50 protein-coding genes are annotated in these 52,480 nt (G+C 32.8%); 25 read left to right on the top strand and 25 right to left on the bottom strand.

The genetic code is table 11. The features are described from left to right. Positions 1-259 precede the first annotated feature (259 nt). The 7 genes from DFR66_RS12370 to xerA form a co-directional block, all read right to left on the bottom strand. On the bottom strand, positions 260-511 hold the full coding sequence (locus DFR66_RS12370) for a hypothetical protein (protein ID WP_114755148.1): 252 nt from the start codon (positions 509-511) through the stop codon (positions 260-262). Positions 512-514: 3 nt separating this feature from the next. Next, positions 515-790, bottom strand: a complete 276-nt coding sequence (locus DFR66_RS12365; RefSeq protein ID WP_114755147.1) for a hypothetical protein — start codon at positions 788-790, stop codon at positions 515-517. A 72-nt stretch (positions 791-862) separates the two neighbouring features. Then, a complete protein-coding gene (locus tag DFR66_RS12360) occupies positions 863-1,360 on the bottom strand; it encodes a hypothetical protein (RefSeq protein WP_114755146.1) in 498 nt (165 codons plus the stop codon). Continuing rightward, positions 1,353-1,805 carry an SHOCT domain-containing protein gene (locus DFR66_RS12355; protein WP_114755145.1) on the bottom strand — a complete coding sequence of 151 codons (453 nt, stop codon included), beginning with the start codon at positions 1,803-1,805 and terminating at the stop codon, positions 1,353-1,355. Before DFR66_RS12355 ends, DFR66_RS12360 begins: the two co-directional genes overlap by 8 nt. Further along, positions 1,798-2,127 (bottom strand): DUF2752 domain-containing protein, encoded by a 330-nt coding sequence (locus DFR66_RS14185; protein ID WP_394336355.1) that lies wholly within the window; start codon positions 2,125-2,127, stop codon positions 1,798-1,800. Before DFR66_RS14185 ends, DFR66_RS12355 begins: the two co-directional genes overlap by 8 nt. 77 nt (positions 2,128-2,204) lie before the next feature. Further along, on the bottom strand, positions 2,205-2,849 hold the full coding sequence (locus DFR66_RS12345; RefSeq protein WP_114755143.1) for an SHOCT domain-containing protein: 645 nt from the start codon (positions 2,847-2,849) through the stop codon (positions 2,205-2,207). Positions 2,850-3,152: 303 nt separating this feature from the next. Then, positions 3,153-4,196 (bottom strand): site-specific tyrosine recombinase/integron integrase, encoded by a 1,044-nt coding sequence (gene xerA, locus DFR66_RS12340; RefSeq protein ID WP_114755142.1) that lies wholly within the window; start codon positions 4,194-4,196, stop codon positions 3,153-3,155. A gap of 286 nt (positions 4,197-4,482) precedes the next feature. Here xerA and DFR66_RS12335 point away from each other — a divergent pair, with 286 nt between their 5' ends. Then, positions 4,483-4,923, top strand: coding sequence for a hypothetical protein (locus tag DFR66_RS12335; protein ID WP_114755141.1), 441 nt, complete (start codon positions 4,483-4,485; stop codon positions 4,921-4,923). A 183-nt stretch (positions 4,924-5,106) separates the two neighbouring features. On the opposite strand, the gene DFR66_RS12330 is transcribed toward DFR66_RS12335, so the two are convergent. The 6 genes from DFR66_RS12330 to DFR66_RS12305 all read right to left on the bottom strand — a co-directional run bounded on the left by DFR66_RS12330 (position 5,107) and on the right by DFR66_RS12305 (position 10,953). Beyond that, positions 5,107-6,240: a peptidylprolyl isomerase gene (locus DFR66_RS12330; RefSeq protein WP_114755140.1), complete on the bottom strand. Its 1,134-nt coding sequence runs from the start codon at positions 6,238-6,240 to the stop codon at positions 5,107-5,109. A 32-nt stretch (positions 6,241-6,272) separates the two neighbouring features. Next, the gene (locus DFR66_RS12325) at positions 6,273-7,397 is read right to left on the bottom strand and encodes a peptidylprolyl isomerase (protein WP_114755139.1); all 1,125 of its coding nucleotides are present in this window, start codon (positions 7,395-7,397) and stop codon (positions 6,273-6,275) included. Positions 7,398-7,519: 122 nt separating this feature from the next. After that, positions 7,520-8,173 carry a gliding motility-associated peptidyl-prolyl isomerase GldI gene (gene gldI / locus DFR66_RS12320; RefSeq protein WP_114755138.1) on the bottom strand — a complete coding sequence of 218 codons (654 nt, stop codon included), beginning with the start codon at positions 8,171-8,173 and terminating at the stop codon, positions 7,520-7,522. A 3-nt stretch (positions 8,174-8,176) separates the two neighbouring features. Continuing rightward, complete coding sequence (locus DFR66_RS12315; RefSeq protein ID WP_114755137.1) at positions 8,177-9,181, bottom strand: DHH family phosphoesterase; 1,005 nt, start codon at positions 9,179-9,181, stop codon at positions 8,177-8,179. Between the two features lie 69 nt (positions 9,182-9,250). Continuing rightward, positions 9,251-10,480 carry a voltage-gated chloride channel family protein gene (locus tag DFR66_RS12310; protein WP_394336354.1) on the bottom strand — a complete coding sequence of 410 codons (1,230 nt, stop codon included), beginning with the start codon at positions 10,478-10,480 and terminating at the stop codon, positions 9,251-9,253. A 62-nt stretch (positions 10,481-10,542) separates the two neighbouring features. Next, positions 10,543-10,953, bottom strand: coding sequence for a RidA family protein (locus DFR66_RS12305; protein ID WP_114755135.1), 411 nt, complete (start codon positions 10,951-10,953; stop codon positions 10,543-10,545). 281 nt (positions 10,954-11,234) lie between these two features. Here DFR66_RS12305 and DFR66_RS12300 point away from each other — a divergent pair, with 281 nt between their 5' ends. Together DFR66_RS12300 and DFR66_RS12295 are read left to right on the top strand one after the other, a co-directional pair. After that, a complete protein-coding gene (locus tag DFR66_RS12300; protein ID WP_114755134.1) occupies positions 11,235-11,840 on the top strand; it encodes a hypothetical protein in 606 nt (201 codons plus the stop codon). A gap of 118 nt (positions 11,841-11,958) precedes the next feature. Then, positions 11,959-12,654 (top strand): hypothetical protein, encoded by a 696-nt coding sequence (locus DFR66_RS12295; protein WP_114755133.1) that lies wholly within the window; start codon positions 11,959-11,961, stop codon positions 12,652-12,654. A 26-nt stretch (positions 12,655-12,680) separates the two neighbouring features. On the opposite strand, the gene DFR66_RS12290 is transcribed toward DFR66_RS12295, so the two are convergent. Next, positions 12,681-13,208 carry a hypothetical protein gene (locus tag DFR66_RS12290; protein ID WP_114755132.1) on the bottom strand — a complete coding sequence of 176 codons (528 nt, stop codon included), beginning with the start codon at positions 13,206-13,208 and terminating at the stop codon, positions 12,681-12,683. 172 nt (positions 13,209-13,380) lie between these two features. On the opposite strand from DFR66_RS12290, the gene guaA reads away from it, so the two are divergent. The 11 genes from guaA to DFR66_RS12235 all read left to right on the top strand — a co-directional run bounded on the left by guaA (position 13,381) and on the right by DFR66_RS12235 (position 26,692). Next, the gene (gene guaA, locus DFR66_RS12285) at positions 13,381-14,910 is read left to right on the top strand and encodes a glutamine-hydrolyzing GMP synthase (protein WP_114755131.1); all 1,530 of its coding nucleotides are present in this window, start codon (positions 13,381-13,383) and stop codon (positions 14,908-14,910) included. Positions 14,911-15,037: 127 nt separating this feature from the next. Then, entirely contained in the window at positions 15,038-16,996 is a 1,959-nt protein-coding gene (locus DFR66_RS12280) for a PBP1 and LysM peptidoglycan-binding domain-containing protein (protein WP_317048676.1), read from the top strand. 60 nt (positions 16,997-17,056) lie between these two features. Next, complete coding sequence (locus tag DFR66_RS12275; protein ID WP_114755129.1) at positions 17,057-17,458, top strand: OsmC family protein; 402 nt, start codon at positions 17,057-17,059, stop codon at positions 17,456-17,458. 73 nt (positions 17,459-17,531) lie between these two features. Beyond that, entirely contained in the window at positions 17,532-17,765 is a 234-nt protein-coding gene (locus DFR66_RS12270) for a DUF3820 family protein (protein WP_114755128.1), read from the top strand. A 152-nt stretch (positions 17,766-17,917) separates the two neighbouring features. After that, positions 17,918-19,531, top strand: a complete 1,614-nt coding sequence (locus tag DFR66_RS12265; RefSeq protein ID WP_114755151.1) for a CTP synthase — start codon at positions 17,918-17,920, stop codon at positions 19,529-19,531. A 66-nt stretch (positions 19,532-19,597) separates the two neighbouring features. Beyond that, the gene (yidC, locus tag DFR66_RS12260; RefSeq protein ID WP_114755127.1) at positions 19,598-21,502 is read left to right on the top strand and encodes a membrane protein insertase YidC; all 1,905 of its coding nucleotides are present in this window, start codon (positions 19,598-19,600) and stop codon (positions 21,500-21,502) included. Positions 21,503-21,590: 88 nt separating this feature from the next. Beyond that, complete coding sequence (locus tag DFR66_RS12255) at positions 21,591-22,304, top strand: toxin-antitoxin system YwqK family antitoxin (RefSeq protein ID WP_114755150.1); 714 nt, start codon at positions 21,591-21,593, stop codon at positions 22,302-22,304. Between the two features lie 72 nt (positions 22,305-22,376). Continuing rightward, on the top strand, positions 22,377-23,564 hold the full coding sequence (mnmA, locus tag DFR66_RS12250) for a tRNA 2-thiouridine(34) synthase MnmA (RefSeq protein ID WP_114755126.1): 1,188 nt from the start codon (positions 22,377-22,379) through the stop codon (positions 23,562-23,564). A gap of 132 nt (positions 23,565-23,696) precedes the next feature. Next, positions 23,697-25,313 carry a S8 family peptidase gene (locus DFR66_RS12245; RefSeq protein ID WP_114755125.1) on the top strand — a complete coding sequence of 539 codons (1,617 nt, stop codon included), beginning with the start codon at positions 23,697-23,699 and terminating at the stop codon, positions 25,311-25,313. Positions 25,314-25,325: 12 nt separating this feature from the next. After that, positions 25,326-26,270, top strand: coding sequence for an NAD(P)H-dependent flavin oxidoreductase (locus DFR66_RS12240; protein WP_114755124.1), 945 nt, complete (start codon positions 25,326-25,328; stop codon positions 26,268-26,270). A gap of 11 nt (positions 26,271-26,281) precedes the next feature. Beyond that, the gene (locus tag DFR66_RS12235) at positions 26,282-26,692 is read left to right on the top strand and encodes a hypothetical protein (RefSeq protein WP_114755123.1); all 411 of its coding nucleotides are present in this window, start codon (positions 26,282-26,284) and stop codon (positions 26,690-26,692) included. A gap of 194 nt (positions 26,693-26,886) precedes the next feature. Here the strand turns inward: DFR66_RS12235 and DFR66_RS12230 are convergent, their stop codons facing one another. Further along, positions 26,887-27,327 (bottom strand): DUF4268 domain-containing protein, encoded by a 441-nt coding sequence (locus DFR66_RS12230; protein ID WP_114755122.1) that lies wholly within the window; start codon positions 27,325-27,327, stop codon positions 26,887-26,889. Positions 27,328-27,419: 92 nt separating this feature from the next. Between DFR66_RS12230 and DFR66_RS12225 the strand changes: the two genes are divergently transcribed. Next, a complete protein-coding gene (locus DFR66_RS12225) occupies positions 27,420-28,058 on the top strand; it encodes an NUDIX hydrolase (protein ID WP_114755121.1) in 639 nt (212 codons plus the stop codon). A gap of 140 nt (positions 28,059-28,198) precedes the next feature. Further along, entirely contained in the window at positions 28,199-29,008 is an 810-nt protein-coding gene (locus DFR66_RS12220) for a lysophospholipid acyltransferase family protein (RefSeq protein ID WP_114755120.1), read from the top strand. A 70-nt stretch (positions 29,009-29,078) separates the two neighbouring features. Here DFR66_RS12220 and DFR66_RS12215 read toward each other — a convergent pair whose 3' ends face one another. Next, complete coding sequence (locus DFR66_RS12215; protein WP_114755119.1) at positions 29,079-29,711, bottom strand: hypothetical protein; 633 nt, start codon at positions 29,709-29,711, stop codon at positions 29,079-29,081. Beyond that, complete coding sequence (locus DFR66_RS12210) at positions 29,708-30,211, bottom strand: RNA polymerase sigma factor (RefSeq protein WP_114755118.1); 504 nt, start codon at positions 30,209-30,211, stop codon at positions 29,708-29,710. Before DFR66_RS12210 ends, DFR66_RS12215 begins: the two co-directional genes overlap by 4 nt. Positions 30,212-30,496: 285 nt before the next feature. Between DFR66_RS12210 and DFR66_RS12205 the strand changes: the two genes are divergently transcribed. Next, a complete protein-coding gene (locus DFR66_RS12205; RefSeq protein ID WP_114755117.1) occupies positions 30,497-31,801 on the top strand; it encodes an NAD(P)/FAD-dependent oxidoreductase in 1,305 nt (434 codons plus the stop codon). 81 nt (positions 31,802-31,882) lie between these two features. Here the strand turns inward: DFR66_RS12205 and DFR66_RS12200 are convergent, their stop codons facing one another. Next, a complete protein-coding gene (locus tag DFR66_RS12200; protein WP_114755116.1) occupies positions 31,883-32,944 on the bottom strand; it encodes a DUF3810 domain-containing protein in 1,062 nt (353 codons plus the stop codon). Positions 32,945-33,053: 109 nt separating this feature from the next. Between DFR66_RS12200 and DFR66_RS12195 the strand changes: the two genes are divergently transcribed. Continuing rightward, a complete protein-coding gene (locus tag DFR66_RS12195) occupies positions 33,054-34,517 on the top strand; it encodes an aminoacyl-histidine dipeptidase (RefSeq protein ID WP_114755115.1) in 1,464 nt (487 codons plus the stop codon). Between the two features lie 283 nt (positions 34,518-34,800). Here the strand turns inward: DFR66_RS12195 and DFR66_RS12185 are convergent, their stop codons facing one another. The 4 genes from DFR66_RS12185 to DFR66_RS12170 form a co-directional block, all read right to left on the bottom strand. After that, positions 34,801-35,139 carry a DHCW motif cupin fold protein gene (locus DFR66_RS12185; RefSeq protein ID WP_114755113.1) on the bottom strand — a complete coding sequence of 113 codons (339 nt, stop codon included), beginning with the start codon at positions 35,137-35,139 and terminating at the stop codon, positions 34,801-34,803. Positions 35,140-35,261: 122 nt separating this feature from the next. Then, entirely contained in the window at positions 35,262-36,029 is a 768-nt protein-coding gene (locus DFR66_RS12180) for a carboxypeptidase-like regulatory domain-containing protein (protein ID WP_114755112.1), read from the bottom strand. Positions 36,030-36,115: 86 nt separating this feature from the next. Next, positions 36,116-38,041, bottom strand: a complete 1,926-nt coding sequence (locus tag DFR66_RS12175) for a DEAD/DEAH box helicase (RefSeq protein WP_114755111.1) — start codon at positions 38,039-38,041, stop codon at positions 36,116-36,118. A gap of 206 nt (positions 38,042-38,247) precedes the next feature. Then, positions 38,248-38,826, bottom strand: a complete 579-nt coding sequence (locus DFR66_RS12170) for a non-canonical purine NTP diphosphatase (RefSeq protein ID WP_114755110.1) — start codon at positions 38,824-38,826, stop codon at positions 38,248-38,250. 264 nt (positions 38,827-39,090) lie between these two features. Here DFR66_RS12170 and DFR66_RS12165 point away from each other — a divergent pair, with 264 nt between their 5' ends. Further along, entirely contained in the window at positions 39,091-41,460 is a 2,370-nt protein-coding gene (locus DFR66_RS12165; protein ID WP_242008676.1) for a hybrid sensor histidine kinase/response regulator, read from the top strand. Here the strand turns inward: DFR66_RS12165 and DFR66_RS12160 are convergent. Next, positions 41,457-42,242 carry an NYN domain-containing protein gene (locus DFR66_RS12160; protein ID WP_114755108.1) on the bottom strand — a complete coding sequence of 262 codons (786 nt, stop codon included), beginning with the start codon at positions 42,240-42,242 and terminating at the stop codon, positions 41,457-41,459. The genes DFR66_RS12165 and DFR66_RS12160 overlap by 4 nt on opposite strands. A 305-nt stretch (positions 42,243-42,547) precedes the next feature. Here DFR66_RS12160 and DFR66_RS12155 point away from each other — a divergent pair, with 305 nt between their 5' ends. Together DFR66_RS12155 and DFR66_RS12150 are read left to right on the top strand one after the other, a co-directional pair. Next, on the top strand, positions 42,548-43,810 hold the full coding sequence (locus DFR66_RS12155; RefSeq protein ID WP_114755107.1) for an aminotransferase class I/II-fold pyridoxal phosphate-dependent enzyme: 1,263 nt from the start codon (positions 42,548-42,550) through the stop codon (positions 43,808-43,810). 119 nt (positions 43,811-43,929) lie between these two features. After that, positions 43,930-44,400, top strand: coding sequence for a hypothetical protein (locus DFR66_RS12150; RefSeq protein WP_114755106.1), 471 nt, complete (start codon positions 43,930-43,932; stop codon positions 44,398-44,400). Between the two features lie 32 nt (positions 44,401-44,432). Here DFR66_RS12150 and DFR66_RS12145 read toward each other — a convergent pair whose 3' ends face one another. Both DFR66_RS12145 and DFR66_RS12140 read right to left on the bottom strand, forming a co-directional pair. Further along, a complete protein-coding gene (locus DFR66_RS12145; RefSeq protein ID WP_114755105.1) occupies positions 44,433-45,551 on the bottom strand; it encodes a GTP cyclohydrolase in 1,119 nt (372 codons plus the stop codon). A 21-nt stretch (positions 45,552-45,572) separates the two neighbouring features. Further along, complete coding sequence (locus DFR66_RS12140; protein WP_167400511.1) at positions 45,573-46,511, bottom strand: transporter; 939 nt, start codon at positions 46,509-46,511, stop codon at positions 45,573-45,575. Between the two features lie 124 nt (positions 46,512-46,635). Here DFR66_RS12140 and DFR66_RS12135 point away from each other — a divergent pair, with 124 nt between their 5' ends. From DFR66_RS12135 to DFR66_RS12120, 4 genes are all read left to right on the top strand, one after another. Continuing rightward, positions 46,636-46,917: a DUF4834 family protein gene (locus DFR66_RS12135; protein WP_114755104.1), complete on the top strand. Its 282-nt coding sequence runs from the start codon at positions 46,636-46,638 to the stop codon at positions 46,915-46,917. A gap of 48 nt (positions 46,918-46,965) precedes the next feature. Continuing rightward, positions 46,966-49,383 (top strand): YfhO family protein, encoded by a 2,418-nt coding sequence (locus DFR66_RS12130; protein WP_114755103.1) that lies wholly within the window; start codon positions 46,966-46,968, stop codon positions 49,381-49,383. 69 nt (positions 49,384-49,452) lie between these two features. Then, positions 49,453-50,736, top strand: coding sequence for a glycosyltransferase family 4 protein (locus DFR66_RS12125; protein WP_114755102.1), 1,284 nt, complete (start codon positions 49,453-49,455; stop codon positions 50,734-50,736). Positions 50,737-50,783: 47 nt separating this feature from the next. Further along, positions 50,784-52,253, top strand: coding sequence for a lipopolysaccharide biosynthesis protein (locus DFR66_RS12120; protein ID WP_114755101.1), 1,470 nt, complete (start codon positions 50,784-50,786; stop codon positions 52,251-52,253). Positions 52,254-52,480: the final 227 nt, after the last annotated feature.

The following is a 52,480-nucleotide window of genomic DNA, read 5'->3' as shown; positions in this document are numbered from 1 at the left end:
AAAGAACCTCAAAAATTAGCTTAGCCTAGAACCAGTTTATAGCAGTTCTATAAGGTAAAAAAGAAATGAAAACGGGGTTTTTTCACAGCCTGACGTTCTCGCGCTACAAGCAGTTTGGGATTAAGGAAGCCAAATCTTCGGATAAACACAAATTTTCCAAATACAAGACCAACTTTAAATTAAGCCAAATCCCCAAATTGCTTGTAGCGTGTGTTACCTGCTGGCTTTCTGTTTATTGTGTTATTTTAAATTTACCATATTAATACGAATTTATATGATTAAATAGATACTCTTCTATCAAGTTCATTGGATTCTCAATACCATTGATTAAATCATCATTGTTTTCAGAAATTTCTTTAAGAATATCAAAAATTAATATTTCTCTATACTTGTATAATGTAGGATTGGTCTTTTGTGGTTCTTCTTTTTGAAATTCACGGGTAAGACTTCGTTTGAAATTTTCATTTTTACTATTAAAAATTTCAATTACTTTGTTTTTAAATGTCTCCATATTTTATTTGTTTTTAGCTCTTAAAATTGCATCATTAATCAAACCGCCAATTTTTTCGTTTGCAAATGATAAATCGTCTTTAATGTCATTGTATTGGAGTTCATTTTTTAGAAATTTATTTAATGGCTCTTTCATATCTCTCAATCTTGCACAATCTTCGTAATCTTCATTTTTCAAATCTTTTGCAAGAATTTCATCTATTTTGGAAAGAACAAGCCTAATTTCATTTGGCTTGTTTTTCATTATTTCATCATATAATTCGTCTGAATTGTTTATCATATTTTTTATTTATTAATTTAAAGAGAATGTAAAGCAGTTTTATAATAAGTAAATAGTATTTTGTTTAGCTAATTAATTATCATTATACCTATTTGGTCTTAGTTTTTTTTCTTTTTCCTCAGCTAACTTAATAACCTTTCCTCTCATATCATCTTCTGTTTTCTTCCAATACTCCTTCAACTGTTCACGCTGTTCATAAGTTAGGTTAGATTTTTCATCAATTCCAAGTTGAAATACAACCCAAGCATTGTTATACTGTCGGGAACAATTTTCAAAAACAGCATAACTCTCCAAATCTTTAGCTAAATCCTTGGTACATTCATAAAATTCTTGCGCTCTATAATCCGCTATTTTTTTCCATTCATCTATAGTTAGTAAGTTTTCTTGTTTTGAAAGTATTGATTCAATCTGTGAAGAGTTGTTGTTTGAACTGCCATTTAAATTACGAAATACCTCAGAAATTTTATCTGTTCCAAAGGTGAAAATCATCATTATAATTGCAAAACCAAATATCAATAAAAAATATTTTGGTTTGTTTGATACATTCTGTTTAACTTTTACCTTAACCATTTTCTACGATATTAAATTTATTACTGTATTTGCCCCAAGCTGAATCATATATTAAGCCTAATGAATAGTCTTTTGATTTATCAAGTTCTTCTAATTCATATACGGTTGATTTTATGGACATCAACACTACTTTAATTGAAATGCTTTCGGAGGAGATAGGTATTTGAACGCTAAAACCTTGTTTGGTGGAATGAGTAGAATGCAACACGTTGTTTACAAATAATTGTGTTTTTGCATCAAATAAAAACCATTGCCCTTTGAAACCTACAGTTAATGTTCCTGTTTTATTTTTTTTATTTTCCGTGATAGGTGTTTCTAATGATGATTTTACGTCATCATCTGTTTTTGATAGAATTTCATTTTTCATTTCAGAATATTCTTTTTCTGAAAGAACCCCATCGTCAAGCAGTTGTTTTAGTTTTTTTAAGTTTTCAAGTTTATCCATAGTATTTTAAGTTAAAAATTAATAATGATATAATAATAAATACATCAAAAGATGCGATTTTGATTATGTTTTTTTGGGTTGATAAATATTTGTTTTTTAAAATGAATATCAATGAAATACGAAGTATTATTTGAATTATAATTATTAGAAAAACGAAAGTTGATTGAGCATTAAATTTATTTGCAGTTGAAAAGTCAAACTTCAGACAGTTTCGTAATCCACGAGTTAAACCACACGAACGACATTCAGTACCAAAGATTAATTTATATTGGCAAGAAAAACCAAGATTTAAATACGCAGTTAATAGTGGATACAAAAACATTGATAGCAATATAAATAATAGCATTTTATTAGCTAAATTATACGTTTCAGCAGTATTTAAATTTGTTTTGCTTAATTTCATTCACCCGAATTTAAATAAACAACAATAGCAATTACTCCTAATGCTAATGCAATGTAAGAAAACATTTTATCAAGTTTTGTTGCGTCAACTTTGTTTAAAGTTGTAATTGAAATAATAAGCGAAGTAATTAAACTTGATCCTGCACCAAGTATAATAAAACAAGGTGAAATTGTGATAAAATAAAGAGCCACACCTGAACAGAAGACACTAACTATCGAACCAAAGGCATAGTTGAAACCGGGTCTTTCAGAATTCATTTCTGCAATTTCTAAAGCACTAAAAATTTTATTTCCAATTGTAATTTCATCGCTAGTCATTTCAGCAGGAGAATGAATTTGCTTTTGTCTTATAAATGGTTTTAGTATTTCAATATTTGAATTTGATATATCTTTTATGTTGAGATACTGAATATCTGGAGCTTTAATAAAAATGCCCCCATTATCTGTAAACGATTTTAAACTAATTTTCTCTTTGTCAACATTTTTTTCTATATTATTTTTTGTCTCAGGTTTCTCGGAGTTGGGGTTAATGCTTTGGCTGTTAATTATTTCTGTTTTTAGAGATTCAAATTCTTGTTGTGAAATAGCTCCTGATTTCAACAACTCGTTAAGTTCATTTAATTTGTCAAGTTTATTAGGCATTGTATATAGAATTAAAGTGATTTAATAAAAACAGATATTAGACAGTATGTTGACTAAAATTTGTTAAAAAAAGGAGTGTGGAAAAAATAAAAACAGAGAATTGTTGGTAATGTTTTTCATTATTTGTGGCTTAAATTTTAATGTTTTGCGATATAATTTATTACGTTAGATTCTCGATTCTGATTGGTGCTTGCAGGTAACTCGTTTATACCAGCCATAAAATGGCTCTAATCTACCCAATTAAGGTTGGCTTTATGCCATAGAAAGGTCTAGTATCCATTTAGCTAAAGTATAAAATAAATATTACAAATCATCAAAGGGACTCTTTATTTGTTGCAAACTTTTTGTACTAACGTGCGTGTAAATCTCAGTAGTTTTACTGCTGCTATGCCCTAATAATTCCTGTATGTAGCGCAAATCAGTTCCGCTTTCGAGTAGATGAGTGGCATAGCTATGTCGTAGCCAGTGTAAACTTACGGGTTTGCTTATTCGGGATTTTGTTAATGCTTGTTTGAGTACATTAGATAAACTGCGTTCATCATATTTTGTATTCTCGTTTTGGCCCTCAAATAGCCAAGTTTTTGGTTTATATCCTGTATAATATTCTCGGAGCATTTCTAATATTTTTGGTGACAAAGGAGCAATTCGGTCTTTTTTACCTTTGCTTTGACGAATAATTACAATGCCTCTTTTAGAATCTATATCAGCAGGTTTTAAATTTAAAAGTTCGCTTCGGCGCAAACCACAACTATAAATTAAGCTTAACATCATTTTGTGTTTGATATTGCTATGAGCGTTCAGAATTAATTTTACTTCTTCTTTGCTCAGCACATTTGGTAATAGTTTCGCTCGTTTGGGACGGTGAATTTTATCAATGTCAATCTTGGTTTCTCTTACTGTTATAAAAAACAGCTTTATCGCGTTGATAATCTGATTTTGATACGAAGCCGATAGGTTATTCTTCAAAATATACTCGTTGTTATAGATAATCACATCCTCGTTATTGATCTCAGCAATGGGTTTTTCTCGGTAAAATATTAAAAATGATTTGAGCGCTTCGCTATAGGTTTTTATGGTGCTGGGACTATATCTTTTTGACGATAGCCATTGTATGAATTTCTCTATTTGAATGATTCCCTCGGCGGAAGGAAGAGAATTTTTAAGGGGTTCTATCTTGAAACGTTCTCTATTTTCGATGGTATCGGGTAGGTGCCAAACCGTTTTTTGCTGGCTCCATCGGGCTCCTGCTATTTGCTTGATGCGGGCAATTAAGTCTTGATTTTTTTCAAAATAGACGGCAATTCTACTTTCGCTATTGTGTTTTATAAGTTTTGCTGACCAAGTCATATTGTGTTGATTTTGTGAATGAAAGATAGTGATTTTTGCAAATATTGTTATATTAAATTAAAGTTTCTTAAAGTGTCGAGGCTTTTGCGTGAGGGATAAAAGCGGAAATCCTCCCGATTTTTCTTCGGGAGATTGAAGCGGATAGCCCGACCCGATTTTTTTAGAGGGTCACGCCCAAATTGTTATTTTTAGAATCAGTAGCAGTATTTGTTGGGCACTAATTTTTTAAATAAAAAGGTAGTGGACTTTGCGAAAAACTTTGCGAACTTTGGCGGAAAATTAGAATATGAAAATAAATCCAAAAAACGGAATTGACAAGCTCATTTTCGGAATGAAACAAAATGATGTTACAGCGGTTTACGGCAAACCAGACCGTAATTATAAGGACGAGGATGACAATGTGATTTTTGCTTACAATAAACTAAAAATGCGATTGACGTTCTATGTTGAGGAAGATTTTAAGTTGGGGTATATCGTAGCGTCGAGTCCAGAATTAGAAGTTTTTGGGTATAAAATAATCAACAGAAAAATAAGTGAAGTCAAAAAAGATTTAGCTGTCAAAGGTATTACTAAATTTACTCAGGAAGAGTTTGATACCTTTGAAAACTATTTTAACGAGGAAAACTGGATGATTTTTCAAACAGAATTTGATGAAGTGGTAAAATTTGAGATAGGTGCCATTATCAATCAAAAAGATGAATTTGACTGGAAATTTGGAAAGAAGTAATAGTCTAAAAGTAGTGGTCTGTTTAATTTAGAACTTATATTTCTTACGTGTTTACAATCTAACCATATAAGAAATAGAAGTTCTTGTAAGAGTTAAGTGATTTTTAGAATGATAGTACATAAAAAACCCGTCTCGTTTTTAGGAATGAGACGGGTTTTTTGATGTAAACGAATGTTTTTATTATTAGTTAATTTTAAGAAGTTCTACTTCGAAAATTAAGTCTGAATTTGGTGGAATCACACCACCTGCGCTTTGTTCCCCATAAGCTAAATAGGATGGAATATAGAATTTATACTTAGCGCCTTCTTTCATTAATTGAACACCTTCAGTCCAACCTTTTATTACTTGGTTTAAACCAAAGCTAATTGGTTCACCACGTTGTACGCTGCTGTCAAAAATTTTTCCGTCTAAAAGCATACCCGTGTAATGTACTTTTACATTACTTGATGCTATAGGGGATTCTCCTGTTCCTTCTTGTAATACAATATATTTTAGTCCGCTTGCAGTTGTTTTTGCATTTGAAAATTCTACTGCCACTTTTGGATAAGCTAAAAAGTTAGCTTCAGTATTTTGTTTATATTTAGCTAATTTCTGCTCAACTTCTTTTTTAGCGTCTTCGGCTTTATTGTTAAAATAATCTGCAAACACTTTTGGGGCATCAAATTTCTTAGCCAAAGCGCCTTTTCTTACGATGGTAATTTTTGTAATTACATCATTTTGTGCAATGGAGTTTACCACATTCATACCCTCTGTAACGTGACCAAAAACAGTATGTTTTCCATCTAACCATGGGGTGTCTTTGTGAGTAATAAAAAACTGGCTTCCATTTGTAGCAGGTCCAGAATTAGCCATAGAAAGAATTCCTCCTTTATTGTGTTTTAAATCAGTAATTTCATCCTTGAATGCATAACCTGGACTACCAGAGCCATTACCAGAAGGATCTCCTCCTTGAATCATGAAGTCTTTGATGACACGGTGAAACTTTAAACCATCAAAGAAGGGTTTTCCCTTAAGGTTTTCTTGCGTGACAAATGTATTTTTACCTTCGGCTAGTGCAATGAAGTTTGCTACCGTTACCGGAGTTTTTTTGTATTCTAATTCCAATACAATATCACCTTTGTTTGTAGAAATTGTTGCAAAAATCCCTTCGATTACCGCTGGAGCTTTTACCACAGGTTTTACTGTTGATTTTACTGGCGTTTTTACAGTGGCTTTTGCAGTAGTTACAGGTTTTTTGACAGGAATAGATTTCTTTACCGTTTGAGAATGTACGTTGACCATTCCCAGAAATAATAAAAACAGAATTTTAAATTTCATGTTGTGCGATTTTAAAGGCTTAATTTTTAATATTATTGAGGCATTTTTTCTAATAATTCGATTTCAAAAATGATATTGGCATTGGGTGGAATCACGCCACCAGCACCTGCTGCTCCATATCCTAAACGGGATGGGATAAAAATTACAGCTTTGTCACCAAAAGATAATTGCTCCAGTCCTTCTATGAAACCAGGAATCATGCCATCTTTTTTACCGGCTTGAAATGGGATGGGTTGGTACCCGTTTTGAGCGGCTCTGTTTTCATCATATTTCCCAAATGTTTTAGACACATTTTCTACACTAGCATCAAATAATTCTCCGTCTTCCAGGAAACCTGCGTAGTGAATGAAAACATTAGCGCCATTAGCTGGTTTTTTACCGGCACCTTTCTTTGTGATTACATATTGCAATCCTGTAGGTGTTTTAGTTGCTTTTGCCTTTAGTTCAGCAAATTGTGCTACTTTTTGTTCGCGAACTACTTTGTATTTTTCGTTGTATACTCGTTTGTTTTCTGCGTCGATAGCTGCTTTTTTCTTTTGATTTTCAGATTCTACAGCAAAGTAATCATTGAATATTTTTACAGCGTTGAATTTCTTAGCAGCTTCACCATTTCTGATAATAGTCACCTTAATAATGTAATCATTTTGTACAATTTTGTTCACAACATCCATTCCTTTTTCAACAACATGTCCAAAAATAGTATGCTTTCCGTCTAACCAAGGTGTGGCAAGATGTGTGATAAAAAACTGACTGCTGTTTGTTGTAGGTCCATTATTGGCCATTGCTAAAACACCACCTTTGTCAAATCTTAAATCTGAGAATTCGTCTTTAAATTTATAACCGGTATCTCCAGAACCAGTTCCTAAAGGATCACCAGTTTGAATCATGAATTCCGGAATTACGCGATGAAATTTTAATCCTTCAAAAAATGGTTTGCCTTTAAGGTTTTCATTGGTGACAAATTCATTTTTCCCCTCGGCCAATGTTACATAATTGGCAACAGTTATAGGTGCTTTATCGAAATCTAATTGTACAATAATTTCCCCTTTATTGGTTTCTATTTTTGCATATAAACCATCAGGAAGATTGTTGTGTTCGTCTTTACAAGAGAAAAAGGAAGCAATAACTAGGAATGCGAATAAGATCTTTTTTTTCATACTAATTTTATATTTGTTTTATAATGGTATTTGGTATCGCCATTGTTTTTTATTGTTTTTGTCCCGTTCCGAAACTTCGGGATCGGGATTGAATCATGGCGATTTTATTTCTACTTTTAATTTTATTGAGTTATCGTATCAGTGGGTTTTACAACGGCTTTGGTTTCTAGTTTAGCAGCTGTAGGTATTACTTTAGGCTGAACTTGATTTTCTTTTTTATACTGGGCTTCAGATTTAAAATCACGTAAAGTTACCGTGCAAATTAAGGGTTGATTTGTACCAATTTTTTTGTCGTCACCATGGTAGCCATATCCCATATTTGATGGAAAAAGGAAGCTTACTTTCTCTTTTTTACGCATTAGTTTAATACCATCACGCAATCCCATCATGATGTTTTGTTTGTCTACATAATAGATTTGAGGTCTTAATTCTACTTCAGAATAAATTAAAGCACCTTTTAAATCTTTAATTTCATAGTCAAAAAATGCGACATCCCCTTTTTTTGGATTAAGGGTATCCACTTCATTTTTTATTTCATAAGTGTACCAATATCCTTTCTTGGAAGCAATATATTTTTCATTTAGATTGCTTTTGATTAATGCTTCAATTTGAGTTTCTTCGTTAGCAACGAGTTTTTTATTGCGCGCAATTGATTTTTTCATAAAGCTTCCTGAAGACTGCGATATCGGCTTTCGGGCATCTTGATGCTGCTTACAACTCGAAGCGAGTAGGAATAAAAAGAACCCAAATACGATAAACGTACTAAATTTTGACATCTGTTATATTTTTAGCGTTGTTACTAAACCTTCAAATTTCAGTATCGTTTCTTCCATCGATACTTCTGATTTTCCTCCGGCAGCATTGCGATGTCCACCACCATTAAAATGATCTCTAGCAAATTGATTGACATCAAAATCGCCTTGTGAACGAAATGATATCTTGATGATTTGCTCTTCTTTATTTTCGATAAATATAGCAGTAAAAACGATTCCTTTTATGCTCAATCCGTAGTTTACAATTCCTTCGGTATCGCCTTTTATATAATCAAATGAATTTAATTCTTCTTGAGTAAGCGTAGTGTACGTGGTTTTATGTGCTGTCAATACTTTCATATTTTGAAGCGCTCTTCCTAATATTTGTAATCGTCCAAAAGAACTGTTGTCAAACAATAAGTTTGGAATTTCAGTATTTTCGACGCCCAAATCTATTAATTCGGCCACAATTCTATGAGTAGTTCCAGTTGTTTTTGGGAAACGAAAAGAACCAGAATCAGTAAGAATTCCGGTGTAAATGCAAGTTCCTATTGTGGTATCGATGTCTTCTTTTTTTCCAAGAAATAAAATGAAATTGTAAATCATTTCACAAGTGGAACCAAACGAGGTGTCAGAATAGGTAAATGTGGCATAATCATCAGGTTTTTGATGATGATCAATCATGATAAACGGCGCTTCTAGCTTGGCTAAAACATGTTCCATTTCGCCTGTGCGGTGCAAAGCATTAAAATCTAATGTAAAAATAAGTTCTGCTTCTTCCAGTATTTTTGTGCAGTTTTCTTTGTCTTTTTCGTATATTTTTAATGTCTCTGAGCCGGGCATCCATGCTAGAAAATCTGGAAATTCATTAGGAGAAATCACTGTAGGATAGTGATTGTTTTTTAATAAAAAATGATATAATCCTAAGGTAGAACCCATTGCATCGCCATCAGGGCCTCGGTGTGGGATTATGGCAATCTTTTTTGGAGTTGATAATAACAACTGTATCGCTTGTATGTCTTGTATTTTCATAGATTGCGAAATTACATTTTTTTAATGTAATGTTGAAAACATTTGTGTAATTAACAAACTTTTACAATGTTACAAAAGCTCACTGTTTTTTCTTTTTAATTTTTGATACAAATGGTATTTTGCTCCTTTAACGATTTGAGCATTGTAGATTCCCACTGACCCCGAAGAAAAATATGCTATAATACAAGCAATTCCAATAAAAATGCCGCTTTCTATCCCGAAAAGTTCCATTCCCATCACCGTACAAGCAATGGGCGTGTGGGTTGCTCCCGAAAACACCGCTACAAATCCCATTCCTGCTAAAAGCGCAATAGGCAACGGAACTACAAGCGATAAAGCACTACCTAATGTGGCACCAATGAAAAATAGAGGAGTCACTTCGCCACCTTTAAATCCGGCTCCAAGGGTAAATCCCGTAAAGAGAATTTTCAAAAGAAAATCATACGAAGCATTGGGATTCGAAAAAGAATCAACAATCATAGGAATTCCAAGTCCGATGTATTTTGTGGTTCCAATTAAATATACCGCTACTGCAATGAAACAACCTCCTACAAACGGGCGGAGTGGCGGATACGATATGATTTTAGAAAATAAATGTCCCCAAAAGTGTGTGCTTCTGGAAAAAAGCATAGCGGCTAAGCCAAATAAAACACTTACAAGCAGTACCCAAATCAAAGTGATGAAACTAATTTCTGGTACAAAAGGAATTGCATAATGGGTATGTTGTACTTCCCATAATTCAACCGTGTAATACGCGATGTAAGCAACAAGAAAAGAAAGAATAATGCTCTTGATATTGATTTTACTAAAATAAACAACCTCCAAGGCAAATAATGCTCCAGCTAATGGTGTTCCAAAAATCGAAGCAAAACCAGCGCTAATTCCTAAAATGAGTACTGTTTTTCGGGCTTTATTATCCAGTTTGAAAATTCCAGTAAATTGGTCGGCAATAGCGCCACCCATTTGAACTGCTGTTCCTTCGCGACCGGCAGAACCGCCAAAAATATGGGTGATTAAAGTTCCGAAAAGGACTAAAGGGGCCATTTTTAACGGAATTGTACTTTGTGGATTTTCGTATTCTTCCAGCAATAAGTTATTCCCTTTGACCACTGATTTTCCCCAGTAGTAATAGCTCAATCCTATAATCAAACCGCCTATGGGTAAAAGCCAAATCATAAAGTAATTCTGCTCACGATACTGTGAAACCCAATCTAAAGCGACTAAAAAAAAGGCAGATGCTGATCCAGAAAAAAGGCCTATCAAAACACAAATGAAAATCCATTTGAGTGTGATAAGCATAATTTTTTTAACGTATTCTGTATTCATTACCTTAGTAAGAGAAGTGATTTTTTACAAAAGTATTATAAAACTTCTTTAATTGATGGTTTTTCAGAAGCAATAGCAGTAAATTCGATTTCAACTAAAAATTCAGGTGCTACCAGTTGGTTTATACCATAAAAACCGGTAGTAGGTTTTATGTCTTTAAAAAATTTAGCATGAGCGGTAGCAACGGCTTCAAATGTGGAAATATCTGTTGTAAATATTCGGGTACGAATGACATCATTCATACTTGCATCTAGGTCTTCTAAAACTTTTTCTACGCGTTCTAAAATGTTTAAAGTTTGAGCATGAGCATCGTCAGCTTTTACTTTTTCACCATCAATAATGGCAACAGTTCCTGATACTTCAATTAGGTTTCCTATGCGTACCGCCCGGCAATACCCCATTTTGTCCTCCCATGGTGAACCTGTCAAGATATTTTCTCTTTTCATTTTTAATAGTGTTTAGGTGTTATTTTGCTTTGTTTAAATGCATTTTTTGGTATGGCATAATATTTGCAATTTATAAAAAATAGTGAAGTTAGAAACAGTAATTTTTTAATAAAAAATTCAATTTTCGTATATAATTGTTAGGAATTTTTAGGTTCTAAAACGCAATAAATCTAGAAATTGAAGGTTATTAATGAATATTAAATTAGATTTTAATCAGTCACTTTAATTGACTACTTTTTTTAAAAAATCACGAGCACTTATAAACTAATTCGAAAAAAGTTATGAAAAGGATTTTATATTTATGTATTGCAATTAGTATGTTTTTCAGCGGATATGCTCAGAATGAATTTAGTTCAAAATTTACGCCCATTCCACCCAAAGATAATGCTCCTAAAATAAAAAATGGTATCCTCCCAAAAGTAGATTTACCAAAAAACATAAGTCAAAAAGATATAAAAAAGCAAGAATTTACAGCAGAAGTACCTAAAACCAGCTTATTAAACACGGCTAAAATTATTGATAAACCAGTAAGTTTAGATGTTGTTAATTACAATAGAAACCAAAATTTAGGTAGTTATAAAACGGGTTCTCTTACTGCAAAAGTAAGATATCGCGATGCTGCTTATGTTGATGGTGATAAAATTAGAATATATTTAAACGATAAAGTAATAGACTACGAGGTTGTCTTGGATAGCGTGTTTAAAGGTTTTGAGATAAAATTAGAAAAAGGATTAAATAAGATTGATTTTGAGGCATTAAATGAAGGATTTGCATCTCCTAATACAGCTGAATTTGAAGTGTATGATGATAAGGGAAGTATTATTTCTTCCAGTCAATGGAACCTTGGTACAGATTATAAAGGTACCTTAATACTAATGAAAGATTAGTGATGTTCTTTTTTAAATTCGATAACTAATAAATGTAATTTGTTTTATTTTTGTCGAATAAATAGTGCTTTTAGTATTAAATTTTTAATAAATATTGACTTCTCAATATTCTCTTAATATGAAACAGATTCTTTTTTTAATAATAATAGGTATTGGTATTTCTTCAACAGGCTACAGCCAAATGGAGTTTAATAAAAAATTTAAAGCAATTCCTCTTAAAAATAATGCTCCTAAAATTAAAAAAGTAGTTCCTCCTGAAACTGAGATACCGCCAATTTATACTCCAAATGTTTTTAAAAGTCCTGAAATCAAAACTCCTTCTTCAGTATTAAAGATTGGAGAAGAAAAAACTATAAACATGACTCCAAAAAATGAATTTATTAATCCAGGAGATGTTTATATGGACAAAATGGAAAAGGATTTAGATAAAACACTAGTAAGGCAGGGTTTGAAGGAAGATTCTAGATATTTAGTTAAAATCAATGTCAATTTTGGAGAAATAAGGACTAAATCAGAATACTTTGTAATTAAATATCGTGATTTTGGACAAATTGATGGAGACTTAGCAAAAGCAACAATGAATGGTATTGTTGTAGCAGATAGATTGTTAATGAAAGATAATTTCCAGGAATTTAAAATATTTTTTATCGATGGTTTAAATACATTTGAAATTGAAGCTCTCAATAAAGGTACATTAGGAGGTAATACAGCTGAATTCCAAATTTATGATGCAGAAGGAAAATTTATCAAATCTGATTATTGGGAAAATTGGGATGCAGGAGTAAAAGGTAAATTTATAATTATCAAAGAATAAAGTACATTATTAGTACTGCTGACCTTTTAAAAAGGATCAGCAGTAACTCTAAATTTCATATCTGCTTTTACAGAAATGTCTTGTGTAATTGTTTCTTTGGTTAATACTTCTGTTCTTAATTTAAAACTAGAAGCTTTAATGTATGTGTCTAATTTTGAAGTGGTACATGTCAAATTTAAAGTGTTTGAAGTTGAATTGATATCGTCTAAAAAAGCCAGCTCAATCTCGTCACTATTATTTGTTGATATATAAATATGTATCGATTTCAAAAAAGAAAATGATTTGTTGGCCGGATTTGTTATCGTTAATTTCATCTCACTTAACTTTACATCTTTAACTAATTCAGCGTTTGTATTGTTGTTTTTAAATTCGGTACTGGAATTAGACGGTACGTCTGGGGTAACTAAATTAAAAGCGGTGTTGACAGGAAAGCCGGATGGAATTGTTACTGTTGTTTGATTGTCTAGTGAAAAGGTCAATAGATCATCAATTACATTACACGAGGTAATTAAAAGAAGTGCAGCTACGATTGATAAATAGATTTTTGTTTTCATACTAAGATTATTTTGTTTTATATTAGTTAATTTACTTACGAAAATTATACTGAATAGGTTTTTTTAACGCTATTTAACTTGATTTTTAGATGATAATTTAAGTATTACAAATTAATAGAATATTTTTCAAAAATCAATTTTTCAATTCAAAATATAAAAAGTATTTTTGCGCATGCAACACAACGTACTTATTTTAGATTTCGGATCGCAATATACACAGCTTATTGCGCGTAGAGTTCGCGAATTAAATATATTCTGCGAAATCTTCCCTTACAATCATTTTCCGAGTGATTTATCATCTTATAAAGCAGTAATTCTAGGAGGTAGCCCTTTTTCTGTAAGAGGAGAGGATGCGCCACATCCTGATTTATCTCAAATTAGAGGAAAACTACCTCTGTTAGCCGTTTGTTACGGGGCACAATATTTATCGCATTTTAGTGGTGGAGAAGTAGCTGCTTCAAACACGAGAGAATACGGTAGAGCTAATTTGTCTTATATAAAAGAGAATGAAGTTTTCTTTGAAGGAGTTTCAGAGAATAGCCAAGTGTGGATGAGTCATAGCGACAGTATCAAAGCTTTGCCTACTAATGGTGTAAAACTGGCAAGTACTCATGATGTGGAGTTTGCCGCTTACAAAATTGAAGGGGAGACCACTTATGCAATTCAATACCATCCAGAAGTATTTCACTCTACCGATGGATCGAAAATGCTAGAAAACTTTTTAGTAAAAATAGCTGAAGTTCCTCAAAATTTTACGCCAAATGCTTTTGTTGAGGAAATGGTGGCAGAATTAAAAGAAAAATTACAAGACGATAAAGTCGTTTTGGGTCTTTCTGGAGGAGTAGATTCTACCGTGGCGGCAGTTTTATTGCACCAAGCTATCGGAAAAAACCTGTACTGTATTTTTGTAAATAACGGTTTGCTTCGCAAAAACGAATTTCAAAACGTATTAGATCAATACAAAGGAATGGGATTAAACGTAAAAGGAGTTGATGCTGGTGATCGTTTCTTATCTGAGTTAGCAGGAGTGAGTGACCCGGAAACCAAACGTAAAATCATAGGACGTGTATTTATCGAAGTTTTTGATGATGAATCACACCTTATCGAAGATGTAAAATGGCTAGCACAAGGAACAATCTATCCTGATGTTATTGAATCAGTTTCAGTAAAAGGTCCTTCGGCGACTATCAAATCACACCATAATGTGGGCGGTTTGCCAGATTACATGAAATTAAAAATTGTGGAACCTTTGCGCATGCTTTTCAAAGATGAAGTGCGCAGAGTAGGTGCTACATTAGGAATTGATCCAGAATTACTAGGAAGGCATCCTTTCCCAGGACCAGGATTGTCTATTAGAATTTTAGGAGATATTACGCCTGAAAAAGTACAAATTTTGCAAGATGTAGATGCCGTTTTTATTGACGGATTGAAATCTTGGGGATTGTACGATAAAGTATGGCAGGCAGGAGCTATTTTGCTTCCCGTTAATAGTGTAGGTGTAATGGGCGATGAGCGTACTTATGAGAAAGTTATTGCACTTCGTGCGGTAGAATCTACAGATGGTATGACAGCTGACTGGGTACATTTGCCTTATGATTTCTTGATGAAAGTTTCTAATGATATCATCAATAAAGTAAAAGGAGTCAATAGAGTGGTGTACGACATTAGTTCAAAACCGCCAGCAACAATTGAGTGGGAATAATAATTTAGATTTTAATAGCATCTTTTGAACATCATTGTTTTAATGTTCTTTATAAAACGGTATCAGATTTTTGGAATAAAATTTGATACCGTTCCGTTTTTAATGATTGAATAATTTTATATATAAAATGATGAAATATTTTTTTGCGATTTGTATAACGGCTTTATTTTTTAATAACAGTGTTTTTTCACAAGAAAAAACAACTACGCATAAAGTAGAGAAAGGAGAGACAATCGCTCAGATTGCAATAAAGTATAGCGTTACGCCGTATGATATTTACCAATTAAATCCAGATGCACTAAGTGGTTTAAAACCCAATAGTGTTTTGCTAATTCCAAAAAACAACGGCAGACAAAAAGTTGCAGTTCAAGCTAAGCCAAACACAAAAGGGATTAGCCATGAAGTAGCACCAAAAGAAACTTTGTACGGTATCGGAAAAAAATATGGTGTTTCTGACGAAGCATTAAAACAAGCAAATCCGTTTTTGGAAAAAGATGGATTGCAAATAGGACAGGTACTTACGATTCCTTCCAATGTTGCTTTAAAAAATAACACTCCAGTTCAAACAAAAACTGTCTATCACTATGTACTTCCTAAAGAAACCAAGTATTCAATCGCAAAGCAATATGGAATTACTATTGAAGAATTAGAACGCAAGAATCCAGAAGTAGTATCTAATTTACCTGAAGGATTCAAATTATTGATAAAAGGCAAACCCGAAACTTCGGGACCCAAAGAAAATAAAACAACGGTAGCGGTAGAACCTAAAAAAGAAATTGTAGCTACAACAACAGCTAAAAATACGGTTGCCACGAATTATATGAATTATGTTGTAAAACCAAAAGAAACATTATACAGTTTATCTAAAATGGTTGGTGTAACTCAAGAGGAATTAATAGCTATGAATCCTCTTTTGTCAGAAGGAGTTATTGAGGGTATGGTCTTAAAGGTTCCTGCTACAATTGTCTTTGCCCAAGAAGCTAAAAAGGAACACTCAGAATTGTCTAATAACAACCGAAGTAATGACAGAAAAAAATTAGTATTGCTTTTGCCTTTCAATATTTCAAAAATTGAGGGCGATACAGTCAATTCGACAGCAATGCGTCTCAAAAAAGATAAATTTCTGAACATGACATTGGATTTTTATGCAGGAGCATTAATTGCTATTGATTCTGCTAAAACTTTAGGACTTAATATTGATGTAAGTATATTTGATTCGCAGGAAACAAAAAATAGTTCTAATGTTGCTTCCTTAATAAAAAGCAACGATTTAGAAGATTCAGATGCAATCATAGGACCTTTTTATCAGAACAATGTTGAAAAAGCAGCTGAATTATTGTTGCCTAATCAAGTTCCTGTAATTTCACCATTATCAAAAGAATTAGGAATTTCATACGCTAATATTTTTCAATCTATTCCAGGTACAGAAGCAGTCAAAAATGTCATGTTTGATTACATGCGTTCTAAAGGCGGAAATATTGTTGCAGTTGTCGATAAGAAAAAAGGTTCGGTTATTCAGTTTATCAAAGAAAATCATAAAGATGTACGATTTTCGGCGCTCACTGCAAATGGTGGTGTTTCAGCTGAAAATTTGAAAAGTTTATTTGTAAAAGACAAAATAAACTATGTTGTGATGGAAACAGGAAATACTGGAATGATAAAATCAACAATAGCAGCTATGTTAAGTGCTATGGCTACTTACAGAGTACAGTTAGTCATTCTGGAACCCAATGAAACATTGGATACTGATGAAATTAATTTTGTGAATTTAACTAAATTAAAATTAATGTATCCTTCTGTAACTCGCGAAAACGAATCTCCTGAAGCATTAGTTTTTGAAAAAGAGTTTAAAAAGAAGAACAAAGTTTATCCTAGTGCATTTGCAACGCGAGGTTTTGATGTTACTTTTGATACCATGATGCGATTGTCACAAGACAAGAAATATCAAGAAACGATTGAAACTACAGCTACGGAGCAAGTAGATAATAAGTTCGAATTTTACAAAAAAGAAAACGGGGGCTTTATTAATAATGGAGTGTACGTTTTGTATTATGACACTGATTTAACAATAAAAGAAGCTAATTAAAAGTCTTCATTATTAGGTAATTTGTGTTTAGTAAAGATAGTATAATAAAATAGTAATATTATGACATCAAAAGTAACCTACTTAGGGGATTTAAGAACCTCTTCGATTCATGTACAATCTGGAACAGAAATTCTTTCGGATGCTCCAGTTGATAATAATGGTAAAGGTGAGGCTTTTTCTCCTACGGATACTGTGGCCAATGCTCTGGCTACTTGTATGATGACTATAATGGGGATTAAAGCGCGGGATATGGAGTTAGATTTAAAAGGCTCTACTGCAGAAGTAATCAAAATTATGAATGCAGAACCAAGGCGTATTGGAGCAATAGAAATTGCCTTTGAGATGTATGGAACTGCTGAGGTAAAAAACAGAATGATACTGGAAAGAGTTGCGATGACCTGTCCTGTTTTTCTAAGTTTGCATCCTGAAATAGAGAAACGAATAGATTTTAACTGGAAATAATTAGACTTTTGAAGCAATAGACAAGAAACATAATTGATATATGTTTCTTGTCTATTGCTTTTTTTATTAGAAAATGGATCAAAATCAAAAACAACTCATCAAGTTAGCCCACACCAAAATGCCTTTTGGTAAATACGAAGGAAAGTATCTGATTGACTTGCCTGAATATTATGTGGTATGGTACAGCAATAAAGGATTTCCCAATGGTGAGTTAGGGCAGCAGCTCCAATTAATTTATGAGCTAAAATTAAACGGATTAGAAGAATTAATACGAAATATTAAAAAAAGATACCCAAAACCGCTATAATTTATGAATTCTATAATGTTCTGAATTTTAAATTGGAACGTTTAATAATTCTTAAATTTCAAAATTATCTCATTTTCAAATTAGCTTTTTCTCAATTTATAATTGTATTTTTGCCAAGTTTTTTACACAACTACAACACAAATAATAACAGAATGAATCAAACGAAATATATTTTTGTCACTGGTGGTGTGACTTCTTCTTTAGGGAAAGGAATCATTGCAGCATCATTGGCAAAATTGTTACAAGCCAGAGGATACCGTACAACTATCCAAAAGTTTGACCCTTATATTAATGTAGACCCCGGAACATTAAATCCTTATGAACATGGAGAATGTTATGTTACTGATGATGGTGCTGAAACAGATTTAGATTTAGGTCATTACGAGCGTTTCTTGAATGTTCCTACTTCTCAGGCGAATAATGTTACTACTGGAAGAATTTATCTTTCGGTTATTGAAAAAGAAAGAAGAGGAGAATTTCTGGGTAAAACGGTACAAGTAGTTCCTCATATTACCAATGAAATTAAAGATAGAATGCAATTGCTTGGTAATTCAGGTGATTATGATATTGTAATTACAGAGATTGGTGGAACGGTAGGAGATATCGAATCTTTACCTTACATAGAATCTGTTCGTCAGTTGGTTTGGGAATTGGGAGAACATAACGGGATTGTAATTCACCTTACATTAGTGCCTTATTTGGCAGCCGCAGGTGAATTGAAAACAAAACCGACGCAGCACTCTGTAAAAACTTTGATGGAAAGCGGTATTAAAGCTGATATTTTAGTGTGCAGAACTGAACACGAAATTTCCGAAGAGCTAAGAAATAAATTGGCATTATTCTGTAATGTAAAAAGAGAAGCGGTTATTCAGTCTATCGATGCTTCTACGATTTATGAAGTGCCTAATTTAATGTTAGAAGAAGGACTTGATGTCGTTGCATTAAAGAAATTAGATTTGCCTAAAAAAGCGGCTCCGGATTTAAAAAACTGGAATACTTTTTTACGAAGATTAAAAAATCCAAAACATACAGTGAATATCGGTTTGGTTGGGAAATATGTAGAAATGCAGGATTGCTACAAATCTATTTTGGAGGCGTTTATTCATGCAGGAGCTGCAAATGAAACCAAAGTAAATGTTATTTCAATTCATTCAGAACATATTGATGCGAATAATATAAACGAGAAATTTTCTGGTTTAGACGCAATTTTAGTTGCGCCTGGTTTTGGTGAAAGAGGAATTGAAGGGAAAATAGCAGCAGTTCAATATGCTCGTGAAAATAAAGTGCCGTTTTTTGGAATTTGTTTGGGTATGCAAATGGCGATTATCGAATATTCAAGAAATATTTTGGGTTATGCTGATGCAAATTCTACTGAAATGAATGATCATACTGCGCATCCTGTTGTAAATCTTATGGAAGAGCAAAAAACAGTTACTGATAAAGGTGGTACAATGCGTCTTGGAGCATGGAAATGTGATGTCAAAAAAGATTCATTGGCTTATAAAATATACGGGAAAGAAACGATTTCTGAGCGTCACCGTCACCGTTATGAGTACAATAGTAATTACGTTGCGCAATTGCAAAACGCAGGATTGATTGCTTCTGGAGTAAATCCTGACACTGGATTGGTGGAGATTATAGAAATAGAAAACCATCCGTTTTTTATTGGGGTACAATACCACCCAGAATACAAAAGTACAGTAGCGAATCCGCATCCTATTTTTGTGAATTTTGTGGCAGCAGCCGTTCAGGCAAAGAAAAAATAGTTGTTGTATTTTGAAACAATTCATCAAACTTCATACTAATAGATTAAACTTTTTTTAAATATAATAATGGAACAAAAAAAATTCGACCTCAATTCGATTATCGGTTTTGCATTAATTTTTGGTATTTTGGTATTCATCATGTACCAAAATCAACCTGACCCGAAAGTGGTTGCAGCTGAAAAAGCACAAAAAGAGTTGTTGATTAGAGAAGCTAAAGCCAAGGAGTTAGAACTAAAAACTGTGGCAAAAGCTACAATTGCAGTGGCAACAACTGGTGACTCAACTCAATTAGCACAATTGCAAAAAACGTTGGGGGATTTTGCCTATTCGGCTACTTTGCCTTCTGCGAAAGCTGGTGTGACTACAATCGAGAATGATGTAGTGAAGTTGACTATTGCCAATAAAGGTGGATATATTGTTGAAGCTACTTTGAAACAATTCGAAAAGTTCAAAAAAGGTTCTGGACAATTAGTACAATTGATAAAAGACAACAATGCTAATTTAAATGTGCAATTACTAACCAGTGATAACCGTACTTTAAATTCTAAAGATTTGTTTTTTGAGCCTACTTTAACGAAAGTTGGAGCAGATCAGATTTTGTCGATGAAATTGAAAGCGGGAGCAAACGAATTCTTGGAGTACAAATACATTTTGAAACCAAACGATTACATGATTGGTTTTGATATTCGTTCTCAAGGGTTGAATAAAGTATTGAATACTGCAAAACCATTGGATTTAGAATGGAATTTGAAAACTTTCAGAAATGAGAAAAGTGTTTCTTATGAAAACCGTTACACTGAAATCTATTTCGAACATGAAGATGGAAAAATTGATTATGCAGGTTTAGGTCAAACAGAAGAATCTGATTTGGAAAAAGCCACTTTTATTGCTTTCAAACAACACTTTTTCTCTACCATTCTTTTGTCAAAGACACCTTTGGAAACTGCTAAAGTAAAGTCTGATAACTTAGTTATAGATGATAAAATTGATACTACATACACGAAACAATTCAAAGCGAATATTCCTTTAGCTTTTACAAATGGGGAATTAGATCATAAAATGAGTTGGTATTTAGGCCCAACTGATTATAAGACACTAAAAGCATACGATCAAAATCTTGAAAAAATTATCTCGTTAGGTTGGGGGATTTTCGGATGGATTAATAAGTTTATTTTTATTCCTTTATTCGGATTTTTAAGTTCTTACATTGCCTACGGAATAGCGATTATTGTTTTCACAATAATTATAAAAATCGCGATGTCGCCTATTACTTTCAAATCATTCTTGTCACAAGCCAAAATGAAAGTATTGCGTCCTGAAATCACGGAATTGGGAGAAAAATTCAAAAAAGACCCAATGAAGAAGCAACAGGAAACAATGAAGTTGTATAACAAAGCGGGTGTAAATCCTATGGCTGGTTGTATTCCAGCTTTGATTCAATTGCCATTTATGTATGCCTCGTTTCAGTTTTTCCCTTCAGCATTTGAGTTGAGACAAAAAAGCTTCCTTTGGGCAGATGATTTATCTTCTTTTGACGAAATTATAAGATTGCCTTTCTATATTCCTTTTTACGGAAATCATATCAGTTTATTTCCAGTTTTGGCTTCGATTGCGATTTTCTTCTATATGAAAATGACTTCTGGTGACCAGCAAATGGCTGCTCCGCAACAAGAAGGAATGCCAGATATGGCGAAAATGATGAAGATTATGATTTATGTTTCGCCAATAATGATGTTGTTTTTCTTTAATAGTTATGGTGCGGGATTGAGTTTGTATAACTTTATTTCGAATCTAATTACTATTGGAATTATGATTGTCATCAAAAGATACTTTATCGATAGTGATAAAATTCATGCTCAAATTCAAGAGAACAAACTGAAAGAGCCGAAAAAGCAAGGTAAATTCCAGAAGAAACTTCAAGAAGTTATGGAACAAGCAGAAGCTCAAAAGGCACAACAGAAAAAGAAATAATTCAAAAAAAAAATCTCGATATCTTCGGGATTTTTTTTGTTTACATATAATTTAAGCGATGCAAGTTCGTTATTATAAAAAAGTAATTATGAAGGTGTTTTATAAAAAAGGAATATTTATTTTAATGTTTTTGAATTTGTTTTGTCTTAATGCGCAAACAGATTTCAATAAATTAGATGAAAAAGGTAAAAAACACGGAGTTTGGAGAGGTTTTTTTGAGGGATCTAAAAGGCCGAGATATGAAGGTACTTTTGAGCACGGAAAAGAAGTTGGAGTTTTTAATTTTTACGATGATACAAAAGCTAAATCTTTAATTGCTACAAGAGAATTTAGTGCAAAAGATAATTCTGCGTATACTATTTTCTATGACCAAAATAAAAATAAAGTAAGCGAAGGTAAGGTGGTCAATAAATTATTTGAAGGACAATGGAAGTACTACCACCAAGCTTCGAAAAACATTATGACAACTGAGAATTATGTAAATGGAAAGTTAGAAGGATTGCGCACCGTATTTTATCCAAGTGGAAAAATTGCAGAAGAAATAAATTATAAAAACAATTTGAAGAATGGTTTTTATAAAAAATACACTGAAAAAGGAATTGTATTGGAAGAGTCAATGTTTAAAAACAACATATACAGTGGATTAGCAATTTTTAGCGATACAAATGGGAATATAGTTTCTAAAGGGCAGTTTGTAAATGGTAAAAAATCAGGTGTTTGGCAGTTTTTTGAAAAAGGGAAATTGGTAAAAGAAATGAATATGAGTTTTCCTGAAAATGCAACAAAATCCAAAAACAATTAACTTTATACTTAACAAATACTGTTGTAAATCTTTTGTAACTTTGCTCCATTGTAAAATTATAATTTTTTGAAGATGAAGCGTGTTGTTGTAGGACTTTCTGGAGGTGTAGATTCAAGTGTTGCCGCTTATTTATTGCAACAACAAGGGTATGAAGTCATAGGTCTTTTTATGAAGAATTGGCACGATGATTCAGTTACTATATCTAATGAATGTCCGTGGCTTGAAGACAGCAATGATGCTTTGTTAGTTGCTGAAAAGTTAGGAATTCCTTTTCAAACGGTTGATTTGAGTGAAGAATACCAAGAGAAAATCGTGGATTATATGTTCAATGAATATGAAAAAGGGCGTACTCCAAATCCTGACGTTCTATGTAACCGCGAAATAAAATTTGATGTTTTCATGAAAATTGCTTTAAGTCTTGGTGCTGATTATGTAGCTACTGGACATTATTGCCAAAAAAGTGAAATCGAAGTCAATGGAGAAACAGTTTATCAACTTAAAGCTGGTGCTGATACTAATAAAGATCAATCGTATTTTTTATGTCAATTATCTCAAGTGCAATTGGCAAAATCATTATTTCCTATTGGTGAATTAACAAAACCGGAAGTTCGTGAAATAGCGGCTCAAATGGATTTGATTACTGCCGAAAAGAAAGATTCTCAAGGATTGTGTTTTATTGGAAAAGTACGTTTACCAGAGTTTTTACAACAAAAATTACAACCAAAAGAAGGAGTTATAATTCAAATAGATAAAAACGATCCAATCTACAGTTTTGAAAATAAAACTGAGTTAACTCTGGAAGATCGATTAATGTCTGATGCCAAAAAAATTCCTTACACTCCAGATATGGGGAAAGTAGTGGGGAAACACCAAGGGGCACATTATTTCACTATTGGACAACGAAAAGGATTAAACGTTGGCGGTACTACAGATCCATTGTTTATTATTGCTACTAATGTAGAAACTAATACTATTTACACAGGATTGACCAGTCAACATCCTGGTTTGTTCAAGAGTGTTTTATTTATAGAAAAAAATGAAGTGCATTGGATTCGTGAAGATTTGGCTTTGGCCAATGGAGAAACGATGCATGTCAAGGCTAGAATACGATACAGACAATCATTACAAACCGCTACCTTATATCAATTTGAAAACGGAATGTACGTAGCTTTTGACGAACCACAATCCGCAATAACAGAAGGGCAATTTGCTGCTTGGTATTTAGGAGAAGAATTAGTTGGTTCGGGTGTAATTTCTTAGTTTAGTACTTTATTTATATAAATATCTAAAAACAAATACTTTTCTGGAATGAACTATCTTCTGAAAAGCAATAATAATGTTTCAATCCTTACAATACTTTAAGTTTTAGGGCCAAATATATAATGTTTAACTATGAAAAAAATCTATACATTACTTTTTTTACTTTTTACAACGGTTGGTTTTTCTCAGCAAGATGCCTGGGTATATTTTAATGCAAAGCCCAATTCAAAATTTTATTTAGATAGTCCTCTAGAAATGCTTACACAAAGAGCATTAGATAGAAGAACAAATCAGAATATATCCATAGACTTTAAAGATGTTCCAGTCGAGGAAACCTTTATTAATCAGGTAAAAATGTCTACTGGAATTACAGTTATGGCAAAATCTAAATGGATGAACGCAATCCATGTTCGTGGTTCACAAGCTAATATTAATTCATTGGCTCTACTTTCTTTCGTAGATAAAGTTGATTTTGCTGATAAATCACTCAATCAAACTGCAAAAATTGCGAAGCTTTCAAAAGTTAAGAAGGTAAATAGTGTTAAGAAAACCAAAATTGAATACGCTTATGGTGCTTCAGCTAATCAAATTCAGATGCTCAACGGTCATCAGTTACACCAACAGAATTATACAGGTTCCGGTAAAATAATAGCAGTTTTAGACGGTGGATTTCCTGGAGTCAATACAGCTCAGCCATTTCAAAGATTAAGAGCTAATAACCAGATATTAGGTGGTTATAATTTTGTATTAAGAGATCCTGATTTTTATACTGGAGTTTCACATGGTACTTTAGTGCTTTCTTCAATGGGTGGTTACAAAGAAAATTCATTAGTAGGAACGGCACCAGATGCATCTTATTATTTATTTATTACCGAAGATGATACTTCAGAAAATCCTATCGAAGAATCGCTTTGGGTAGAAGCTGCAGAAAGAGCAGATAGTTTAGGGGTCGACATAATCAATACATCTTTGGGGTATTTTGATTACGATAATGCAGCATATAGCCATACATATAGTGAAATAAATGGTACAAGTGCATTTATATCCCGTGGAGCAGAAATTGCATACAGCAGAGGTATGATTGTTGTTGCTTCTGCAGGTAATTCAGGTGGTACATCAAATCCAAATATAGGAACGCCCGCAGATGCTGTTTCAGTAATTACTGTAGGCGCAGTAAATTCATCAGAAGTATTGACTTCATTCAGTTCAGTAGGTCCAACTTTTGACGCAAGAATAAAACCGGATGTTATGGCACAAGGGCTAGCAACGATAGTATCTGATCCAGCTGGAAATATTGTTACTGCTAATGGAACTTCTTTTTCAAGCCCCATAATGGCTGGAATGATTGCTTGTTTGTGGCAGGCGTTTCCCCAAAAAACAAATCAGGAAATTAGAGAATTAGTATTGAGATCTTCGGATAAATTTATGACACCAGATAATCAATATGGATATGGTATTCCTGATTTTGCATTGGCAATAAGCAACCAATTGGATTTAGAATCTTTTTCTAAAGATGATTTTATACTCTATCCCAATCCTGCCAGTGATACCGTTTCGGTTTCTTTACCTTCAACATTTGATACGGGAACAGTATATATTTATTCCATTTTGGGTCAAAAAGTTTTAGAACAAAAAATCACTCCTCAAACAACTACTATTTCATTGAAATCTCTAAATGATGGTGTGTACCTTTATAAAATGGAATCGGATGGTTTTTCTAAAACGGGAAAAATAATTAAAAAATTATAGCATTAATACTCTATGAATAAAATCACAAACCTTTTTAATATTAAATATCCAATTATTCAAGGAGGAATGATTTGGAATAGTGGTTATAAATTAGCAAGTGCAGTGAGTAATGCCGGAGGTTTAGGATTGATTGGAGCAGGTTCCATGTATCCTGAAGTTTTGCGGGAACACATTCAAAAATGTAAAAAGGCTACTTCAAAGCCTTTTGGGGTAAATGTTCCATTATTATATCCCAATATCGAAGAAATCATGAAAATTATCGTTGATGAAGGCATAAAAATCGTTTTCACATCAGCGGGTAATCCTAAAACATGGACTTCTTATTTGAAAGATAATGGCATAACTGTTGTACATGTGGTAAGTAGTTCTGTTTTTGCACTAAAAGCACAAGATGCGGGAGTAGATGCAATTGTTGCCGAAGGTTTCGAAGCTGGAGGGCACAATGGTAGAGAGGAAACAACTACGCTTACACTGATTCCTATGGTAAAAGAAAAGATAACCATTCCTTTGATTGCTGCCGGAGGTATCGCAACCGGTCGTGGTATGCTTGCAACAATGGTTTTGGGAGCTGATGGTGTTCAGGTAGGAAGTAGATTTGCAGCATCTATTGAATCATCTGCACATGAGAATTTTAAGGAAACGATTGTAAATGTTAAAGAGGGTGATACACAACTAACCTTGAAAGAACTCGCTCCAGTTCGATTGATTAAGAATAAATTTTATCAAGATGTTCAGCAATTGTATGAAAAATGTCCAACAAAAGAAGAACTTATTGGTTTGTTGGGAAGAGCTAGAGCAAAACGAGGCATGTTTGAAGGTGATTTAATCGAAGGCGAATTAGAGATAGGACAAATAGCAGGATTGATTCACGACATAAAATCAGCAGAAGCAATTATTCAGGAAGTGATAACTGAATTTGAAGCAGCCAAAAAAGAAATAATTAATTTTGATTTTTAATTTATTAAGGAATGATAAAAATAAAAAAATATATAGTTTTATTTTTTTTAATAATGGGATTACAACATTCCTTTGGCCAAAAATATAAATTTAAAACTTCTGGTTTTAGTGTTTTAGAAAAAACAGAAAAAGGAAAATGGGGCAAATGGTCTGATTTAGATTTGGTCAATATTCTAGTCACGCTTGATACCGATAAAAATAGAATAGTGGTTTATTCACAAATCATTCAATTATTTGAAATCATTGACTATCAGCCTATCGAAGAAAATGATTCTGATATTGTTTATTCTTTTACCTGTAAGGATAATGAAGGATTAAATTGTACTGTTTCTATCATCACCAGAAAAAAACAGGATAATAGGAAGCAATTGTATATCAATTATGAAGATCGGATTATTGTGTATAATATCTTCAATATGTGATGAATTGGATGAAAAAATGCTTCAATTTGAATAATTAAATCGTTCGAATTAATGCTTTTTTTAATAGTGAACGGGATTCTAATTTATATTTTTATTTCTAATTTGTCAGTTCGAGCGCAGTCGAGAACGTATATTGCATCTCGACTGCGCTCGATGAGACAAAAAAATATTGGTCTATATTTTGATTAATATCATTAAAGCTTTTCAATGTCTTTTATAAAATCATCGTACTCTAAATAAAATAATTCTAAAGCGTGCATTTTTTCATTATAAAAATCAAATATTTCATCCCAATAGTTACGATTACTAACACCGACTCCTAGTTTTTCAACCCAAATCCTACTTATTGTTTTGCCACTTTCCAGTGTGTATTCTTTTTCGAAAATTAAGTCTTTAATAAATTCCTCTTCAAGAATATTTTTTAACGCCTCCAGTTTTTCAAAATAAGCAATTCTTTTTTCATCGCTTCGGTGTTCAATGTCGATTAAAACTTGGGCTTTTTTATTGTCTACATAAAATTTAAAAGAGAAATCCTTGATTTTAGTATCGTATAATATCCATTTTCTAGGATATCTCTCTGCAAAAGCAATCCAGAATTCTCGTTTTAATCTTTGTGTTTCTTCTTTACTGTACATTTGTAAGGACTTTTTGGTTATAGAAAACTTGTGCAATTGTATTTTCTAAACTATATTTAGATGCTTTTTGTTTGCAAAAATAGACTTTGATTATGAATTTTCAAGAATTTTTACAGTATGTTCCTAAATTAATTGAAGCAAGGCTTCCAGCTTTTGACGCACATATAAAAATGGCTCCAATTGAGCGATTAGAAAGCTTAAAAAACATCAACATTGATAAAAAGCCCAGAATAGCTGCTGTAATGATGCTTTTTTATCCTAAAAATGATACTGTACATTTGGTATTGATTGTCCGAAATTCTTATGAAGGAATTCATTCGGCACAAATTGCATTTCCTGGCGGTAAATACGAATTAGAGGATGAAAATTTTGCTGAAACGGCACTTCGGGAAACACATGAAGAGGTAGGAATACACCCAGAAAAAATAGAAATTATTAAACCATTTACAGAATTATATATTCCGCCAAGTAACTTTATGGTTTATCCTTTTTTAGGTATCAGTAAAGAAGAATTAGTTTTTGTTGCACAAGCTTCTGAAGTGGCTAATATTATCGAATTGCCTTTGACGGTTTTCTTACACGATGCGCTTGTAGTAGATACAATCTTGTCTACTTCCTACGCTGACAACATCAATATTCCGGCTTTTAAAATTGAAGACCATATTGTTTGGGGTGCTACCGCAATGATGATGAGTGAGTTAAAAGAAGTTCTGAGGGAAGTTTTGGGCTAATAAATTTAAATTTTAGTTCTATAAAAGAATGAGTTAGATACTTCCTTTTTTTGAAAAAAGCCCAGTAGAAATCATCAACAAACTTCAAATATAAATTTCGTAAGTTTGTAATCCAAATTCACAAAAAAATACACAATTTTATGGGATTGTTGAAGAGAAATCCTTTTGGACACATATTATTTATAAAAAAATGGCTAATCCGAATCTTCGGAGCCATGACGCATAGGCGGTATAGAGGTTTTAACGAATTACAAATTGAAGGTTCTGAAATCATCAGAAATTTACCGGATAACAACGTACTTTTTATTTCCAATCATCAAACCTATTTTGCGGATGTCGTTGCTATGTTTCATGTTTTTAATGCAAGTTTAAGCGGACGTGATGATACTATCAAGAATGTTTGTTATTTGTGGCAACCTAAAATGAATATCTATTATGTAGCAGCCAAAGAAACCATGAAAGCAGGATTATTACCAAGAATTATGGCGTACGCTGGAGCAATTTCTGTAGAGCGTACTTGGCGTGCTAAAGGAGTTGATGTTCAGGAGAAAAAAGATATAAACCCGGATGATACTGAAAACATAAAAATTGCGCTAGCTGATGGTTGGGTAATCACTTTTCCGCAAGGAACCACAAAATCGTTTAAACCTGTTCGCAAAGGAACAGCACATATTATCAAACAGCACAGACCTATCGTGGTGCCTATTGTTATTGACGGTTTCCGTCGTTCGTTTGATAAAAAAGGGCTACGCATGAAGAAGAAAGGAATCCTGCAATCCTTTATTATCAAAGAACCTTTGGATATTGATTATGACAATGATACCATCGAGGAAATTGTAGAAAAAGTAGAATATGCAATCGAGCAACATGCTTCATTTCTAAAAGTTATTCCTGCTGAAGAAATTAAAGAACAGGAAGAATTAAATCGATTACGAAAATGGGAATATTAAACATTTAGTCCTAAAGTCAAAAGTCTTAAAATTCAATATTGGACATTGAATTTTAAGACTTTTTTTTTATTTATAGGTCTATTTTCTTTAGTTCTTTATAATTAGCATACAAACGACGTAGTAAAGTGCCATATAATACTCGGTAAAACAGCCAAAGTAAGCCAAATAACGCAATACTTAAAATACTTAATACTCCAATTGTAATGGCCATAATCTTAGCGCTACTATTTATTTGCTGCTTGAAAGTATCCATTTCAGGATTGTAGGCAAATGCAATAATAAATCCTACAATTAAACTAAACACTAACATTCCTAAATTATACCAAACATAATATTGAACTGTTTTTCGGGTCTTTAGTATATCCTGCATCAATTGTTTAGTTGTGGCTATTGTAGATATTACTTTATATCTTTTATAAAAAGAATAAATAAAAATCAAAATTACAGCATAATTGGCATAATTGAGTAGCTCAAAATAGCCAATTAATTCAGAATGTTGGATGTTTTTTAAATACCCATCAGAGTCAAAACAAAGACTCAGACACGACCACAATAAAACCTCCAAAATACTAATAATCAAAATCCACTTCACAATCGAAGATGATTTTTTATGTATCATTTTGTAAATCTCGATTTCTGACACCTGCTCAAAAGAATTCTCGTTCTTCTGCCAGTCTTTTTTTAATAAATCCAGTTCTTTCATATTCCTAATGGATTTAATATTTTTTTTAATTTACCTTTAATTCTATTCATTTTCACCCTTGCATTTACCTCACTAATTCCCAATGTTTCTGATATTTCTTGATAATCCTTGTCTTCTAGATACATAAATATCAACGCCTTTTCTATATCATTCAATTGGTAAACAGCTTTGTACATTAATTTCAATTGTTCCTCCTCTTCATAATCATATTCTACATCTTTCAGGAAATGTTGTCGCCCTTCAAATTCGATAGTATTTATGGAACGTTTAGTTTTTCGGTACAAAGTAATTGCCGTATTTAGCGCGACTCGATACGCCCAAGTAGAAAATTTGCTGTCACCCCTGAATTTTGGAAAAGCTTTCCACAACTGAATCGTAATTTCCTGAAACAAATCCTTATGTGCATCCTCACCATTAGTATACAACCTACAAATTTTGTGGATTATATTCTGATTTTCCTGAAGCTGTTTTACAAAAGAATGTTCTAAATTATCACTCATATATACGTTAGTAAACCTATACTGGTTTTTGTTACAAAGTAGCGCATTTTTTTTGAGGAGCACAACGTTTTCATTTCATAACTAATACTCGTCCCGCTGTACATTACAATCTTTATTTCCTGATAAAAATCAGTAAATAAAGGATTTTTATTACCATGGGGCTAATTTAAACGTTTAATAACCTGATGAACTTTTTCTAAAACCAAAATTTCGATACTATTTGATGAAATTCAATAGTATAAAACATTGTATCTTTGATTATCAAAAAATCAGAATTTTTTAAACATGAACATTCCAAATTCAACTTTACACAGAATAGTAATCATTGGTGGTGGTTTCGCGGGAATCGCATTAGCTAAAAAATTAAAAAACAAAAAAGTTCAGGTTGTCCTTTTAGACAAACACAATTACCATACATTCCAACCTTTATTATATCAAGTTGCCACAGGCGGTCTCGAAGCCGGTTCTATAGCATACCCAATCAGAAAAGTAATTCAGGAATACGATGACGTTTATTTTAGACTCACCAATGTCCAGGAAATAGATACTAAAAACCAAAAAGTAATTACCGAAATTGGCGAATTAAGTTATGATTATCTCGTGATTGCCACAGGTTCTAAAACTAATTATTTTGGCAATAAAGAAATTGAGCGCAACAGTATGGCCATGAAAACCATACCGCAATCACTCAATATCCGAAGTCTGATTCTAGAAAATTTTGAGCAAGCTGTTTTAACTACTGATGTTGCCGACCAAAATAGCCTTATCAATTTTGTACTCGTAGGTGGCGGACCAACTGGAGTAGAGCTAGCTGGTGCTTTGGCCGAAATGAAAAAAGCCATTCTGCAAAAAGATTACCCCGATCTTGATATTGCCAAAATGCAAATCAATCTCATTCAAAGTGGCGACAGAATCCTGAATACCATGAGTGAGAAATCCTCTCAAGCTGCCGAAAAATTTCTAACCAATCTGGGTGTGAAAATTTGGAAAAACGTGCGAGTAACTAATTATGACGGACGAACTATTACCACAAATTCTGATTTGACATTTGAAACCGCCACCGTAATCTGGACTGCAGGTGTTCAAGGAGCTCTCGTTGCGGGATTAGATGGAAAATCTTTGGTTGAGAAAGTAGAACGCATTCGGGTCAATGAATTCAATCAGGTAATTGGCTATGAAAACATTTTTGCAGTAGGAGACATTGCTTCTATGGAATCTGAAACCTATCCGCAAGGGCATCCCATGATGGCACAACCTGCCATGCAACAAGGCGAATTATTGGGTGAAAACCTAGTAAAATTAATCGAAAACAAACCCATGGAAGCTTTTGAATACAACGACAAAGGCTCGATGGCAACCATAGGAAGAAATAAAGCAGTAGTCGACTTGCCAAAATACCATTTTAGTGGTGTTTTTGCTTGGTTTGTTTGGATGTTTGTCCATTTATTTTCCCTCATTGGATTCAAAAATAAAGCCGTCGTATTCCTGAATTGGGTATACAATTACATTCGTTTTGACCGTGAAGGAAGATTAATTATCAGACCTTACAAAAAGAAAAGTTTTATGACATTTACTAGTGATGAAGTATAGAAAATGATGGGTTATGAGTTATGAATGACAAGTTTTAAGGACTTGTTTATAACTCATAATTCATAATTCATAACTCATAATTTACAACTCTTTTTCTTTGTAATAATTCACCATCAAATTCACGAATTTACTATAGCCTTCCATGCCATCTTTTTGCTGATTTACTTTCAGGAATTGGTCGTAAAAAGCATGAAAACCTTTGTCGATGATCGTGTCGTATTGCTTCCAGAAAAGCTCACTTTCTTTGTAGTTTTTCAAAATACCGGGATTTACAGTTTTTAATAATTGTTTAAAAACGGCTTTATCTCGTGCTTGCCAATTATTTAAACAATACCGCAGTGCCATGCTGTATCCTGAATATTGAATGTATAAATCATCATTTTTCACAGAGGCTAAAAATCCAATAAAGTTGCATTCACTCTCACTTGCGTAACCCATCTGATGCGCCATTTCATGATTCGTAGTCATTGGGAAACTATACATTGGCCCAAGATCGTTAACCTGCGCTTCATTAGTAAACGGGTTGAGATAGCCTCCAAAACCCATATAGGTCAAAGGCAGGCTTAGCAGTGATTTTTTAGTACTTAGTTTGTAAAAAGAAAAATAAGGATGTTCTGCAGCCAAGTTTTTATATCCATTCAGACTCATTTCAAAAACCTGTTCTTGTGAGTAGGGAAATACCACTTTCAAGCTGTTATTTTTTGTGAGTTGGTTTTGAACAGAATTGGTTTTAGTAATTATTTTTTTGGTAAAAGCCAATAAATCGGCATCCGAATAATCTTTTTGAATTTCCATTTTTTCAAAAAGCGGTTCACGGAAATAATTCAATGCCCAAAGGACATGGAACAAAAAGTAAAAAACAGAAACAAAACTCAAGATGCTAAAAACAGTGTCTTTCCAATTAGATTTCCATTTTTTTCGTTTGTCCCAAAACCATTTTATAATAAATAAAATAAGAATAAAATAAAGGCAGTCACCTACAGAAAAAGGAATTCCTCCTAAAATAGTTCTCGAAAATAGCGAAACTATTGGATAAAAACCATTGCTGTACCAATCTTCTATCTGTTCCGGGTAAAAGGGAATAATTTGCAAAAGCACTATTTGAATCAATAGGAAGGAGGAAAGGAAATATTTTGTTTTCAATGTTTGAATTTTGGTAATGTAAATATAATTACAATATCAATTACTACCGTACCGAATTTAAACTTTGTAACTTTGGGACTTATAAATCTTAAACCTCAAACAAGAATATATGAGTCAAGAAATAAGAAATCTGGAGCCAAAAGCACTTTGGAACAAGTTTGCCGATTTGAATGCTGTACCGCGTCCTTCTAAAAAAGAAGAACGTGTAATTGAGTTCATGAAAAAATTTGGCGAAAGCCTTGGACTAGAGACTTTTGAAGATGAAATCCGTAACGTAATCATTCGTAAACCGGCAACTGCTGGAATGGAAAACCGAAAAGCAATCGTGCTTCAAGGACATTTGGATATGGTGCACCAAAAAAATTCGGATACCGTTTTTGATTTTGATACACAGGGAATCGATATGTATGTTGATGGGGATTGGGTTCGTGCTCGCGGAACAACTCTTGGTGCTGATAACGGTCTTGGAGTTGCGGCTATTATGGCAATTTTAGAAAGCACAGATATTCCACATCCTGCTATAGAAGCATTGTTTACCATTGACGAAGAAACAGGAATGACTGGAGCGTTGAACCTTAAAGGCGGTATTCTACAAGGTCAAATTCTTTTGAATATGGATACGGAAGAAGATGATGAAATAGACATTGGTTGTGCAGGTGGAATTGATGTAACGGCTACTGCGGAATATGATGAAGAAGAAACTCCAGAAGGATCTGTAGGATATACAATTACCGTAAAAGGATTGCAAGGCGGGCATTCTGGAATGGATATTCACAAAGGATTAGGGAATGCTAATAAAATTATGAACCGATTACTGTTTGATGGTTTTGATAATTTTGGTTTGCAAATTTCTGAAATCAAAGGAGGAAGTTTACGCAATGCGATTCCTCGTGAAAGTCAGGCAAAAGTTATTATTGCTGAAGTCTATGATGAAGCTTTTGTTTTTGACATGCAACAAATTGTAAACGAAATCAAAACGGAGTTAAAAACAACGGAGCCAAATTTAGAAGTTGTTTTTGAAAAAATGGGTGTAGCTCCTGCTAAAGTAATGCCTTCTATTGCTCAGTTCTACTTTGTCAGAGCAATGTATACTGCTCATAATGGAGTGTACAGAATGAGTGCTGATTTTGATGATTTAGTGGAAACATCTAATAATATTGCTAAAGTTATTGTGGGTGAAGGGCAACTTTCTGTACAATGTTTAACACGTTCATCTGTTGAAACTGCTAAATTTGATTTGGCTAATGCGTTGCGTTCTTCTTTTGAATTAATGGGTTGTGAAGTAGAATTTTCAGGATCATATCCAGGTTGGACGCCAAATTCTAAATCAGAGATTTTAGATGTTTTAGTGCCAATTTACGAAAAGCAAAACGGTGAAAAACCTAAAGTAGTGGCTTGTCACGCCGGATTAGAATGTGGGATTCTGGGGACAAATTATCCAGATATGGATATGATTTCTTTTGGACCTACGATTCACGGTGCGCATTCCCCAGACGAGAGAGCGAGTATTTCCTCTTCTCAGAAATTTTGGAAATTTGTATTGGAAATTTTAGCAAATATTCCGGTAAAATAATATTTAGTTATTGAAAAAGTGATCGGTGTTCAGTTGTTTAGGAGTCAGTATTTAAACTGAACACTTCTTTTTTAACTGAACACTGACCACTAATTATTAGTCTCTTTTAGGACTGTTTTTCTTATCTCTTTTTTCTTCTTTCTTTTCTTTAGCCGTTTTTAAAGGCTCTTTTTTCGTAGTTTTTTTAGCGTCTTGACTTTTTGCCATGATATTGATATTTAGATTATGTTTTTAATTCTTGATTCAGGTAAATGTATATAATTATTTTGGTTTGTTTTAAATATTATTTTAAAAAGTCTCCATCGATAATTAATAATTCCACGCCATTTGTGGATACAGAACGATGGGAACTTGCATCATCAGAAACTACGTAAGTCATTCCCTTTGATAGTTGTACTTGTTCTCCATTATCCATTTCGCTAATGAAATTGCCTTCAAGGCAATGAACAATATGTCCTTTTTGGCACCAATGATCTGCTAAATAGCCTTCAGAATATTTTACTTTTCGAATTCTAAGTCCGTCTAATTGTAGGGTTTGCCAATAAGCAGTTCCGGTTTCTCCTTTATGTTCAGTCTTTTCTATTGAATCCCAATGTATCGTTTGGAAAGGTATTTTGGACATAGTTTCGTTTTTTTTGAATGTTTAATTTAGATTTAAATTCAAATGCAACCACACTAAAAGAAAATTCCCCAATTTCATTTAGAATTGAGGAATTTTTTAATTTGTAAATCTTAAAATAGATTTTATTTTTTCTTTAAAACTTTATATTCTTCATAACAACCACTTATGGCATCCATAATTTGTAGGTCATTTGCTGTTTTAATAAAGGATTCAGAATAGTTACAACGTTGCAAAATTTCAGGTATTTCATTTTTGTCAATTCCTAAAAGTACGGCAATAGTTTCTCTGTCAAATTTTGATTCCAAAAGATTACGCACGGTATCATCTTTCTTCATTTCTTTAAGTTTTTTGAGCTCCTTTGGTTTATTACCAAAGAATTTATAGAGCATATCTGCTGGATTAAAGATGGAGCCCAGAACTCTTCCAAAAGCATTGGGAGAATATTCACCCGCTTCATAACCTTGTGTTAATCCTGAAATACTGTAGCGATAATTTTCTTTTACAGGAATAATTTTGGTGTCAACTTCAAGATAACCTGTAAGATTAAAAGGTCGGATTATCACTTCTTCAAGTGCGATTGCTTTTTCGGTTAGCTGTATTTTAGTGCTTTTATTTTTGATCCAGTCATTTGTCACTCTAACACGTAGCGATTGAAATCCTAAACTCGTAATATGCAAGGTGTCATTTACTTGGACATCTATCTCAAAAAAACCTCCTACATCAGTAGTTGCTCCTCTTACTTTGTTGATATTGATAATGTTTACACTAGATAGAGGCAGTCTGGTAGTATTACTGATAATTATACCATCAACTTTTTGGGAAGGTTCTTTAACTTGCGAAAACGCTGTTGCGGATACTATTAAAAAAAAGAAAACTACAAAATATTTCATAAACTGGTTTAAGACTTTAAAAGTAATAAAACAGGATTAAATATTTTGTAGTTCCAGTATAATTATAAGAAAATTAACAATAAGTGTTAATCTCTTCTTGGTCTTCTTGGTCTTGGTGAATCACCAAAGCTTTCAGAACGTCTTGGTGCTCTATCAGAAGAACCTTCACTTCTAGATCTGTCAGATGAAAAACCACCTTCTCTTCTTGGAGCATCACTTCTTCCGCCAAATCCACCTTCTCTTGGAGCAGAATTTCTGTCGCTTCTAAATCCGCCTGAACCTTCTCTTCTTGGAGCAAAGCTTCCTTCTCTTCTTGGAGCTGAACTTCTTCCGCCACCAAAACTTCCGCCAGAACTTCTTCCGTTATGATCACGTCTTCCGCCACCGTCATTTTTAGAAATTTCAACATTGATTCTACGTCCTTCTAATTGTACGTTGTTCAATATTTCCATTACTTTATCAGTATGTTCTGGATCAGTGTTGAAGAAAGAGAAACCTTCTTTTACATCTACTTTGAAAACGTCATCACGACCTAAGTCTAATGTTTCTTTCAAATAATCTTTTAATGACATCCAATCAAAATTGTCTCTAGAACCAATGTTCACAAAATATCTTGTTGCACCACCATTGTTATTCTCTCTTGGAGCACCATCTCTATCATCACGGTCACGTCTTTCAGAACCTGAAGCTTGATTAGAAATGTCTCTTGTTTTTTTGTAATAATTGATAAAACGATTGAATTCAACCGATACCATTTTCTTGATTAATTCTTCTTTAGATAAACCTTCAAGTACGCTATTGATTGCAGGAAGGTAAGTGTCAATTTCGTGATCAACTTCAGTATCCTTAATCTTTGTAGCTAAGTGTAACAATTGGATTTCACAGATTTCAATTCCAGAAGGAATTGTTTTCTCTTCAAATTTTTGTTTGATGATTCTTTCGATAGATGAAATCTTACGCAATTCACTTTTAGTTACAATTACGATAGATGTTCCTAATTTACCAGCACGACCTGTACGTCCAGAACGGTGATTGTAAGTTTCAATTTCGTCAGGTAATTGATAATTTACTACGTGAGTAATGTTATCAACGTCAATTCCACGAGCAGCTACATCAGTTGCAACAAGCATTTGGATTTGTCTACCACGGAAAGATTTCATTACACCATCACGTTGTGCTTGAGATAAATCTCCGTGCAAAGCAGCAGCGCTGTATCCATCTTCGATCAATTTTTCAGCAACAGCCTGCGTATCTCTTTTGGTACGGCAAAAAACTACTGAGAAAATGTCTGGATTAGAATCAGCTAAACGTTTCAAAGCTTCGTAACGATCACGAGCATTAACAAGGTAAAATTCGTGTGAAACTGTAGCAGAACCTGAGTTTTTAGCTCCAACTGTAATTTCAATTGGATCTATCATAAATTGTTTTCCAATACGTGCTACTTCAGCTGGCATTGTTGCAGAGAACAACCATGTGTTTTTTTCGTCTGGCGTAGTCGAAAGGATGTTTACGATATCTTCATAGAAACCCATGTTCAACATTTCGTCAGCTTCGTCAAGAATACAATAATTGATTTGAGATATGTTTACCAAACCTCTATTAATCATATCTTGCATTCTTCCTGGAGTTGCCACAATAATTTGTGCGCCTCTCTTTATGTCTCTCGCTTGTTCTGTAATGCTAGCTCCACCGTAAACTGCTACCACATTAATACCTTTTTCGTATTTAGAGTAGTTTTTAATTTCGTTGGTAATCTGCAAACAAAGTTCGCGTGTTGGAGATAAAATTAATGCCTGTGTGTTTCTGTTGTTAGCATCAATTTTTTGGATAACTGGAAAACCAAAAGCTGCCGTTTTCCCTGTCCCTGTCTGAGCCAACGCAACCATATCTGTATCTTTTTCCAATAATAGGGGAATCGCTTTCTCCTGTACTTCGGTCGGATTTTCAAATCCTAGATCTAAAATCGCCTTCAGTAACGATTCACTCAATCCTAATTGTTCAAATTTATTCATATGTATTTTTAAAATAGGGTGCAAAATTACTGTTTATAATCCATATAAACTAATGCTATTTTAAGATTTAATGATTTATTATAATTTGATTATCAGAATGTTATAATTTTATTTGTGAATTTGCGTTTCCAATTTACACATTTGAGAGTAAAATTATGACTAACGGACTAGTATTTTGTTATAAAAAATGTTGTGTCAGGTTATGTTTATTTATTTAGCTTCAAAAAATCTATTAATTGTTGCGTTGCTTTTCCCCTGTGGCTGATTCTATTTTTTACTTCTAAAGATAATTGAGCAAATGTTTCATCGTATTTCTCTGGTTTAAAAATAGGGTCGTAGCCAAATCCTTGATTTCCAATTTTTTCTAAAGTAATTTCACCTCGTGCAATCCCTGTAAAGAGATGCTGTTTTCCGTTTAAATTTAATGCAATTACTGTTTTGAATTGAGCGCTTCGGTCGTTTTGATTGCTAAGTGCATTCAAAAGTTTATCCATATTATCATCTGCATTGCGTTGTTCGCCAGCATAGCGAGCTGAGAAAACACCCGGTTCTCCGTCTAAAGCGAGGACTTCTAATCCGGTATCATCTGCAAAACAATCGTAACCGTAGTTTTGAGTTACGTAGTTTGCTTTTAGAATGGCATTTCCTTCAATAGTATCTGCAGTTTCTGGAATGTCTTCAAAACAGCCAATACTTTCTAAACTTAAAATACTAATAGTTTCAGGAAGCATGCTTTGTAATTCCAAGATTTTGTTAGGGTTGTTTGAAGCAAAAACTATTTTCATATGATGTGTTTTGATGTAACAAAGATAATGACTTGAAGTAGGCTTTACATAGAAAAAAAGGAAAATCGCTTTTGAGTGTTTTCGTGATGGGTAATAACTAGGTATAAATTTGATTTCTTAAATTTTGCTTTTGTAAAATTTTTATCATGCGGTGCTTTTGTATTTCTTTAATTACTAACTTTATAACTAAACAAAACCAAAAGTTAGATACATACGTAAGTTTAAATAAAATAATTTTGAAATTATTATAGAATGATTAAGAAAATGACAGAAAATAATTTTTCTTTTTTGAGTTTGACTGCTTTTCTCTTGTTTTTTCTCAATGTGCAGGCACAGTTTGTAGTCAAAAATGATGATTCTTTAAACAAATTCTCATTGCACGAGTTTGTTTCTATAATCGATGTACAAGACCAAAATTTAACTATAAATCAAGTTGTTGATAGTTTTGGCAGTTATAAGCCTACTCCTTTACGTTCAGAAAATGATGATTTAGGTTTTTCGCAAAATCATTTTTGGGCCAAAACTGGTTTGGTAAACGCAACAAACAAGGAACTACTTTATTATCTAGAAACAGCTCGACCTATGACTGATGTTGTAGAGCTGTTTATCATAGATCGTTTGACGGGTAAAATTACCAAAAAAATTAGCGGTGATGCCTTGCCCTATGAAACACGTGATTTTCCAAGCAGGAAATCAATTTTTGAATTAATACTGCCACCAAAAGCGCAGTTTGATTTGTATTTGCATTTAAAAAGTGACGGAGAAGTTCTTAAAATTCCGATGCTTATTTATTCAACAGACAGTTACATTTCTATGATATCTAAGGAAAATCTATTTTTTGGAATTCTTTATGGAATGCTTTTGATTGTTGCAATAATTTATTTTTTCTTCTTTTTCGCTTTAAAGGAAAAAATTTTCTTATTTTATAGTTTGTACGTAATTTTTGTGGGCTTATTACAATTTTCATTAGATGGGTTTTTTTACAAATTCATTGTGTCTGATGGAGGTTGGTTTTCAAGACATGCGATTATTTTGATTGCTATTGTAGCAGTTTTTATGACAGGTATATACAGTCAGTTTTACCTACGAATTAAGGAGAATAGTAAAAGCATTTATATACTTTTTATGTTTGCTTATGTGTTGTTGGTTTTTCTTTTATTATCGGTTGTTTTTTTGCCAAGTATTTTGCTTTTCTCCTACATTTTTGTTAACGTTTTAACTTTGATTTTTTTATCATTAATTGTGTTTTCGATTGGTTTTTTATATTTTACTAAGAAGCCAGTAGACCCATATTTTACAATAGGTATTTTGTTTTTGATTTTGGGCTTTGGTGTTTTTATTTTATACAATTTTGGGTTATTACCGATTACTTTTTTTACACAAAACAGTTCTAAATTGGGTACTGCACTTGAGATGGTCTTTTTATCATTGTCAATGTCTAATTTAATACGAAATCTTAAAAACGAAAAAAACGAATTAACCCGTCTTGCTTTAGTGCGTTCAGAAGAAATGAATGATTTAAAATCCTATTTTTTATCGAACATTAGTCATGAATTGCGAACACCACTGAATGCAATTATGAATTTAATTGATTCTATTTCTAATGAAGTTCATGATGATAAAATCAGAAAAAATTGCCAAATTATAAAGTACTCTTCTCATAGTTTATTAAGCTCTGTGAATGATATTTTAGATTTTTCTAAAATTGAAAAAGGAGAATTAAAACTAGAAAGGAACCAGTTTGATCCCGTTCAGGTTTTTGAAAATTTAAAGAATAACGCCATTAATAGGGCCGAGGATAAAGGATTAGTATTTCAGTTTTCAAAGTCAGGTACTTTTCCTGATTTAGTAATTGGGGATGTGAATCGTCTGGTTCAGGTTGTGAATAATGTATTGAATAATGCCATTAAATTTACAACCAAAGGATTTGTGAAATTTCATGTTGATTGCCAGTTGAAAGAAGGTAACAAAGTCAAATTGATTTTGACTGTTTCAGATTCCGGTGTTGGTATTCCAAAAGATAAAATAGAAAGTATTTTTGACTCTTTTTCTCAAAATAATATTGATAATAAGCGAAAATTTGGTGGACTTGGTTTAGGACTTTATATCGTTAAAACTTTAGTCGATATGCAAAACGGAACTATCCAAATGAATAGTAAAATAAACGAAGGGACGACCTGCGTTGTTACTATTGATTTTGCCGTTTCAACAGAAAAGAGAAAGCTGGAAGCTTCACCTAAAACAGTCATTGATGATTTAGCAGGGAAATCTATTTTAGTGGTAGAGGATAATCCTATCAACCAAATGGTTATAAAAATGATTGCAAAAAAATGGTTGAATACCAAAGTGGTTTATACTAATAATGGTCAAGAAGCACTCGATGCATTTAAAACAAATCAATTTGATATTGTATTAATGGATCTACAAATGCCAATCATGGATGGGTATGAAGCAACAGTTGCGATTAGAAATGGCGAAGCGGGACCACACAACAGTAATATTCCTATTATAGCAGTTACCGCCGATGTGATGGAAACCACAAAAGACCGTGTAAAGGAAATAGGAATGAATGATTATTTATCTAAACCAATAAAGAAAGAAACTTTATATGAGGCGGTTAAAAAATTAGTTTAACTGTAACGCATGCGGACATAAACATGTTTAATGCCTTTTTTGTCCGATTCTCTTTCATCGATTTCGAGTATATCAGTGAGCGATTTAAGCATGGGAGTTAGTTTTGAAAAGCCATAATTTCTAGGGTCAAACTCCGGTTTTCTCTTTACAATCATGTTTCCCACATCTCCTAAAAATGCCCAACCATCATCATCACAGATGTCTTCGATTGAGGTTTCAATAAGCTCTATTGTATCTGAATCTATTTTGTTTAATGATTTTTCTACGGGTTTTTCAATTGGTTTCCCAACAGGTTTTTTAGTATCTGAGGTACGCTTTTTTGCTTTTTTCTTAATAGCACCATCTAAAACTTCGATGTAAATGAAACGGTCGCAGGCTACAATGAACGAATTGGGTGTTTTTTGTTCGCCAATTCCAATGACTTTCATGCCGGATTCTCTCAATCGGATGGCTAAACGTGTAAAATCAGAGTCGCTGGATACAATACAAAATCCATCTACTTTATCGGAATACAATAAATCCATAGCATCAATAATCATCGCAGAATCAGAAGAATTTTTCCCAACCGTATAACTGTATTGTTGAATAGGAGTTATAGCATGTTCTAATAAGACACTTTTCCATCCTCCGGCATTCGGTTTAGTCCAGTCAGCATAAATACGTTTGGTAGTGGGTGTGCCAAATTTAGCAATTTCTTCCATCATTCCTTTAACATTGCTATAAGGAACATTGTCAGCATCAATGAGAACAGCTAATTTTAATTCTTTTGTATTTTGTGACATAAATTTAATGTTGAAATATTTATTCAAATATACAAAGTTTATTGAGGAATTCGCCTCGAAGTTTGTGGATTAACTTTGATAGAAAAGCTGTTTTTTACACTACTATAGAGCAGAACAAAACAATATTTTCGTAACAACACAAAAGATAAATTCTAAAGCTGGACATCAAAGAATTAGAGTTGCTAAATAGTTACTGATATTCATGGTAACAAACCCTAAAAAATAATTTCGCTTTCAACACCTTTATAAAATTTAAATAATTATTTTTGCAACTTCTTAAAATTAAAATTATTACTTGACATATTATGGTAAAAGATTTATTCGAAAGGATTCAAAACAATAAAGGACCTTTAGGAAAATGGGCTTCACAAGCAGAAGGTTACTTTGTTTTTCCTAAATTGGAAGGTGAGTTGGGTCCAAGAATGCAGTTTGGTGGAAAAGATATTTTGAATTGGAGTTTGAATGACTATTTAGGTCTTGCTAATCACCCGGAAGTGCGTCAAGCAGATACGGAAGCAGCAGCACAATATGGCGCAGCTTACCCAATGGGAGCGCGCATGATGAGTGGTCACACTAAATATCATGAGCAATTAGAGAATGAATTGGCAGCTTTTGTAATGAAAGAATCGGCATATTTATTGAATTTTGGATACCAAGGAATTATGTCAACAATTGACGCTTTGGTTACAAAAAATGACGTAATTGTGTATGATGTTGATGCACATGCTTGTATTATTGATGGCGTTCGTTTGCACATGGGGAAACGTTTTACATACCGTCACAATGATCTTGCAAGTATGGAAAAAAACTTGGAACGTGCTACAAAATTAGCTGAAGTAACAGGAGGAGGAATTCTTTTTATTACAGAAGGTGTTTTTGGAATGCGCGGACAACAAGGAAAATTGAAGGAAATTGTTGCCATGAAGGAAAAGTATAATTTCCGTTTGTTGGTAGATGATGCACATGGTTTTGGAACACTTGGAAAAACAGGTGCAGGTGCAGGTGAGGAGCAAGGTTGTCAAGATGGTATTGATGTATATTTCTCTACTTTTGCTAAATCAATGGCTAACATTGGTGCTTTTATAGCAGCTGATAAAGATATTATTGATTATTTAAAATACAATTTGCGTTCTCAAATGTTTGCGAAAGCATTGCCAATGATACAAACAATTGGTTCTTTGAAACGATTAGAGTTGTTGCGTAATCACCCAGAATTGAAAGATAAATTGTGGGAAAATGTAAATGCGTTGCAAAACGGATTGAGAGAGCGTAATTTTAATATTGGTGACACAAATACTTGTGTAACTCCAGTATATCTAGAAGGAAGTGTACCGGAAGCAATGATAATGGTAAACGATTTAAGAGAAAATTACGGGATTTTCTTGTCGATTGTAATTTATCCTGTGATTCCAAAAGGGATTATCTTGTTGAGAATGATTCCTACAACGTCTCACACATTATCAGATGTAGAAGAAACACTAACGGCTTTTGAAGCAATTCGTGAGAAATTAGAAAACGGTACGTACAAAGAAATTGCAGCACGTACTACTGTTGATTTAGATGCTTAGTTTTATAAAAATATAATATTTTAAGTTTTTTTAAATACCATCAACTTTTGTTGATGGTATTTTTTTAAAATTAATTTTGCTAACAAAGTGTATAGTAACATCAACTAAATTTTAATTTTTTGAAAAAAGTAATTTTATTAAGTGCTATTTTTATAAGTGTTTTAGTCTCTTGTAAAAATGAAAAAGAAATGGAGAAAGTTCCAGTTTCATTAGATGAAATTGATTTAAAATTAGTTTCAGAGGAATGCTATAGTGCGATTATTAAAAAAGATACTATCTCTATGTCTTTGAATTTAAAAGGTAGTCAAGTAGTTTCGGGAAATTTGAGTTATAAATTTTTTGAAAAAGATAAAAACGAAGGCTCTTTAGTGGGAGTCATAAAACAAGACACCCTTTTTGCAGAATATACTTTTATGTCAGAAGGAGTTTCATCCGTTCGTCAAATTGTTTTTTTGAAACAAGGAAATACGTATGTTGAAGGTTACGGAGATGTAGTTGCTGATGACAAAGGTAAAGTGACCTTTAAAGATAAAAAACAATTGAAATTTGATGGGAATGTTGTTTTGACAAAAGTAGCTTGTAAAATTTAAATAGAAAAAACGGCTCAAATAGAGCCGTTTTTTTATAATTCTTTTCTAAAGGTACATCGACGTTTATGTACGACCGTATTAAAATGTTTCCACAAGTTAATACTAGCTGCATTGTCTGCTAATTCTGGCGTTCTGAAGCAATTAATAATGCCTTTTTCTTTGAAAGTTTCGTAGTATTCTTTGAAAATTATTGCGGTTACGGCTTTGTTTTGATAATCAGGATGTACGCCAATTAAATAAAAAAGTACATCCTTACTTTGTTTTTTTGCTTTTAGTAAATGAAGAAATCCAAAAGGGAATAACTTACCTTTTGCTTTTTGTATTGCTTCTGAAAAAGATGGCATCACAATGCTAAAAGCGACTATGTTATGGTCTTTGTCTTCCACAAATTTGATATATTCAGGATTGATGAAGTTGATATATTTTTTCTTAAAAAATTCTTTTTCAGTATCAGAAATAGCTACAAATGAAGAAAGCGAAGCATACGATTTATTGAACAAATCAAACATTTTATCTACATGCGGCATTACTTCTTTAGTTGATTTAAAATTAAGCGGGCTTAACTGGTATCTTCTTTTTACCAAATCATTTGCCTTTTCAAAAAATTCTGGTTTTACATTGGAAAAAGGAAATTTACTTTCAATGTATTCTTTTTCTTTAATGTAACCCAAATTCTCGAAATGAGCAGCATAATAGGGATGATTGTACCACGTAATCATCGTCCCCAGCTCGTCAAAACCTTCGGTAAGCACACCCACTTTATCCAGATTTGAAAACCCCATAGGGCCCTCAACATATTCTAGATTATTTTTTCGACCTAACTCGTAGACTTTTTCTAAAAGTGCTTTGGTAACATCAAGATCATCAATTACATCAAACCAACCAAAACGGACTTTCTTTTTTTGCTGTTCATTCACTTCACTCCAATTAATAATTGCAACGATCCTTCCAACAATTTTATGGTTTCTTTTTGCGATATAAAAATAAGCTTCTGCCTTTTCAAAAGCTGGATTTTTTGATTTGTCAAAGGTTTCTAATTCATCAGCAATCAATGGTGGCACCCAATTTTTATTGTTTTTGTACAAAGAAAAAGGGAATTTGATGAATTCGGTTAATTCACTTTTAGTAGTGGCTTCTTGAATTGTAATCATTCTTTTTTTGAAATTCTATGTTTATCCTTTTTTTGTCTTTTTTGCTCTTCTTTCTGCTTTTTTTCCGGAATCTCCGCCAGAGTCGATATTAACTCTTACTTCTTCATAATTTGCATCATAACGCCAAGATACTCCTATCCCGCCGTAGAATATAGATGGTGTGTTTTTTAGACTTGTACTTACGGATGCGTCTATTTGCATATCTTTATTTATCAAAAATGCAGCGCCTCCTCGTACAATAGCATCACTATAAAAATCACTTTTGAAACCCTGATTCTCAATAAAGCCAGACCATTTATCACTAATTCCTTTAGTTAAAGTTAATACATAGCCGTAACTTGGGAAATCAGTCGTTACATAATCTCCTATTATATTGGTTACAAAAACCCAACTTCCGTCACCGAAATGGTTTTGCGTAATCAACATAATCTTAGGAGAAATGCTAGATGCTGAAGAAAAAGAATAGGGATTATCTCCCATAGTTAAATTAGCACCCGCAAAAACTGAAACGGCAGGTACTAGTTGACGCCAGTTAAAACTACGATTGGCTTTCCAGCTATAGATGTTAACTTTTTTTTCGTAATTTTTAAAAGGATCGTAAATTAAATATTTGGCTCCTAAAACTGTTTGTTTAAAATCTGCACGATTGGATGTGCTAAATAAGGAGGTGTATTTCTCGTTTTGATATTGAATATCGGCTATCAATTCCAGTTTTTCCATAAATAATCCCCATCGTAAGGTGGCATCAATCCCAAAACCATTGGCATCATAATTCAATAAGCTATGATTTTGTTTTATGCCGTAAACGCCTGTTTCTATTTGGATTACTGACTTTCCAACTGCGTAAGCCGACATGGTTTCTCCTGGTCTGTTAGAATTTATTTGATCAGTATGTTGACCATAATGAATGCTTGGAAGCATTGCAATAGCTACTATAAGTAAGATTTTAATTTTGGACATATTATTTTTATTGGGTTAAAAAGTAATAACGCTTTTCAAATGTACTATATTTTATTATTTATTTAAGATAGATATTTTAATTTTGAACGGTTGATTTATTATTTTTGGAAAAAATTACATTTATATGCAAACAGCTTCCTTTATGGGTTTTATAAAAGCAATAATTTATATGATTGCTTTCTACTATATTTTTAGATTTTTAGCAAAACTTTTTTTACCATTAATAGTCAAAAAAGTTGTTCAAAAAGCGGGAGAAAATATGCAGAAACAGCAACAGTATGCACAAGATAATTCTTGGAAAAAAACACAAACTAAGGATGAAGTAATATACAATACTGCAAATGCTAAAAATCCACGCGAAACCAAAAAAGTGGGAGATTATGTTGATTACGAAGAAATAGATTAAATTTGTCATTTTTAGCACCGTTTTTATTCTAATCCAAACCATTTTACATTGAAAATAATAAATAAGTTCTATCCGCACGCTCTTGCCATACTTGGTTTTGTTGTAATTTCTCTACTTTATTTTTATCCTGTTTTGCAAGGAAAACAAATTTTCCAGTCTGATATTGTACAATATACTGGAATGGCTAAGGAGCAAAATGATTTTAGAGCAACGGATGATATTGAGCCTTATTGGACTAACTCAGCATTTGGTGGAATGCCAACTTATCAATTGGGAGCAAAATATCCGCACGATTATATTGGTGCTTTAGATGATGCGTTGCGATTTTTACCCCGTCCTGCGGATTATTTATTTTTATATTTCCTTGGATTTTATGGTTTAATGCTGGTGCTAAAAGTTGATCCTTTGAAAGCCTTTTTTGGAGCATTGGCCTTCGGTTTATCTACCTATTTGATTATCATTCTCGGCGTTGGTCATAATGCTAAAGCGCATGCTATTGCATATATGCCGCTGGTTATTGCCGGTTTTATTCTGGTTTTTCAAAAAAAATATATTCTGGGAGGTTTGATTACGCTTTTTGCGACAGCATTAGAAATCAATGCGAATCACTTTCAAATGACGTATTATTTATTGATTTTCTTATTGATTCTTGTTGCGTATTTTATTTATCAGCAAGTAAAAGAGAAGGAATATAAATCCTTGTTGTATTCCTTTGGGATATTAGCTGCAGCTGGAATTTTAGCTATTGGTGCTAATGCTACAAATCTATTAGCAACATCTGAATATGCGGATTTCAGTATTCGTGGTAAAAGCGAACTGACATTTAATCCAAATGGTTCCAAAAACGAGACCACCTCTTCAATGCCTAAAGATTATATCACGGAGTATAGTTATGGAGTAATGGAAAGTTTTAATCTTATTGCACCCCGACTTTTTGGTGGTTCTAATAATGAGGCAGTAGGGAAAGACAGTAACATGTATGAATTCATGATTGGTCAGGGAGTTCCAGAAGATCAAGCAACTGATTTTGTTTCGGGAATGCCAACATATTGGGGAGATCAACCTATTGTGGCAGCTCCTGCTTATATTGGAATTGTGGTATTCTTTTTGGCTGTTATGGCTTTATTCAAAGATAAAAGAAAGATTAAATACGTTTTTCTATCCGGTTCAATAGTTGCGTTAGTTCTTTCTTGGGGTAAAAACTTTCCTATTTTGACTGACTTTTTTATTGATTATGTTCCATTGTACGATAAGTTCAGAGCGGTATCTTCCATTCAAGTTGTTTTGGAGCTTTGTATCCCAGTTTTGGCTATTATGGGATTACAGTCTTTTTTTAAATTAGACAAAAAACTACAATGGAAAGTATTATATGAAACCACAATTTTAGGTTTAGGAATTATTTTGATTTTATTTTTAAGCAAAAGTATGTTCAGCTTTTCAGGAGGAAACGATGCTTATTTTCAAGAAAGTTATGGTCCTGAATTTGTAAGTGCGCTTAAGTTAGATCGAATGAGTTTATATAGTGCAGATTTGTTGCGCTCAGGCTTTTTTATAGTGCTAACAGCCGGAGTTCTATGGTTATTTATTAAAGATAGATTTGCCCAAAATACTGCCATTATTATTGTAGGTCTATTAATGGTTTCTGATTTGTTTTTTGTGGATAAAAAATATGTTTCCGGGAAAGATTTTGTGAGCGGAAGCCAAGTTGAAGTGCCTTTTCAAGAGTCACCTTCGGATACTGAGATTCTAAAAGACACGACTAATTATCGCGTTTTTGAAGTAGGCGATATCATGGGTGCAAGAGCTTCATATTTTCATAAATCTATTGGAGGTTACAGCGCTGTAAGACCTAGAAGGATGCAGCAATTAATTGATTATCAGATATCAAAAAACAACATTGAGATTCTTAATATGCTTAATGTAAAGTATGTTATCCAAAAAGACAAAGAAGGAAAAGAATTCCCTGTATCAAATCCGGATGTTAACGGAAATGCATGGTTTGTGAGCCAAGTAAAATTAGTAAATTCTCCGGATGAAGAGATGAAAGCATTGGATAGTTTGGATTCTAAAAATGTCGCAATTGTAAATAGTAAAGATTTTGAAATTAAAAATTCGGCTTTCGCCAAAGACAGTTCAGCGACTATAACTTTAGAAAATTATAAACCTAATTACTTAAAATATTTGTCTAATAATCAAAAAGAAGGTTTAGCCGTTTTCTCTGAAATGTATTATGGAAAAGGTTGGAATGCCTACATTGATGGTAAAAGTGTAGAACATATTAGAGTTAATTATGTTTTAAGAGGATTGCAAATTCCAGCAGGGAAACACAAAATAGAATTTAAGTTTGAACCACAAGTTGTAAAAACTGGAAGTACCATAACGTTAATTAGTTCTATAGGAATTTTGATTCTCTTAGTAGGAGGGATTTATTTTGAAAGGAAGAAGGGTTTAAAGCTTAAAGTTTAAAGTTTTTTGAATATTGAATAATTATGTTGAATTCTGAGGTTTCGTAACCTTAAACCTTAAACCTTAAACTTGGAACCAAAGAAAATTTTAATAATTACCTATTATTGGCCACCGGCGGGCGGGCCAGGTGTGCAACGTTGGCTTAAGTTTGTAAAGTATTTGCCAGATTTTGGCGTTCAGCCCGTTGTTTATATTCCAGAGAATCCAACGTATCCTATTGTTGATAAAAACTTGGTTAAAGAGGTTTCTGACAAGGCAATTATTTTGAAACAGAAAATTTTTGAGCCGTATCAACTAGCTTCTTTTCTTTCAAAAAACAAAACTAAAAAAATCAGTTCAGGAATTATCCCAAATCAGAAAAAGCAATCTTTTCTGGATAAAACCTTTCTTTGGATTCGTGGGAATCTTTTCATTCCGGATGCACGCGTTTTTTGGGTTAAACCGTCGGTTGCTTATCTGGAGAAATACATTGCAGAAAATAATATCGATACCATAATAACTTCTGGACCGCCACATAGTCTGCATTTGATTGGATTAGAATTAAAACAAAAATTAGATTTAAAATGGTTTGCTGATTTCCGCGATCCATGGACGACTATTGGCTATCATAAATCCTTGCGATTGTCCAGTTTTGCGGCAAAAAAACATAAAGCATTAGAGCATCAGGTTTTGAATACAGCCGATACTATTATTGTGACGAGTAAAACCACTAAAACAGAATTTCAAGCGATTACAAATAAACCAATTGCGGTAATTACCAATGGCTATGATACGGAGCAAGTTGAAAAACAAACTTTAGATACTAAATTTACCTTAGCACATATTGGTTCTTTTCTTTCTGAGAGAAATCCTCATGTTTTATGGGAAAGTTTAGTAGAATTGATTCATGAAATTCCTGATTTTAAAACGCATTTAGAAATAAAACTTATCGGAGCGGTTAGTCAGGAAGTTTTAGAAACTATTTCTCAATTCGGTCTAAATTCCTTTTTGAATAATTTGGGTTATGTTTCACATGCAGAAGCAATCGCCCACCAACGAAAATCTCAAGTTTTGTTACTTATCGAAATCAATTCTGAAGACACTAAAAGCATTATTCCAGGAAAATTATTCGAATATATGGTTTCTGGCAGGCCAATTATTGCTATTGGTCCCAAAGATTCTGATTTTGCTGAAATTATAACGGAAACTAATACAGGTGTATTTTTTGATTATTCGGAGAAAATGAAACTTAAAAGTGTAATTTTGGACTTTTATAATCAATTTTTGGAGGGGAAATTACAAGCTAACGGAGTTGGATTACAACTTTATTCTAGAAAAAATCTCACGAAAGAATTATCACAATTAATCCAATAAAATTAGAAGTATTACCTGCTTTTAACCTAAAATTTTAAACGCCTAAAATGGGAATAGTATTAAATCAATCTTTAAAGAATACGATAATTACCTATTTGGGTTTTGGAATTGGGGCAATCAACACACTTTATTTATATCCATTTTTTTTAGGAACTGTATTTTATGCTCTAACGAATTACATACTTTCATGGGCAAATATTATTATGCCTTTATTAGCCTTTGGGATGCAAAATACTTTAGTAAAGTTTTATACTCAATATAAAACAGAGGAAGAACGTTCTCGTTTTCTATCATTTACAGTATTAATTCCTTTATTGTTGTGCATTCCTTTAGTATTGATTGGATTGTTCTTTTTTGAACCCATTTCGTTGTATTTGAGTAAAGAGAATCCTGTAGTTAAGGATTATTTATGGCTTATTCCATTTATAGGGCTGAGTATGGCTTATTTCGAGATTTTTTATGCTTGGGCAAGAGTTCATATGCATTCAGTTTTTGGAAATTTTGTTAAAGAGGTTGGCCTAAGATTATTTTCTTTATTTGCCTTGATTGGAGTTTATTACGAATGGATTTCTGTTGTAGAATTTATTTATGTTACTGCTATTATTTATTTTCTGGCTTGTATTATTACCATGCTTTATGCTTTCCATATAAAAAAACCTGTTTTCCAATTCTCCATACCTCAAAATGTGAAAGATGTTTTAGTGTATACTTTTTTCATTATTTTATCTGGTAGTGTCGCCGTTATGTTGTTAGATATTGATAAGATTATGCTGAATCAATATATTAAAATTGAAAATATAGCCTATTATTCAGTTGCTACTTATATTGCTTCCGTTATTGCAGTTCCTAGTCGTGCAATGCATCAGATCACATATCCCATAACTGCTAAATTGATGCATGAGAATAAACACGATGAATTAAATGATTTGTATAAAAAGACTTCTATTAATTTGCAAGTTGTTGGAGGTTTTGTAATGCTATGCATTTTTGTTAATATCAATCAGTTATATGTCATGGTCCCAAAAGAATATAGCGGTGGAATTCTTGTGGTATTTTTGATTGGGATATCTAAATATTTTGATTTGATTTTAGGAAATAATAATGCTATTATTTTCAATTCAAAATACTATCGAATGGTTTTGTTTTTAGGACTATTACTTGTTTTTTTGACAGTTGGGTTAAACATGTTTTTTATCCCAAGGTTTGCCATAACAGGAACAGCAGTCGCTACGCTCTTATCGATAACTTTGTACAGTTTGGCTAAATTACTTTTTGTTGTCAAACGAATGCATTTGTACCCATTTACACATCAGACGTTGTACTCTCTTGCAATTACTTTTGGAATATTTTTATCCTTTTATTTTTGGGAATTTCCATTTAGTCCCATAATTAGTATTGGGTTAAAATCAGCTTTGGTTACTCTTCTTTACGTTTATATCAACTACAAATTTGTTATTTCAATTGAAATTAATCAAGCTTTAGATTTAGTTTTAAAAAAACTGAAAATTAGATTGTAAATTTTTAGTATTAAAGCAGCACACTTTTTTTTTGAAATTATTTTATACCTAAAGTTTATATTGGACTAAGCATAATAGTATAAAATTATGGTGTTCAACCTTTTTATATTATTATTATTATTATTATTATTAACCCGTTGGGTGAAATTAAATTAAGGAAAAAAATCGGGGAAAGATATTGGTCAAGATACTGAAATTCAGTATCTTGAAGTTGCAAAACAAACCAA

This window comes from Flavobacterium glaciei (assembly GCF_003350545.1).
Lineage (GTDB): Bacteria > Bacteroidota > Bacteroidia > Flavobacteriales > Flavobacteriaceae > Flavobacterium > Flavobacterium glaciei.
This window is presented reverse-complemented; position numbering and strand designations above follow the sequence as displayed.

Bases quoted from the DNA above. Each gene is read 5' to 3' on its own strand.
- DFR66_RS12210 (WP_114755118.1), bottom strand. From the start codon at position 30,211: ATGAGTGATAATTTAGAACATTCTTTTGTAAAACAGCTTCAGGAAAAT.
- DFR66_RS12135 (WP_114755104.1), top strand. From the start codon at position 46,636: ATGCAAACAGCTTCCTTTATGGGTTTTATAAAAGCAATAATTTATATG.
- mnmA (WP_114755126.1), top strand. From the start codon at position 22,377: ATGAAGCGTGTTGTTGTAGGACTTTCTGGAGGTGTAGATTCAAGTGTT.
- DFR66_RS12140 (WP_167400511.1), bottom strand. From the start codon at position 46,511: ATGTCCAAAATTAAAATCTTACTTATAGTAGCTATTGCAATGCTTCCA.
- DFR66_RS12360 (WP_114755146.1), bottom strand. From the start codon at position 1,360: ATGGTTAAGGTAAAAGTTAAACAGAATGTATCAAACAAACCAAAATAT.
- DFR66_RS12230 (WP_114755122.1), bottom strand. From the start codon at position 27,327: ATGTACAGTAAAGAAGAAACACAAAGATTAAAACGAGAATTCTGGATT.
- DFR66_RS12215 (WP_114755119.1), bottom strand. From the start codon at position 29,711: ATGAAAGAACTGGATTTATTAAAAAAAGACTGGCAGAAGAACGAGAAT.
- DFR66_RS12240 (WP_114755124.1), top strand. From the start codon at position 25,326: ATGAATAAAATCACAAACCTTTTTAATATTAAATATCCAATTATTCAA.
- DFR66_RS12145 (WP_114755105.1), bottom strand. From the start codon at position 45,551: ATGATTACAATTCAAGAAGCCACTACTAAAAGTGAATTAACCGAATTC.
- DFR66_RS12165 (WP_242008676.1), top strand. From the start codon at position 39,091: ATGACAGAAAATAATTTTTCTTTTTTGAGTTTGACTGCTTTTCTCTTG.
- DFR66_RS12280 (WP_317048676.1), top strand. From the start codon at position 15,038: ATGATGAAATATTTTTTTGCGATTTGTATAACGGCTTTATTTTTTAAT.
- DFR66_RS12335 (WP_114755141.1), top strand. From the start codon at position 4,483: ATGAAAATAAATCCAAAAAACGGAATTGACAAGCTCATTTTCGGAATG.
- guaA (WP_114755131.1), top strand. From the start codon at position 13,381: ATGCAACACAACGTACTTATTTTAGATTTCGGATCGCAATATACACAG.
- DFR66_RS12305 (WP_114755135.1), bottom strand. From the start codon at position 10,953: ATGAAAAGAGAAAATATCTTGACAGGTTCACCATGGGAGGACAAAATG.
- DFR66_RS12120 (WP_114755101.1), top strand. From the start codon at position 50,784: ATGGGAATAGTATTAAATCAATCTTTAAAGAATACGATAATTACCTAT.
- DFR66_RS12245 (WP_114755125.1), top strand. From the start codon at position 23,697: ATGAAAAAAATCTATACATTACTTTTTTTACTTTTTACAACGGTTGGT.
- yidC (WP_114755127.1), top strand. From the start codon at position 19,598: ATGGAACAAAAAAAATTCGACCTCAATTCGATTATCGGTTTTGCATTA.
- DFR66_RS12290 (WP_114755132.1), bottom strand. From the start codon at position 13,208: ATGAAAACAAAAATCTATTTATCAATCGTAGCTGCACTTCTTTTAATT.
- DFR66_RS12175 (WP_114755111.1), bottom strand. From the start codon at position 38,041: ATGAATAAATTTGAACAATTAGGATTGAGTGAATCGTTACTGAAGGCG.
- DFR66_RS12205 (WP_114755117.1), top strand. From the start codon at position 30,497: ATGAACATTCCAAATTCAACTTTACACAGAATAGTAATCATTGGTGGT.
- DFR66_RS12315 (WP_114755137.1), bottom strand. From the start codon at position 9,181: ATGAAAATACAAGACATACAAGCGATACAGTTGTTATTATCAACTCCA.
- xerA (WP_114755142.1), bottom strand. From the start codon at position 4,196: ATGACTTGGTCAGCAAAACTTATAAAACACAATAGCGAAAGTAGAATT.
- DFR66_RS12370 (WP_114755148.1), bottom strand. From the start codon at position 511: ATGGAGACATTTAAAAACAAAGTAATTGAAATTTTTAATAGTAAAAAT.
- DFR66_RS14185 (WP_394336355.1), bottom strand. From the start codon at position 2,127: ATGTTTTTGTATCCACTATTAACTGCGTATTTAAATCTTGGTTTTTCT.
- DFR66_RS12275 (WP_114755129.1), top strand. From the start codon at position 17,057: ATGACATCAAAAGTAACCTACTTAGGGGATTTAAGAACCTCTTCGATT.
- DFR66_RS12155 (WP_114755107.1), top strand. From the start codon at position 42,548: ATGGTAAAAGATTTATTCGAAAGGATTCAAAACAATAAAGGACCTTTA.
- DFR66_RS12160 (WP_114755108.1), bottom strand. From the start codon at position 42,242: ATGTCACAAAATACAAAAGAATTAAAATTAGCTGTTCTCATTGATGCT.
- DFR66_RS12255 (WP_114755150.1), top strand. From the start codon at position 21,591: ATGAAGGTGTTTTATAAAAAAGGAATATTTATTTTAATGTTTTTGAAT.
- DFR66_RS12325 (WP_114755139.1), bottom strand. From the start codon at position 7,397: ATGAAAAAAAAGATCTTATTCGCATTCCTAGTTATTGCTTCCTTTTTC.
- DFR66_RS12330 (WP_114755140.1), bottom strand. From the start codon at position 6,240: ATGAAATTTAAAATTCTGTTTTTATTATTTCTGGGAATGGTCAACGTA.
- DFR66_RS12180 (WP_114755112.1), bottom strand. From the start codon at position 36,029: ATGAAATATTTTGTAGTTTTCTTTTTTTTAATAGTATCCGCAACAGCG.
- DFR66_RS12310 (WP_394336354.1), bottom strand. From the start codon at position 10,480: ATGCTTATCACACTCAAATGGATTTTCATTTGTGTTTTGATAGGCCTT.
- DFR66_RS12170 (WP_114755110.1), bottom strand. From the start codon at position 38,826: ATGAAAATAGTTTTTGCTTCAAACAACCCTAACAAAATCTTGGAATTA.
- DFR66_RS12300 (WP_114755134.1), top strand. From the start codon at position 11,235: ATGAAAAGGATTTTATATTTATGTATTGCAATTAGTATGTTTTTCAGC.
- DFR66_RS12220 (WP_114755120.1), top strand. From the start codon at position 28,199: ATGGGATTGTTGAAGAGAAATCCTTTTGGACACATATTATTTATAAAA.
- DFR66_RS12270 (WP_114755128.1), top strand. From the start codon at position 17,532: ATGGATCAAAATCAAAAACAACTCATCAAGTTAGCCCACACCAAAATG.
- DFR66_RS12265 (WP_114755151.1), top strand. From the start codon at position 17,918: ATGAATCAAACGAAATATATTTTTGTCACTGGTGGTGTGACTTCTTCT.
- DFR66_RS12195 (WP_114755115.1), top strand. From the start codon at position 33,054: ATGAGTCAAGAAATAAGAAATCTGGAGCCAAAAGCACTTTGGAACAAG.
- DFR66_RS12295 (WP_114755133.1), top strand. From the start codon at position 11,959: ATGAAACAGATTCTTTTTTTAATAATAATAGGTATTGGTATTTCTTCA.
- DFR66_RS12365 (WP_114755147.1), bottom strand. From the start codon at position 790: ATGATAAACAATTCAGACGAATTATATGATGAAATAATGAAAAACAAG.
- DFR66_RS12185 (WP_114755113.1), bottom strand. From the start codon at position 35,139: ATGTCCAAAATACCTTTCCAAACGATACATTGGGATTCAATAGAAAAG.
- DFR66_RS12345 (WP_114755143.1), bottom strand. From the start codon at position 2,849: ATGCCTAATAAACTTGACAAATTAAATGAACTTAACGAGTTGTTGAAA.
- DFR66_RS12355 (WP_114755145.1), bottom strand. From the start codon at position 1,805: ATGGATAAACTTGAAAACTTAAAAAAACTAAAACAACTGCTTGACGAT.
- DFR66_RS12225 (WP_114755121.1), top strand. From the start codon at position 27,420: ATGAATTTTCAAGAATTTTTACAGTATGTTCCTAAATTAATTGAAGCA.
- gldI (WP_114755138.1), bottom strand. From the start codon at position 8,173: ATGTCAAAATTTAGTACGTTTATCGTATTTGGGTTCTTTTTATTCCTA.
- DFR66_RS12235 (WP_114755123.1), top strand. From the start codon at position 26,282: ATGATAAAAATAAAAAAATATATAGTTTTATTTTTTTTAATAATGGGA.